General features: G+C 59.4%; 57 protein-coding genes and 3 tRNA genes (2 of these 60 only partly in view). 22 read left to right on the top strand and 38 right to left on the bottom strand.

What is annotated here, in order from left to right:
* Positions 1–236, bottom strand: partial view of a GNAT family N-acetyltransferase gene (locus LVY75_17990; protein XAZ25062.1) — the 5' end (the start) only. 274 nt of this gene lie to the left of the window's left edge; 236 of the gene's 510 nt are visible here — the first part of the coding sequence; it begins with the start codon at positions 234–236; the stop codon falls past the left edge of the window.
* Between the two features lie 416 nt (positions 237–652).
* On the opposite strand from LVY75_17990, the gene LVY75_17985 reads away from it, so the two are divergent.
* Positions 653–910, top strand: coding sequence for a YjhX family toxin (locus LVY75_17985; protein XAZ25061.1), 258 nt, complete (start codon positions 653–655; stop codon positions 908–910).
* A gap of 52 nt (positions 911–962) precedes the next feature.
* Here the strand turns inward: LVY75_17985 and LVY75_17980 are convergent, their stop codons facing one another.
* The 4 genes from LVY75_17980 to LVY75_17965 form a co-directional block, all read right to left on the bottom strand.
* Positions 963–1,238, bottom strand: coding sequence for a hypothetical protein (locus tag LVY75_17980; GenBank protein XAZ25060.1), 276 nt, complete (start codon positions 1,236–1,238; stop codon positions 963–965).
* A gap of 310 nt (positions 1,239–1,548) precedes the next feature.
* A complete protein-coding gene (gene gatA / locus LVY75_17975) occupies positions 1,549–3,030 on the bottom strand; it encodes an Asp-tRNA(Asn)/Glu-tRNA(Gln) amidotransferase subunit GatA (protein ID XAZ25059.1) in 1,482 nt (493 codons plus the stop codon).
* 60 nt (positions 3,031–3,090) lie between these two features.
* Positions 3,091–3,378 carry an Asp-tRNA(Asn)/Glu-tRNA(Gln) amidotransferase subunit GatC gene (gatC, locus tag LVY75_17970; GenBank protein ID XAZ25058.1) on the bottom strand — a complete coding sequence of 96 codons (288 nt, stop codon included), beginning with the start codon at positions 3,376–3,378 and terminating at the stop codon, positions 3,091–3,093.
* A 125-nt stretch (positions 3,379–3,503) separates the two neighbouring features.
* Positions 3,504–4,208 (bottom strand): metal-dependent hydrolase, encoded by a 705-nt coding sequence (locus LVY75_17965; protein XAZ25057.1) that lies wholly within the window; start codon positions 4,206–4,208, stop codon positions 3,504–3,506.
* A 178-nt stretch (positions 4,209–4,386) separates the two neighbouring features.
* Here LVY75_17965 and ruvX point away from each other — a divergent pair, with 178 nt between their 5' ends.
* Positions 4,387–4,878, top strand: coding sequence for a Holliday junction resolvase RuvX (ruvX, locus tag LVY75_17960; GenBank protein ID XAZ25749.1), 492 nt, complete (start codon positions 4,387–4,389; stop codon positions 4,876–4,878).
* On the opposite strand, the gene LVY75_17955 is transcribed toward ruvX, so the two are convergent.
* The 3 genes from LVY75_17955 to LVY75_17945 all read right to left on the bottom strand — a co-directional run bounded on the left by LVY75_17955 (position 4,818) and on the right by LVY75_17945 (position 6,097).
* Entirely contained in the window at positions 4,818–5,147 is a 330-nt protein-coding gene (locus LVY75_17955) for a DUF6105 family protein (protein XAZ25056.1), read from the bottom strand. The two genes, ruvX and LVY75_17955, sit on opposite strands and share 61 nt — an antisense overlap.
* The gene (locus tag LVY75_17950) at positions 5,144–5,317 is read right to left on the bottom strand and encodes a hypothetical protein (protein ID XAZ25055.1); all 174 of its coding nucleotides are present in this window, start codon (positions 5,315–5,317) and stop codon (positions 5,144–5,146) included. Before LVY75_17950 ends, LVY75_17955 begins: the two co-directional genes overlap by 4 nt.
* 120 nt (positions 5,318–5,437) lie before the next feature.
* Positions 5,438–6,097: a TetR/AcrR family transcriptional regulator gene (locus tag LVY75_17945; GenBank protein ID XAZ25054.1), complete on the bottom strand. Its 660-nt coding sequence runs from the start codon at positions 6,095–6,097 to the stop codon at positions 5,438–5,440.
* A 246-nt stretch (positions 6,098–6,343) separates the two neighbouring features.
* Between LVY75_17945 and map the strand changes: the two genes are divergently transcribed.
* From map to LVY75_17920, 5 genes are all read left to right on the top strand, one after another.
* On the top strand, positions 6,344–7,180 hold the full coding sequence (gene map, locus LVY75_17940) for a type I methionyl aminopeptidase (protein XAZ25053.1): 837 nt from the start codon (positions 6,344–6,346) through the stop codon (positions 7,178–7,180).
* A gap of 8 nt (positions 7,181–7,188) precedes the next feature.
* Positions 7,189–8,004 carry a DNA repair protein RadC gene (gene radC, locus LVY75_17935; protein ID XAZ25052.1) on the top strand — a complete coding sequence of 272 codons (816 nt, stop codon included), beginning with the start codon at positions 7,189–7,191 and terminating at the stop codon, positions 8,002–8,004.
* A gap of 71 nt (positions 8,005–8,075) precedes the next feature.
* A complete protein-coding gene (locus LVY75_17930) occupies positions 8,076–8,666 on the top strand; it encodes a dual specificity protein phosphatase family protein (GenBank protein ID XAZ25051.1) in 591 nt (196 codons plus the stop codon).
* 99 nt (positions 8,667–8,765) lie between these two features.
* Positions 8,766–10,172 (top strand): Si-specific NAD(P)(+) transhydrogenase, encoded by a 1,407-nt coding sequence (sthA, locus tag LVY75_17925; protein ID XAZ25050.1) that lies wholly within the window; start codon positions 8,766–8,768, stop codon positions 10,170–10,172.
* Between the two features lie 310 nt (positions 10,173–10,482).
* Positions 10,483–12,264, top strand: coding sequence for a radical SAM protein (locus LVY75_17920; protein ID XAZ25049.1), 1,782 nt, complete (start codon positions 10,483–10,485; stop codon positions 12,262–12,264).
* 562 nt (positions 12,265–12,826) lie between these two features.
* Here LVY75_17920 and tig read toward each other — a convergent pair.
* The 4 genes from tig to LVY75_17900 all read right to left on the bottom strand — a co-directional run bounded on the left by tig (position 12,827) and on the right by LVY75_17900 (position 16,452).
* Complete coding sequence (gene tig, locus LVY75_17915; GenBank protein XAZ25048.1) at positions 12,827–14,320, bottom strand: trigger factor; 1,494 nt, start codon at positions 14,318–14,320, stop codon at positions 12,827–12,829.
* Positions 14,321–14,507: 187 nt separating this feature from the next.
* Positions 14,508–14,592, bottom strand: a tRNA-Leu gene (locus LVY75_17910).
* Between the two features lie 154 nt (positions 14,593–14,746).
* The gene (locus LVY75_17905; GenBank protein XAZ25047.1) at positions 14,747–15,337 is read right to left on the bottom strand and encodes a GDYXXLXY domain-containing protein; all 591 of its coding nucleotides are present in this window, start codon (positions 15,335–15,337) and stop codon (positions 14,747–14,749) included.
* Positions 15,334–16,452, bottom strand: a complete 1,119-nt coding sequence (locus LVY75_17900; protein XAZ25046.1) for a DUF2157 domain-containing protein — start codon at positions 16,450–16,452, stop codon at positions 15,334–15,336. The genes LVY75_17905 and LVY75_17900 overlap by 4 nt, the downstream gene beginning before the upstream one ends.
* Before the next feature lie 856 nt (positions 16,453–17,308).
* On the opposite strand from LVY75_17900, the gene LVY75_17895 reads away from it, so the two are divergent.
* The 5 genes from LVY75_17895 to trmFO all read left to right on the top strand — a co-directional run bounded on the left by LVY75_17895 (position 17,309) and on the right by trmFO (position 20,086).
* Entirely contained in the window at positions 17,309–17,455 is a 147-nt protein-coding gene (locus LVY75_17895; protein ID XAZ25045.1) for a DUF1127 domain-containing protein, read from the top strand.
* A gap of 294 nt (positions 17,456–17,749) precedes the next feature.
* A complete protein-coding gene (locus tag LVY75_17890; protein ID XAZ25044.1) occupies positions 17,750–17,893 on the top strand; it encodes a DUF1127 domain-containing protein in 144 nt (47 codons plus the stop codon).
* A 124-nt stretch (positions 17,894–18,017) separates the two neighbouring features.
* A complete protein-coding gene (locus LVY75_17885; protein XAZ25043.1) occupies positions 18,018–18,257 on the top strand; it encodes a hypothetical protein in 240 nt (79 codons plus the stop codon).
* 4 nt (positions 18,258–18,261) lie between these two features.
* Positions 18,262–18,576 (top strand): hypothetical protein, encoded by a 315-nt coding sequence (locus tag LVY75_17880; GenBank protein XAZ25042.1) that lies wholly within the window; start codon positions 18,262–18,264, stop codon positions 18,574–18,576.
* A gap of 76 nt (positions 18,577–18,652) precedes the next feature.
* On the top strand, positions 18,653–20,086 hold the full coding sequence (gene trmFO, locus LVY75_17875) for a methylenetetrahydrofolate--tRNA-(uracil(54)-C(5))-methyltransferase (FADH(2)-oxidizing) TrmFO (GenBank protein ID XAZ25041.1): 1,434 nt from the start codon (positions 18,653–18,655) through the stop codon (positions 20,084–20,086).
* 11 nt (positions 20,087–20,097) lie between these two features.
* On the opposite strand, the gene LVY75_17870 is transcribed toward trmFO, so the two are convergent.
* The 5 genes from LVY75_17870 to yajC form a co-directional block, all read right to left on the bottom strand.
* On the bottom strand, positions 20,098–20,565 hold the full coding sequence (locus LVY75_17870) for a hypothetical protein (GenBank protein XAZ25040.1): 468 nt from the start codon (positions 20,563–20,565) through the stop codon (positions 20,098–20,100).
* Positions 20,566–20,634: 69 nt separating this feature from the next.
* Positions 20,635–21,483 (bottom strand): phytoene/squalene synthase family protein, encoded by an 849-nt coding sequence (locus LVY75_17865; protein ID XAZ25039.1) that lies wholly within the window; start codon positions 21,481–21,483, stop codon positions 20,635–20,637.
* 2 nt (positions 21,484–21,485) lie between these two features.
* Positions 21,486–21,872 carry an Mth938-like domain-containing protein gene (locus LVY75_17860; GenBank protein ID XAZ25038.1) on the bottom strand — a complete coding sequence of 129 codons (387 nt, stop codon included), beginning with the start codon at positions 21,870–21,872 and terminating at the stop codon, positions 21,486–21,488.
* Between the two features lie 4 nt (positions 21,873–21,876).
* Positions 21,877–24,396, bottom strand: a complete 2,520-nt coding sequence (gene secDF / locus LVY75_17855; GenBank protein ID XAZ25037.1) for a protein translocase subunit SecDF — start codon at positions 24,394–24,396, stop codon at positions 21,877–21,879.
* 43 nt (positions 24,397–24,439) lie between these two features.
* Positions 24,440–24,787, bottom strand: coding sequence for a preprotein translocase subunit YajC (gene yajC / locus LVY75_17850; GenBank protein XAZ25036.1), 348 nt, complete (start codon positions 24,785–24,787; stop codon positions 24,440–24,442).
* Positions 24,788–24,996: 209 nt separating this feature from the next.
* On the opposite strand from yajC, the gene LVY75_17845 reads away from it, so the two are divergent.
* Positions 24,997–25,869 (top strand): ATP-binding protein, encoded by an 873-nt coding sequence (locus LVY75_17845; GenBank protein XAZ25035.1) that lies wholly within the window; start codon positions 24,997–24,999, stop codon positions 25,867–25,869.
* A gap of 98 nt (positions 25,870–25,967) precedes the next feature.
* On the opposite strand, the gene LVY75_17840 is transcribed toward LVY75_17845, so the two are convergent.
* The 13 genes from LVY75_17840 to LVY75_17780 form a co-directional block, all read right to left on the bottom strand.
* Complete coding sequence (locus tag LVY75_17840; GenBank protein ID XAZ25034.1) at positions 25,968–27,575, bottom strand: peptidoglycan DD-metalloendopeptidase family protein; 1,608 nt, start codon at positions 27,573–27,575, stop codon at positions 25,968–25,970.
* A gap of 261 nt (positions 27,576–27,836) precedes the next feature.
* Complete coding sequence (locus LVY75_17835) at positions 27,837–28,490, bottom strand: protein-L-isoaspartate(D-aspartate) O-methyltransferase (GenBank protein ID XAZ25033.1); 654 nt, start codon at positions 28,488–28,490, stop codon at positions 27,837–27,839.
* A complete protein-coding gene (surE, locus tag LVY75_17830) occupies positions 28,487–29,260 on the bottom strand; it encodes a 5'/3'-nucleotidase SurE (GenBank protein XAZ25032.1) in 774 nt (257 codons plus the stop codon). The genes LVY75_17835 and surE overlap by 4 nt, the downstream gene beginning before the upstream one ends.
* Positions 29,261–29,264: 4 nt before the next feature.
* The gene (gene serS, locus LVY75_17825) at positions 29,265–30,548 is read right to left on the bottom strand and encodes a serine--tRNA ligase (protein ID XAZ25031.1); all 1,284 of its coding nucleotides are present in this window, start codon (positions 30,546–30,548) and stop codon (positions 29,265–29,267) included.
* A gap of 94 nt (positions 30,549–30,642) precedes the next feature.
* Positions 30,643–31,470, bottom strand: coding sequence for a twin-arginine translocase subunit TatC (gene tatC, locus LVY75_17820; GenBank protein XAZ25030.1), 828 nt, complete (start codon positions 31,468–31,470; stop codon positions 30,643–30,645).
* Positions 31,467–32,108, bottom strand: coding sequence for a Sec-independent protein translocase protein TatB (gene tatB / locus LVY75_17815; protein XAZ25029.1), 642 nt, complete (start codon positions 32,106–32,108; stop codon positions 31,467–31,469). The genes tatC and tatB overlap by 4 nt, the downstream gene beginning before the upstream one ends.
* Before the next feature lie 51 nt (positions 32,109–32,159).
* Positions 32,160–32,351, bottom strand: coding sequence for a twin-arginine translocase TatA/TatE family subunit (locus LVY75_17810; GenBank protein XAZ25028.1), 192 nt, complete (start codon positions 32,349–32,351; stop codon positions 32,160–32,162).
* A gap of 183 nt (positions 32,352–32,534) precedes the next feature.
* Complete coding sequence (scpB, locus tag LVY75_17805; GenBank protein XAZ25027.1) at positions 32,535–33,257, bottom strand: SMC-Scp complex subunit ScpB; 723 nt, start codon at positions 33,255–33,257, stop codon at positions 32,535–32,537.
* Positions 33,254–34,114: a segregation/condensation protein A gene (locus tag LVY75_17800; protein ID XAZ25026.1), complete on the bottom strand. Its 861-nt coding sequence runs from the start codon at positions 34,112–34,114 to the stop codon at positions 33,254–33,256. The genes scpB and LVY75_17800 overlap by 4 nt, the downstream gene beginning before the upstream one ends.
* Before the next feature lie 25 nt (positions 34,115–34,139).
* Positions 34,140–35,153 carry a beta-N-acetylhexosaminidase gene (gene nagZ / locus LVY75_17795; GenBank protein XAZ25025.1) on the bottom strand — a complete coding sequence of 338 codons (1,014 nt, stop codon included), beginning with the start codon at positions 35,151–35,153 and terminating at the stop codon, positions 34,140–34,142.
* Positions 35,154–35,261: 108 nt separating this feature from the next.
* Entirely contained in the window at positions 35,262–38,603 is a 3,342-nt protein-coding gene (locus LVY75_17790) for an SPOR domain-containing protein (protein ID XAZ25024.1), read from the bottom strand.
* Between the two features lie 61 nt (positions 38,604–38,664).
* Positions 38,665–40,422, bottom strand: coding sequence for an arginine--tRNA ligase (gene argS / locus LVY75_17785; protein XAZ25023.1), 1,758 nt, complete (start codon positions 40,420–40,422; stop codon positions 38,665–38,667).
* A 62-nt stretch (positions 40,423–40,484) separates the two neighbouring features.
* Positions 40,485–41,702 carry a deoxyguanosinetriphosphate triphosphohydrolase gene (locus tag LVY75_17780; protein XAZ25022.1) on the bottom strand — a complete coding sequence of 406 codons (1,218 nt, stop codon included), beginning with the start codon at positions 41,700–41,702 and terminating at the stop codon, positions 40,485–40,487.
* 220 nt (positions 41,703–41,922) lie between these two features.
* Here LVY75_17780 and erpA point away from each other — a divergent pair, with 220 nt between their 5' ends.
* Entirely contained in the window at positions 41,923–42,255 is a 333-nt protein-coding gene (gene erpA / locus LVY75_17775; protein XAZ25021.1) for an iron-sulfur cluster insertion protein ErpA, read from the top strand.
* Positions 42,256–42,373: 118 nt separating this feature from the next.
* Complete coding sequence (gene xth, locus LVY75_17770) at positions 42,374–43,165, top strand: exodeoxyribonuclease III (protein ID XAZ25020.1); 792 nt, start codon at positions 42,374–42,376, stop codon at positions 43,163–43,165.
* Between the two features lie 77 nt (positions 43,166–43,242).
* Here xth and LVY75_17765 read toward each other — a convergent pair whose 3' ends face one another.
* The 6 genes from LVY75_17765 to LVY75_17740 form a co-directional block, all read right to left on the bottom strand.
* Positions 43,243–44,046 carry a sel1 repeat family protein gene (locus LVY75_17765; GenBank protein XAZ25019.1) on the bottom strand — a complete coding sequence of 268 codons (804 nt, stop codon included), beginning with the start codon at positions 44,044–44,046 and terminating at the stop codon, positions 43,243–43,245.
* Positions 44,047–44,068: 22 nt separating this feature from the next.
* Positions 44,069–44,530 carry a hypothetical protein gene (locus LVY75_17760; protein XAZ25018.1) on the bottom strand — a complete coding sequence of 154 codons (462 nt, stop codon included), beginning with the start codon at positions 44,528–44,530 and terminating at the stop codon, positions 44,069–44,071.
* 229 nt (positions 44,531–44,759) lie between these two features.
* Positions 44,760–46,040: an OmpP1/FadL family transporter gene (locus LVY75_17755; GenBank protein XAZ25017.1), complete on the bottom strand. Its 1,281-nt coding sequence runs from the start codon at positions 46,038–46,040 to the stop codon at positions 44,760–44,762.
* A gap of 390 nt (positions 46,041–46,430) precedes the next feature.
* Positions 46,431–49,274, bottom strand: coding sequence for a valine--tRNA ligase (locus tag LVY75_17750; protein XAZ25016.1), 2,844 nt, complete (start codon positions 49,272–49,274; stop codon positions 46,431–46,433).
* A 119-nt stretch (positions 49,275–49,393) separates the two neighbouring features.
* Entirely contained in the window at positions 49,394–50,281 is an 888-nt protein-coding gene (locus LVY75_17745; protein XAZ25015.1) for a DUF2497 domain-containing protein, read from the bottom strand.
* Positions 50,282–50,513: 232 nt separating this feature from the next.
* Positions 50,514–51,179 carry a protein-L-isoaspartate O-methyltransferase gene (locus tag LVY75_17740; GenBank protein ID XAZ25014.1) on the bottom strand — a complete coding sequence of 222 codons (666 nt, stop codon included), beginning with the start codon at positions 51,177–51,179 and terminating at the stop codon, positions 50,514–50,516.
* A 469-nt stretch (positions 51,180–51,648) separates the two neighbouring features.
* Between LVY75_17740 and LVY75_17735 the strand changes: the two genes are divergently transcribed.
* Entirely contained in the window at positions 51,649–51,939 is a 291-nt protein-coding gene (locus LVY75_17735; protein XAZ25013.1) for a hypothetical protein, read from the top strand.
* A 68-nt stretch (positions 51,940–52,007) separates the two neighbouring features.
* Here the strand turns inward: LVY75_17735 and LVY75_17730 are convergent.
* A tRNA-Cys gene (locus LVY75_17730) sits at positions 52,008–52,081 on the bottom strand.
* 461 nt (positions 52,082–52,542) lie between these two features.
* On the opposite strand from LVY75_17730, the gene LVY75_17725 reads away from it, so the two are divergent.
* Positions 52,543–52,929 (top strand): KTSC domain-containing protein, encoded by a 387-nt coding sequence (locus LVY75_17725; GenBank protein XAZ25012.1) that lies wholly within the window; start codon positions 52,543–52,545, stop codon positions 52,927–52,929.
* Between the two features lie 54 nt (positions 52,930–52,983).
* On the opposite strand, the gene LVY75_17720 is transcribed toward LVY75_17725, so the two are convergent.
* Positions 52,984–53,277, bottom strand: a complete 294-nt coding sequence (locus tag LVY75_17720) for a hypothetical protein (protein ID XAZ25748.1) — start codon at positions 53,275–53,277, stop codon at positions 52,984–52,986.
* Positions 53,278–53,395: 118 nt separating this feature from the next.
* Between LVY75_17720 and LVY75_17715 the strand changes: the two genes are divergently transcribed.
* The 5 genes from LVY75_17715 to LVY75_17695 form a co-directional block, all read left to right on the top strand.
* A tRNA-Asn gene (locus LVY75_17715) sits at positions 53,396–53,470 on the top strand.
* A 334-nt stretch (positions 53,471–53,804) separates the two neighbouring features.
* A complete protein-coding gene (locus LVY75_17710) occupies positions 53,805–54,692 on the top strand; it encodes an AraC family transcriptional regulator (GenBank protein ID XAZ25011.1) in 888 nt (295 codons plus the stop codon).
* A 166-nt stretch (positions 54,693–54,858) separates the two neighbouring features.
* Positions 54,859–55,260: a heme-binding protein gene (locus tag LVY75_17705; GenBank protein XAZ25010.1), complete on the top strand. Its 402-nt coding sequence runs from the start codon at positions 54,859–54,861 to the stop codon at positions 55,258–55,260.
* Positions 55,261–55,297: 37 nt separating this feature from the next.
* Positions 55,298–56,107: an SDR family oxidoreductase gene (locus tag LVY75_17700; protein XAZ25009.1), complete on the top strand. Its 810-nt coding sequence runs from the start codon at positions 55,298–55,300 to the stop codon at positions 56,105–56,107.
* Positions 56,108–56,185: 78 nt separating this feature from the next.
* A protein-coding gene (locus LVY75_17695; GenBank protein ID XAZ25008.1) for a nuclear transport factor 2 family protein crosses the window boundary here: on the top strand, positions 56,186–56,460 show its 5' portion. 274 nt of this gene lie beyond the right edge of the window; 275 of the gene's 549 nt are visible here — the first part of the coding sequence; the start codon lies at positions 56,186–56,188; its stop codon lies beyond the right edge, outside the window.

The raw sequence follows: 56,460 nt of genomic DNA, 5'->3' as shown, positions 1-56,460 counted from the left end.
TCGGAAATGGTCTCGTCCAGCCCCTCGCGCGCCGCCCAGCCGGCAACCTGCCCGTTCTGCTCGACGACCGTAATGGTGAGCCAGTTATTGTCCACGAAAGTCCGGAAGGCGTTGCGGGCGCCATCCGTCATTGCGTCCGATTCGCCGATCAATGCCATCGCTCTTTGCCAGGCTCTCAAGCCGATTTCGCTCAAGAGTTCCGTTTCGCCTTCGCGGGCATTGCGAATGTGGATCAATGGCACCTCCGCGCTAGAGTACGAAGTAGACCATTGAGTCGGGCAATTTTCCAGTGCCTCCAATGAGATAAACAGCCAAACCGGGTTTATCCGCCACTTTCTGCAGGTTGCCTTCGCTTGACCAAATTGTGGTTATTGATAGAAAGCACGTCAGGGTATTTCCGCTTTTCTGCGAAACACGGAAATGCCCTATCTCTTTCCACACGCAATTCCGGACGCAAACCGCTGAACGCTTTTGCTGGAATTGCCTAAGAGGTGTTTATGTCTAACCTGTCTGAGACCCGGTAAAGGCCCTGCCCGCAAGCACAGCCTCGCGCGCATGGGCCCGAAAAACGAAGCCGCGGCGTATCGGATAAGCCCGAGCGCCAGATCGTTTTCATGCGCCTTCATGAAGGCGCGTTTCCGGATCAACAGCAATGGACATCTCGCGCACAGAACAGCGCATCCTGCACCTTATGGCCCAAGGCGGCCGCATCGAAATTACCCGCAATGACAACAGAAAGATCGAAACGGTGAGTTGCTTCACCCGCGACGGCTGGGTCTATCCTGGCTTCGGCATGGAGCTTTTCCGCAAACTGAAGCGGCTGAAGGCAATCAAGTCTTCAGCCGGTCAGCCATACCGGATCACCGAACGGGGGCTGAAGCTCGTCAGGGCACAGGTCGATAACAGATAGGACTGACAAAAGCCGGGCCGCGCGACGAGGTCTTCGCGCGGCCAGGACGGTTTCAAAGCTTTTCCGAAAGCTCTGCGCGCGTCGCCGTCCACTCGTCGGCGATCGTGCCGGCGCCGATCACCTTGCCGGCACGGCGATACCAGTAGCCTGCATTCCAGTCGTCACCTTCGACACGGTGACAAAGTGCATGCCCCCAGTCGAAGGGCTGTTCGCCCTCGTGGTTCTGGCAGATCTCATGAACTGCCTCCCACTCCGGCCCCATTTTGAAGCCTTTGGCAGCGAGGCGATCAAAGGCCTCGATCAACCGCGTAAGATCCTGTTTCGGCATGAGGCCCTCCCTGCAGAGTCGTCCCTCTATAGCAGGCGCCGCCTCAAAAACCGAGACGGCGCCTGCTTTTCCTCAATCGCGGAGATTGATGATGTCGTTCATCAATCCGCCCGTACCGTTGTGGACGGTTAGGTGACCAACCTTGCCGGCAATGGTTTCCAGGACTTCAAGCTCCTTCAGACACAGCATGACCGGGTTTTCAGCCATGACCTTCGCCGGTCCGACTCAACTGATCCTCAAATGCATCGGCAAAAGAGAAACGCCGACCATCTTGTGGCCGGCGTCTGCATTCTTTCGGATCGTTGGGCCATCACCACCATTTGGCGGCAGTGAACTTGCCTGCGGCCTGCTCGATGACATGAGCGGTCTTGAAGAGGGTTTCCTCGTCGAAGGCCTTGCCGATGAGCTGCAGGCCGAGCGGCAGGCCCTTGTGATCGAGGCCGGCGGGAACGGCGATGCCCGGCAGACCGGCCATGTTGACCGTCACCGTGAAGATGTCGTTGAGGTACATCTTGACCGGATCGGATGCGAGGTCCTCGTCGGCAACGCCGAAGGCCGATGACGGGGTTGCGGGCGTCAGAATGGCATCGACGCCGGCATCGAAGGCAAGTTCGAAATCGCGCTTGATCAGCGTGCGGACCTTCTGGGCGCGCAGGTAATAGGCGTCGTAGTAACCGGCCGACAGAACATAGGTGCCGATCATGATGCGGCGCTTGACTTCCTGGCCGAAGCCGGCAGCGCGCGTCTTCTCGTACATATCGACGATATCCTTGCCGTCGACCCGCAACCCGTAGCGCACGCCGTCATAACGGGCGAGGTTCGAAGAGGCTTCGGCGGGAGCCACGATATAATAGGCCGGAAGAGCGTATTTCGTGTGCGGCAGAGAGATGTTGACGATCTCGGCACCGGCATCCTTCAGCCAGGCGATACCCTGCTGCCAGATGGATTCGATCTCTTCCGGCATGCCGTCGACGCGGTATTCGTTCGGAATACCGATCTTCATGCCCTTCAGCGACTGGCCGATGGCGGCTTCGTAATCCGGAACCGGCAGGTCGACGGAGGTCGTGTCCTTGGCATCGACGCTCGCCATCGACTTCAACAGGATTGCGGCATCGCGCACGTCTCGGGCGATCGGGCCGGCCTGATCGAGCGAGGACGCGAAGGCAACCGTGCCCCAGCGCGAGCAGCGGCCATAGGTCGGCTTGATGCCGACGGTGCCTGTGAAGGCAGCCGGCTGACGGATCGAGCCGCCTGTGTCGGTTGCAGTGGCGCCTGCGCAAAGATGGGCGGCAACGGCTGCAGCCGAACCACCGGAAGAGCCGCCCGGAACGAGCTGCTGATTGGAGCCGGCGGCGCGCCAGGGGTTGATGACCGCGCCATAGTGCGAGGTTTCGTTGGAAGAGCCCATCGCGAACTCGTCCATGTTCAGCTTGCCGAGCATGACCGCACCGTCATCCCAGAGGTTCCTGGTCACGGTCGATTCATAACGGGGCTCGAAACCGTCGAGAATGTGGCTGCAAGCCTGGGTATGCACACCGACGGTGGCGAACAGGTCCTTGATGCCGAGCGGGATACCTTCGAGATCGCCTGCCTTGCCGGCGGCGATCCGCTCGTCGGAATTCTTCGCCATAAGACGGGCGAGATCCGGCGTGACCTTGATGTAAGCGTTAAGATGGCCATTGGCCGCATCGATCGCCGAGATATAGGCCTCGGTAAGTTCGGTCGCGGTGATTTCCTTGGCGCGCAGCTTGCGGCGGGCTTCGGCAATGGTCAGGCTGGTGAGTTCGCTCATCGTGTTTTCGCTTCAGATCTAAAAATGGCAACAGGGTCGGAAAGAGGCGGATAAAGCGCCTTATTCGACGACTTTCGGCACCAGGAAGAAATTGTGGTCGGTGATCGGCGCATTGGCAACGACGTCCTCAGCCTTGTTGCCGTCGTTGACGACATCCGTGCGCTTCTTCATGTCCATCGGCGTTACCGATGTCATGGCCTCGACGCCGTCGACATTGACTTCGGAGAGCTGCTCGACAAAGCCGAGGATACCATTCAATTCGCCGACCATGCGATTTGCCTCTTCTTCCGAGACGGCAATACGGGCAAGGCGCGCAACGCGCTTAACGGTGGCGAGGTCAACGGACATGGCATTCTCCGGATAGGAATTTTCCTATCGCTATAAAGACCATGTCCGTCCTGTGCAACGGGTTTGCCTTTTGGGCAATGCAGAATTCCTGCCCTCAAACACCGCGGGATTTGAGGGCTAGCGCGTCAGAGCGACAGGCTTTCGCCGGGCTTCGGCGCCTTCACTTGCGTCTTGGAGGCTTCCATGCCGGCGATGAATTTTTCCGGCGTCTGGTCGATGATCGGGAAGGTGCCGTAGTGGCAGGGAATAGCCGTCTTGAAGTTGAAGTAGCGCTGGCAGGCAAGAGCGGCCACCGCGCCGCCCATGGTGAAGCGATCTCCGATCGGCACAATACCGATATCGGGCTGATGCAGTTCGTTGATCAGCGCCATATCCGAAAAAATGTCCGTGTCGCCCATGTGGAGGAGGCTCGGCTCATCGTCGAAATGCAGCATGAGGCCGTTCGCGTTGCCGAGCGAATGGGAAACGCCGTCTTCCGTCATCTGGGCCGAAGAATGCAGCGCGTTGGTGAAGGTGGCGGTGAAGCTGCCGAGCGAAACCGTGCCACCGGTATTGCCCATTTCGAGCTTTTCAACGCCCTTGGCCCCGAGCCATGAAGCAAGATCGGCATTGGCGAGAACGACGGCGCCCGTTTCCTTGGCGATCGCTACGGTATCACCGACATGGTCGCCGTGGCCGTGGGTCAGCAGGATATGGGTAATGCCGTTGGTCACATTCTTGATATCCTGGCCCTCGAAGGACGAATTATAGCTCAGGAAGGGATCGATCAGGATTTTGGCGGCTTTCGTCTCGATACGGAAAGCGGAATGGCCGAGCCAGATGATCTTCATGAAAAGTCTCCTTAATCACATGTTACAAAAGCGATTTCCGGGACCAGAATGGTTTAACGTGGTTCCGGTTCGGAAAACCGTTTCGCACTTTTTCTGGAATTGCTCTAAGGACATAGCCGATATGGCCGCAAAGAAAAGCGGCGGGAACTTCAACTTCTCTTGACAGGATGACATGGCAATGACGGTGCTGACGATCGAGGAACTGGCCGGAATACTCGCCCCTGGGCAGGCGATCGCCGGCCTCGATCTCGGCACCAAGACGATCGGCCTTGCCATGTCCGATCTCGGACGCCGCTTTGCGACGCCGCGTCCCGTCCTCAGGCGCGAGAAGTTCTCCATCGATGCCGAGGTCTTGCTGGGTTTTGCTGCAAAGGAAAAGGTCACAGCCTTTGTCATCGGCCTGCCGATGAACATGGACGGATCAGCGGGGCCGCGCGTGCAGGCGACGCGGGCCTTCGTGCGCAACATGGAGCAGAAGACCGCCACACCCTTCGTTTACTGGGATGAGCGACTATCGACGGTGGCGGCAGAACGGGCCTTGCTGGAAATGGATGTTTCGCGGGCAAAACGGGCCGAACGGATCGATTCGGCCGCCGCAAGCTTCATCCTTCAGGGCGCGCTCGACAGGCTTTCCTTGCTAGCGAGATCGGCTGACGACACAGAGGCGTGACGCGCCTTCCACCAGGCGGAGATCTGGCCGCGCTTGCGGAAACCCATGATGGCAAAAACGACGAGGCTGTCGACGGCGATGGCGCGGGCGACGAGCGGCGGGATTTCCTGCGGCGGCAGGCCGAGCGCCTTGCCGTAGATCTGGAAGGTCAGGTCATGGACCTGCCGCGTCAGCATGAAGATGCCGAAGTTCAGATCATAGTAGGAAAGCCAGTACCATCCCGCCAGGAAGACGATCGGACCGGCCCAGAAGATCAGAAACCACTTCATGCGGCCTCTCCTTCGTGCTTGCGCAGGACCGGCATATCAAGAGACACGAGCCAGACCGACGACGCCATGACGCAGAGTACGAGCGTGGGCACGGCGATATCCAGCGCCAGTACGGCGAAAAACATCATCGCCGCGACAAGCAACGCGGTTCTGGCTGCTCTGGTTCCCATCACTGAACTCGGGTCCACATTCGTTACATTTCTAATGTGGGCCACACTGGCGAGTTAACCAGCACCACGCAACGTAAACCAAATGTTAAGGTTAACGCGGGAGCGGAGGCTGTGAATAGCTCAGCCGTAGACGCCGCGCACCAGCCGCTTCAACGCGCCTGCCGCCTTCTCCCAGTCCTTGCCGTTCTTCAACACCAGGCCCGCGCACTGGCCGCCGGCAGCGGCCGAAAGCACGAGGTGCTGGATGGAAGCAAAGATCAGGGCATTGACGGCCGCGGTATCGACGCCCTTGGGCGGCATCAGCGAACCGCGCATGCGGTCGAGCCAGAGCCCCAGCGCTTTCGAACGCGCTTCGGAAAGGCGCTTCACCTGCTCGGTATTTTCCGAAACCTCCCAGGCGACGATACGGCGCATCAAGGGATCGTCACGCAGCGCTTCCAGGAAGAGCAGCGACAGCCGCTCCATCAGGTCGCCATAGGTCAAAAGGAACATGCCGCCGGTATCTTCGGGAATGCGGTCCTTGACCCAATTGCCGAGATCGGCGCCGATCGCCTCGACAAGACCGTCGAGACCGCCATAGTAGCGGTAGATGAGCTGCTTGTCGCAGCCGGCGCGGCGGGCGACGGCATTGATGCCGAAATTCTGGAAGCCCTCTTCGGCCAGCAGATTCTTTGCGGCTTTCAAGATAGCGCGCTCGGTGGCGCTTCTGTCGCGGATGCGCTTTTCAGGTTCAGCGGCACCCGTCTTTTCGAGCACGGCCACGGCAGTTTCATTCAGCATTCGGTCAACCCCGGTCTGTCACCAATCGGTGAGTAACAGTGGAATTTTCCGTCTACAATCCTATCTAATTGAGAAGACTGTGGATATTGATGATCCGCAGCCCTGTTGACGCTGGTGGGCGGCCCGGCGGCATTTTTCACCCGACATAACACGCCGAGAAATCTTGCCCATGCGGTTGATCGCGATGGACGAACCCGGCATAGCTGCATTATGAAAAGAGACGACAATTTCTGCTAAGGCCTTGCAATGGTGAATTATATCGAAGCCGCAACCGCGCCGCCGAAAAATACCGGCGCCATCAGGCTTTACGGCCCTGAAGCATTCGAGGGAATGCGCAACGCGTGCCAGTTGACCGCACGCTGCCTCGATGCGCTTGCCGATGTCGTCAAGCCGGGTCTTGCCACCAATGAAATCGACCGCTTCGTTTTCGAATTCGGCATGGATAACGGCGCCTATCCGGCGACGTTGAACTATCGCGGCTATACGAAATCGACGTGTACCTCGATCAACCACGTCGTCTGTCACGGCATACCCGACGACAAGCCGCTGCGCGAAGGCGATGTCGTCAATATCGACGTGACCTTCGTTGTGGACGGCTGGCACGGGGATTCGAGCCGGATGTATCCGGTCGGCCAGGTAAAGCGTGCGGCGGAACGGCTGCTGGAAGTGACCTATGAGTCCTTGATGCGCGGCATCGCTGCCGTCCATCCCGGCGCGCGCACCGGCGCGATCGGCGAAGCGATCCAGACCTATGCGGAAGCCGAGCGCTGTTCGGTGGTGCGCGACTTCTGCGGCCATGGTGTCGGCCGCCTCTTCCACGATTCGCCAAACATCCTGCATTATGGCCGCGCCAATGAAGGGCCGGAACTGCGCGAGGGCATGATCTTCACCATCGAACCGATGATCAATCTCGGACGCCCGCATGTGAAGGTGCTGGCCGACGGTTGGACGGCGGTGACGCGCGATCGCTCGCTGTCGGCGCAATACGAACATACGGTCGGCGTCACCGCCAATGGCTGCGAAATCTTCACGCTTTCGCCCGCCGGCCTCGACCGGCCGGGCCTGCCGCCATTGAACGGGTGACATTGTCCATGGCGAAGGGGCCTGCTCCGCAGTCTGGCGACGACGAACTGCCTTTCGATACGGACGAGGACATCGTCACTGATGAACGAGCGTTTTTCGGACAGCCGGCAAAGGGGGCCGCTTCTACCAAAAAGTCCGCCCTGCCCGTCAAGGAAGAACATTATCACGGCCATCGCGAAAGGCTGCGCAGCCGTTTTCGCGAGCACGGCGATACGGCGCTCGTCGATTACGAAATCCTCGAACTCCTGCTTTTCCGACTCATACCGCGCCGCGACACGAAACCCATTGCCAAAGCGTTGATCGACCGCTTCGGATCGCTTGCCGGCGTGTTCGGCGCACCGGCCGCACTGCTGCAGGAGGTCAAAGGCGTCGGAGAGGCAGTGGCACTGGATCTGAAGCTGATATCCAGCATCGGCCATCGCGCCCTGAAGAGCGAGCTTAGGGGCAAGCAGGTGCTTTCCTCATGGTCGTCAGTCATACAGTACTGTCACGCAGCTATGGCGCATGAAACGCGCGAGCAGTTCCGCATCCTGTTCCTCGACAAGCGCAATGCGCTGATCGCCGACGAGGTGCAGGGGCGCGGAACCGTGGATCACACACCCGTCTATCCACGCGAGGTCGTGAGGCGGGCGCTGGAGCTTTCCGCAACGGCGCTCATTCTCGTGCACAACCACCCCTCGGGCGACCCCACACCATCACGCGCCGATATCGACATGACGAAGATGATCATCGATGCTGCGAAGCCGCTCGGCATCGCCATCCACGATCACATCATCATCGGCAAAGATGGACAAGCAAGCCTCAAAGGGCTGCGCCTGATATAAGACTGCGACCAAGGCATGAAAAAGCCATCTTGGCGTTCTCCAAGCTGAACGACTGAAACAGGATGGGAATTATGGGCGTTTCTCCTGGTCGCTTGTACGCGCCGCCAAGCCTTCGATCGCTGATACGGCTGACACTTTTGCTGCTTGTCGTAACCGGTCTCTATCTCGGTTACCTGCAGCTTTCGACGAATGTGCATGCGGTCGTCGATGGCCAGGTATACAGGTCCGCACAGCCCTCCCCCGCGAAGCTTGGCGAACTCGTCAAGGAATACGGCATCAAATCCGTACTGAACCTGCGCGGCGACAGCAGCGGCGAGGCCTGGTACGACAACGAGATCGCCGCGGCAAAGGGACTCAATGTCCAGCATATCGATTTCCGTATGTCGGCGACAAAGGAACTCTCCGTCGAGGAAGGGCGCCAGCTGATGGCGATCATGGCCGCTGCACCCAAACCGTTGCTCATCCACTGCAAGGCCGGCGCTGACCGTACGGGGCTGGCTTCGGCGATCTATGTCGCCGGCGTTGCCAAGGAAGGAGAGATGGCGGCGGAGTCGCAGATCTCGCTGACCTACGGCCATCTGTCGCTTTTCTTCATCGGCGCCTATGCAATGGATCGCACATTCGAGCGGCTTGAGCCGATGTTCGGCTTTCTGAACTCCTAAACTGTACCGGAAATAGAAACTGTAACATTGACCGGCTACCGATGAACGCGCGACATTTCGCGTCGCAATATGATTCCAATTCCAGTTCGGGGCTAAAGGATGTTCCAGTACGATCTCGTGGTAGTGGGCAGCGGCCCGGCAGGACGCCGCGGCGCAATCCAGGCTGCAAAACTCGGCAAGAAAGTGCTGGTCATCGAGGCGGGAAAACGCGTCGGTGGCGTCTCGGTCCACACCGGTACGATCCCTTCGAAGACGCTGCGCGAAACCGCACTCAATCTTTCCGGCTGGCGCGAGCGCGGCTTTTACGGCCGCAGCTACCGCGTCAAGCAGGAGATCAGCGCTGAAGACCTGCGCCGACGCCTGCTGATCACGCTCGACCATGAAGTCGAAGTGCTCGAACATCAGTTCGCCCGCAACCGCGTGCAGCACATTCGCGGCAAGGCAAGCTTCGTCGATGCCAATACTCTGCAGATCGTCAAGGACGACGGCGACACAATGACGGTGACTGGCGCCAGCATCCTGCTTGCCGTCGGCACCAAGCCGTTTCGGCCTGATTACATGCCCTTCGACAACAAGACCGTGCTCGATAGCGACGAGCTGCTTGATATCGAGGAACTGCCACGCAGCATGGTCGTCATCGGCGCCGGCGTCATTGGTATCGAATATGCAACGATCTTTTCGGCGCTGGATACGGCCGTTACCGTCATCGATCCAAAATCGACCATGCTCGACTTCATCGACAAGGAAATTATTGAGGATTTCACCTATCAGCTGCGCGACCGCAATATGAAGCTGCTGCTCGGCACGAAGGCCGAGAAGGTCGAGCGGCTTGAGACAGGCAAGGTGCAGCTGACACTCGACAGCGGCCGGCATCTCGTGACCGACATGGTGCTTTTCGCCGCCGGGCGCATGGGCGCCACCGATACACTCAACCTGGAGGCCATCGGCCTCGAAGCCGACAGCCGCGGACGCCTGAAGGTCAATCCCGAGACTTTCCAGACATCCGTGCCTAACATCTATGCCGCCGGCGACGTCGTCGGCTTCCCGAGCCTTGCCTCGACGTCGATGGAACAGGGCCGCATCGCAGCACGCGTCGCCATCGGTGCCGTCGCCAAGGAGCCGCAGAAGTATTTCCCCTACGGCATCTATGCCGTACCGGAAATTTCGACCTGCGGCCTGACGGAAGAGGAGATGAAAGAACGCGGCATTCCCTATGAATGCGGCATCGCCCGTTTCCGCGAGACATCACGCGGCCATATCATGGGCCTTGAGACCGGCCTGCTGAAGCTGATCTTCTCGCTGAAGACGCGTCGCCTGCTTGGCGTGCACATCGTGGGCGAAGGTGCGACAGAACTGGTGCATATCGGCCAGGCTGTGCTGAACTTGAAGGGCACAGTCGAATATTTCGTCGAAAATACGTTCAACTATCCGACGCTTGCCGAAGCCTACAAGATCGCCGGTCTCGATGCCTGGAACCGGATGGGCGATATAAAATCCGAACTTTGAGAACGCAAAGCGGAGACCAACCACGTTAGCATCGAGGTGTGACATCCCCGCATCTGCAGGCCTTTTCTCGATGACGCTAACATGTGCACATCCTGTGGTAGTCTGATATGAGGCCTGCAAACTGCCTATATCCTATGTCAAAAGATATTGGTAAAGTTCGAGCTGTTCGCACCGGGGGGCGTTCTATTGCGTTTTGTCTGTTGCCTTCCCAAGTATGGTGCGCGCCTTTCGACAGCATGAAATCCATGTCTTAGACTAGCCTGCGACGCCACCAAGGACCGGTCCGCAGCCAAAAACGAAAGATAATATTTTGGCCCACATTTCAGAGACTGCTCGCAGGCGGTTTCAACTTATCCTGATAAAGCCGTCGCACTATGATGACGACGGCTACGTGATCCGCTGGTGGCGGGCGATGATTCCCTCCAATTCGCTGGCGGCCATTTACGGGATCGCCGCTGACTGTGCCGAGCGGCAAATATTGGGCGCCGATACGGCAATCGACATTACCGTCATCGACGAGACCAATACGCGCATCGACTTCGCAGCGATCCTGGCGCAGTTCAAACGCAACGACAATTTCGGAATGATCGCGCTGATCGGCGTCCAATCCAATCAGTACCCCCGCGCACTCGACATCGCCCGCCCCTTCCGCGATGCCGGATTGCCGGTTTCGATGGGTGGCTTTCACATCTCGGGATGCCTGTCGATGCTCGACGGCGACGCGATCGGCCTCGAGGAATGCCGCAAGATGGGTATTTCCATGTTTGCCGGCGAGGCCGAGGGGCGGCTGGAGATGGTGCTGCGCGATGCAGTAGCCGGCGAACTGAAGCCGCTCTACAATTTCATGAACGACCTTCCCGGCATCGGCGGCACGCCGGTGCCCTTCCTGCCGAAGGACAATATCCAGCGCACGCTCGGCCTCAGCACCAGTTTCGATGCCGGCCGCGGCTGCCCCTATCAATGTTCCTTCTGCACGATTATCAACGTGCAGGGCCGCAAGTCGCGTTTTCGATCCGCTGACGATGTCGAACGGCTGGTGCGGATGAACTGGGCGCAGGGCATCCATAAGTTCTTCATCACCGACGACAACTTCGCCCGCAACAAGGATTGGGAAGCGATCTTCGACCGCCTGATCGAACTCAGGGAAAAGGATGGCATTCCGCTCGGCCTGATGATCCAGGTGGACACGCTCTGCCACAAGATCCCGAACTTCATCGAAAAGTCGAAACGCGCCGGCGTCACCCGTGTCTTCATCGGCCTGGAAAACGTCAATCCTGATAATCTGACCGCCGCCAAGAAGAACCAGAACAAGATCACCGAATATCGCAAGATGCTGCTGGCCTGGAAGGCACAGGGCATCATGACGCTTGCCGGCTATATTCTGGGCTTCCCGGCAGACACGCCGGAATCGATCCGCCGCGATATCAAGATCATTCAGGAAGAGCTGCCGCTCGACGTCATCGAATTCTTCGTTCTGACACCACTGCCCGGCTCCGAGGACCATCAGGTTCTCTGGAAGAAGGGCGTCGAGATGGACGCCGATCTCAATATCTACGATGTCGAGCATGTCTGCACGGCTCATCCGAAGATGAGCAAGAAGGAGTGGGAAGATATCTATCAGGAGGCCTGGTCGCTCTACTACTCGCCTGAGCATATGAAGACCCTGCTGCGGCGCGGCGCGGCAACCGGCATCAAGCTCAGCAGCCTCGTCAAGGTGCTGGTCTCGTTTGCGACCACCGTGCCACTTGAGAACGTTCATCCGCTGCAGAGCGGCCTTGTTCGCCTGAAGCATCCTTCAGAACGTCGCCCCGGCCTGAAGCGCGAGCATCCCCTGCTGTTCTGGCCGCGCTTTGCCTTCGACACCGCCCGCAAGCATCTCTCACTTGCCGGCACGATCATCAAGCTTAGCATTTCGGCTTTCTTTATCGCCCGCGATGTCGCTGCCAAAAGCTACATGGACAAGGCTCTGACACCCGTTGCCGATGATGACGAAGATGTTCTCGACCTCTTCACAAAGACGGCTGGTGGCACCGCTGCCGTCAGCCATATCAAGAAGGTCGCGGAACTGACCCACTCACGCAAGGCTGTCTAGAGTACCGTGCGTCCATCCGGACGCACCAGGGGCGCTTTAACTCGTTGAACCAACCATTGAGCTTCCCGAGAATCGACTCCGATTTTCGGGCCGGCGTGGTACTAGCTACGATTGAGCGATCGAGAGAGAACGGCCACGTGATCTCGTGGCAGCGACGTGACGTCAATCTGCCGCCCGACCCCATTCTTAAGTTAATGGCGGTCGCGTCCTGCCTCAGCCTCTATATCATCCAATCGGCAAAGCAAAGGCGCGCTGTTGTTCGTCCCAGCATCTCGTCGCCCATAGACTCGCGGAGTGCGGCGGCCGGCGATATTGACAGCGCTGCGTATTCAGATGCGGTCACGCGCCGCCTGCCGAACCGAAACTGAATTGGCTATCACTCGTTGCCAAACAAGCCGAAGCCGTAAGAATCCGACCTTTATTCTGGCTTAAGCAATTTGAATGATCTGGCCAACCTCGGCCATTTGCAGAATATCCAGGAATTCGACGATCTTGACACGATCAAAAAGAAAAGGCCCCGCACGTCGGCGGGGCCTTTCGAATTTCAGTCCGGAAAAACCGATTATTCGGCGCTGTCCTCGGAAGCCTTCTTCTTCGGAGCAGCCTTCTTCTTCGGAGCAGCTTCTTCGCCTTCAGCAGCGTCTGCAGCAGCTTCCGTCTTGGCGGCAGCCTTCTTCTTCGGCGCAGCCTTCTTGGTGTCAGCCTTTTCAGAAGCTTCGCCTTCTTCGTCGGCGAGCAGTTCTTCCTTGGTCACCTTCTTGTCGGTGACGTCGATTTCGGTCAGCAGGTGGTCGATGACCTTTTCTTCGAAGATCGGAGCGCGGATCGAGGCGGCGGCACCCGGCTGGCTGCGGAAGAACTCAAGGATCTGCTTTTCCTGGCCCGGATACTGGCGCAGCTGTTCGTAGACCGCGCGCTGCATTTCGTCTTCGCTGACTTCGACGCCGGCCTTTTCGCCGATTTCGGAGAGAACAAGACCGAGGCGAACGCGGCGCTCGGCGAGCTTCTGGTACTCTTCGCGAGCCTTCTCTTCGGTCGTGTCTTCGTCTTCGAAGGTCTTGCCGGACTGGGCGAGGTCATTGCTGACCTGGTTCCAGATGCCGTTATATTCGGCTTCGACGAGCTTGGACGGAGTTTCGAACTTGTAGAGTTCGTCAAGCTGGTCGAGGATCTGGCGCTTCAGCTTCTGGCGCGTCAGCGAACCGTACTGGGATTCGATCTGGCCGCGGACGATTTCCTTGAGACGGTCAGCCGATTCGAGACCGAGCTTCTTGGCAAGTTCGTCGTTGATTTCAACGTCGGCCGGAGCAGCAACTTCCTTGACGGTGACGTCGAAGGTGGCTTCCGCGCCAGCGAGGTTCTTGGCCGGATAGTCGGCCGGGAAGGTTACGTTGATGGTCTTCTCATCGCCAGCCTTGGCGCCGACGAGCTGGTCTTCGAAGCCCGGGATGAAACGGCCGGAACCGAGAACCAGTTCAGCGTCCTGATCGGTGCCGCCGTCGAAGGCAACGCCGTCGACCTTGCCGACATAGTCCATCTTGACGCGGTCGCCGTTGGCGGCCTTGCCCTTCTTTTCGGCATAGTCGCGGGCGCTTTCAGCGACCTTGAGAACCTGCTCGTTGACTTCGTCGTCGGAGATGTCAACGACTTCGCGCGTGACCTTGATGCCCTTGTTGGACTTCAGTTCGATCGGCGGGAGAACTTCGTAGGAGAGCGTGAACTCAAAATCCTGCTGGGCAGCGAGGATCTTTTCGACCTCGGCCTGGTCTTCCGTCATATCGATTTCCGGCTGGGTCGCCGACTTTTCACCACGGCTCGACAGGATCTGCGTCGGCTGGTCGCGGACGATCTCGTTGACGAGGTCGACCATGATGGACTTGCCATAAACCTTCTTGAGGTGAGCGGCCGGAACCTTGCCCGGACGGAAGCCGTTGATGCGAACCTTGTCCTTCACGTCGGCAAGGCGCTCGTTCAGCTTGTTTTCCATGTCCTTGGCCGGGATAACGACCTTGATTTCGCGCTTCAGCCCTTCAGCGAGCGTTTCGGTAACCTGCATGTCTTCCTACCTTCATTTCCGTGGCGGCCGTGCCCAGACGCCGTTCGTTTCGGTGAGCACGACGCCGGCCAACTGCCGCGCGTGGCTTTTTCTCAATTCCTGTTCGTTCCGCCTTAAGCGGAACTGCACTCGCTTTCCGGGTATCCGGGACAACCGAGTTCCAGTCCTCCCGCCCTGCAAGGCAGCTTGGTGCGGGTAGAGAGACTTGAACTCCCACGCCTTGCGGCACCAGAACCTAAATCTGGCGTGTCTACCAATTTCACCATACCCGCGTTCGCAAAACCGCATGCATATGCCTGCGCATGAGGCCTTCCGGAGCGCGGCGTCTCTATAACACCCGATTTAGAACAGGCAAAGGAAAAATGAACGGCAAATGACAGGGATTTTCGGCCAAAATCACATCGTTCCCGCCATCCATGCCGGCTCTCAATAGAGAGGCTCTTCATAGGCCGGCTTGCCGTCCACGACGAGGCTACGGATCTGCGCTGCACCGGAGGAGGAAACGCTGGCGGCGATCGAAACGACGCCCTCGTTGCGGGCCTCCTCCAGCGGCTTGCCTTCGCCTTCCGGCACGTAATAGCGCTCTATCCCGTATTCGACGCGGATGGTTTCGCCGCTACCGGGACCATAGCTATAGAAAGGCAGGCTGCGCAGGACGACTGTATCCGATGCCGCCGGCAATTTGGCGAATGACGATTCGACAATGCCCCAGAATCCATCGGGCTGGCGTCTGAGGCGCACCCACAGGGTCTGCTCGCCGGCTTCCGCCGGAATGCCGCCGGTGACTGTCGAGACAGGGACCGACGATATGTCGTAGTTCAGCACGACGTAGTCGCCGCGCAGGAAATCGCGCGGATCAACCGGAGCCGTCTTCAGCAAGACTTCGGTACCGCTTGCGAGGATAGAGGCACGGCTCTGGATAATGTAGCCGAGGATCAGCGTCTGCAGGCCGGCGACGAGGATTGCGGCAACAAGATAGAAGCGGCCGGTTTGCAGTCGTGCGAAGGCGAAGCTCATGCGCGTTCCTCCCCTGCCTCGACGGATCCTGGCCCAGACGCGAAGCGCCTTTCCAGGCGGATGACGACCCAGGCCACGGCAGCGACCACCAGGCCCGAGAAAAGGAAGAGGCTCGACGTGCCCAAGATCGTCCCAACCGTTACCGAGGCGAGGTACAGCATCTCGGCGGCGAAAGCGCCATAGGCCAGATAGCGCACCGCTCCATTATCCCGGCCATGCAGCACGAGCGCCACAATGGCGGCAGCCAGCGTCAGCAGGCCAATCACCACCATACGTCCGCCTTCATCCATTTCGATATGGAGCAGGAGCAATCCCATGAGGGCGACGAGGAAACTATAGAAGGCCGGGGCTGCACCCGCGGTTCTGACGAGCGAGGAAATCGGGCGGACGGGCAAGGCAGTCAGCAAGAAGGCCAGCATGCCGAGAACGGCGAAGACGATCGCCACGGATATTTCCTCCGTCATCATATAAAGCCATGCGAGCCAGCCGACCACCAGCAGATAGGCGAGATGGCGCGCCCGGGCAGCGCCTGTGAAGCGCACGAGCCCGATGATGACAGCCGCCATGACAAGCGGCGCATAAGGACCGAAGCCGAACCAGCGCGTGTCGAAATTCTCGAGGTAGACGGCAAAGGAGGCCCAGGAGAGAAAACCTGCGACTACGGTCACGGCGGCCGAGCGGAAAAGGATGGCTGAAACGGTCGCAACAGCGAACCAGAGATACATGACCACCTGTTCGTCGCCGGAGAGATGATACATCTGGCCGGTGAGCGATATGGCACCGCCGAAGCTCAGCGCACCGATAATGAGCAGGCCGCTCGCCGTCGCCTGCGCCCCGCGCATAAGAAGGAGTGCAGCGCCGATGTGCACCGCCCAGATGAGCGCCAGCATCAGGCCGACACGAACGAGGCGCGGGATGTACTCCCAGTTCGAAGCGACAAGAAGCAAAAGGGCAGCTCCGAGCAGTAGGGCCGCCAATCCCATCAGCACGCGGCCGAGACTGAAACTTGCCGGACGCGCGTCGTATTCGGCCAGCAGCGTCCTGGCCGTACCTTCCTCAAGAAGCCCCTTCTCCACCCAGAGAGAGAAATCCCGCTCCAACCTGCCGCGATACATGCCCTACCCCGCATCGACCCGCCAATTTCGGCTTCTGCATTTATAGCGCAGGATCGCCGCACGGAAATGCCGGTATTTCAAAAGTACAAGTTCCTCACTGGTCTAAATTGGATCAGGCATTAACGAAACACTAACCGCACCATTGCTAATATACAACCACTACAAAGAGGCATGCATGAACCGCATAGCCCTCATGAATATATTGCACTGCAAAATCATCAAAAGTCATACTATTTAACTTGATATCGAAGCACGGGGATGGCGCCCCGGCCCGGTTTTCCGGATGCCCGCGGACCATATGTCCGTGACGAGATTCGCAGACGCGCACTCCTCCTCCCAGCGCCCTGCGATAGACTGGCAACACTCCTCCTCCCAGTTGCCAGTCACCATCATGACGCCCACCGGATCCTCCCCCGGTGGGCGTTTTGTTTAACGTATGGTTAAACGATTAGCATCCTGACTTCTCAGGCTTTCACGAGAATCATCGTCAAGCATTCGTTAAGCACGGTCGGCAAAGCGGGGCGGGCAACATCGACGCTGATACGCAGCGATCTGGTGTCACGGATTTTCAGGACGGCGTTCCCGGGAGAAAAGACTTCCCGCAAGCAGGCACGCGGACCAAATATCAATTCGCAAAAGCCGGGTGATCAGCGAAAAATCATTCTGCCTATTCATTGACCAGAAAATGGCCAAAGCTTGTAAATCACAGCCAGAGCTCTGCGAATCATGCATAGGTGGATTGAAATGTTGTCTCTGTTAGTTCTTCGCGGCGCAACATATATTCTGGTCATCAAATAGAGGTCAGCGCCGAAGAGATGGCTGCTGGCAGGATCAAGCCCTAGGAAAGGGGATTAACATGAACTTCTCTCGCTCTTTCAATAACTGGCGCAAGTATCGTCAGACCGTTACTGAACTCGGCCGCATGACCAACCGCGAATTGCATGACCTCGGTATCGACCGTTCGGACATCCATCGCGTTGCTCGCGAAGCTGCCACCCGCTAAGTACAGGTAATCGCTGCTCCTCCCAAGCAGATTGCCTTCCCAAAACGCCTGCTGCTCCCGCAGCGGGCGTTTTCTTTTTGCGCACTACACTCGCTGCCGCAAAGGTTGCGAAAGTGTTAATTTCTGGCGCGCTCAAAAATCGCGCGCTGCATAATTTGCGAGCATCAGACTGCACATTTGCATAGCAGACGCCTTTTATTTGCACTGCACAAAAAGCGGGACCTCGACTATATAGATGTCAACCGCAGCAACGGCGATACCCGCCGCCTGCACAAGACATCCGAGGAAAAAACCATGAACCCGATCCGCATTGCAAAGAGCTGGATTAGCTACCGCCGTACGCTCAACGAACTTGGCAACCTGTCCAACCAGACGCTCGCCGATATCGGTGTGAGCCGTTACGACATCCGCGGCATCGCATCCCGCTCGTTCCGCTAAGAAAGCGGACGAACCATTCCCCAAGACGGCGCCATCAGGCGCCGTTTTCGTTTTTGGGCCTTGCTCCTTCTTTGTCGGAACCCTAGCGCCTTCCGTCAGTTCTCCTTCACGAAAGGAGACCAACATGGCAAATCAGCTCAATGCAGGCTTTACCGGCCAGCCCGCGAACAAACCCGAAGGTATCCGAAAGGCCGCGTCGAACACCGCCTCCGCGGTCAAGCGAGAAGTACAGGCCGTCGCAACGGGCGCGGCCGATCATCCCCACACTGCCAGCTCGGTCGTTGTCGGTATCGGCGTGCTGGCTTTCAGCATCGGCTATCTGCTCGGCCGCCAATCCGTCGAGACCAGCCGTTTCTGGAGGTGATACCTTGACCAGAACCTTTCTCGAAAAAGCAACTGACGATGCGCGGGCAGAAGACAGCCCGGCAGCCGACGCTCGCCGGCGTGAGATTGCCGACGAAACTGCCCGTGCGATGGATGCCCGGCGTAAAGACGGCGGAACACCGAAGGGTGAAATAGACACTTTCGGCGAGCACGCGGAAGAAATGGCTCCCGATGATCTCCCAAACCTTGCTGCACAACGCGAAGCGGTGCGGGAACATGGCGATGCCTACGTCGTCGCTGCCGATCTCGAAGATGCCGACCAGCGCGAAGCGTCGCCCGGAACGCGAGAGCAGGACTGACCAGCTTGCGGCGGCGCCGGGCACCGTTTTCGATTCTATTGTTGGATCGCATGTCCCGGCGTGATATCAGCCGCCAATGACCAATAATTCCTCCTATTCCCCCATTCATGTCATTGGCGGCGGACTAGCCGGCTCTGAGGCCGCGTGGCAGATCGCCCATGCGGGCGTTCCGGTGATCCTGCATGAAATGCGCGGCGTGCGCGGCACGGATGCGCACAAGACCGATGGACTTGCGGAACTCGTCTGTTCCAACTCCTTCCGCTCGGATGATGCTACCAGCAACGCCGTCGGCGTCATCCATGCGGAAATGCGCATGGCCGGTTCGCTGATCATGGCGTCGGCTGACAAACATCAGGTGCCAGCAGGCGGCGCACTGGCTGTCGATCGTGATGGCTTCTCTGATGCCGTGACCAAGGCAATCCACGAGCATCCGCTGATCACCGTGGTGCGTGAAGAGGTTTCGGGCCTGCCGCCGCAGGAATGGGATCAGACGATCATCGCCACCGGTCCACTGACGGCGGCATCGCTTGCAGGCGCCATCCAGGCGGAAACGGGCGAAGATTCCCTTGCGTTCTTCGATGCCATCGCACCGATCGTCTACCGTGACAGCATCGACATGGATATCTGCTGGTATCAGTCGCGCTATGACAAGGTCGGCCCCGGCGGCACCGGCAAGGACTATATCAACTGCCCGATGACCGAGGAGCAGTACAATGCATTCGTCGACGCGTTGATTGCCGGCGATGCGGTCGGTTTCAAGGAGTGGGAGGGCACGCCCTATTTCGACGGCTGCCTGCCGATCGAGGTGATGGCCGAGCGCGGACGCGAGACGCTGCGCCATGGACCGATGAAGCCGATGGGCCTTACCAATGAGCACAATCCGACGGTGAAAGCCTATGCCGTCGTGCAGCTGCGCCAGGACAATGCGCTCGGCACGCTCTACAATATGGTCGGGTTCCAGACGAAGCTGAAATATGGTGCCCAGGCAGAGATCTTCCGGCTGATCCCGGGCCTCGAGAATGCCGAATTCGCGCGGCTCGGCGGCCTGCATCGCAACACCTACATCAACTCGCCGACTTTGCTCGATCCATCACTGATGCTGAAATCGCGCCCGGGCCTGCGGTTTGCCGGTCAGATCACCGGCTGCGAAGGCTATGTGGAAAGCGCAAGCGTCGGTCTGCTGGCAGGCCGCTTTGCCGCGGCAGAACGCAAGGGCGAGCCAGTTTCCCTTCCGCCAGCTACAACGGCGCTTGGCTCGCTGCTCGGGCACATTACTGGCGGCCATCTCGTCACCGACGAGGAGCCGGGCAAACGCTCGTTCCAGCCGATGAACATCAATTTCGGTCTTTTTCCGGAATTGCAGCCGGGCTCGATCGTCAAGCCAGAAGGCGTCAAGCGCTTCCGCGGCAAGGACAAGACGATCATGAAGCGACAGTTGATTGCCAAGCGGGCGCTTGCAGATTGCGCCGCCTGGCTGGGTCAGGACATCAAGCTCGCCGAAAGCGCCTGAAATTACTGCGGCTAATGCCCGTTTGCCGCTGAGGTATTCGGCGCGGACAATTCCTTATCCGGCTCGGCAACATAGTTGCCGAGCAGCCATAACGAGACCTCCGACGCCTCCTTGGCCGAGGTGAACTCGTAGGTGCCGTTGTGAGAGGGTGCATTGACAAATTCGATGTTCAAACCCCTGCCCGTTTCGGAAGCAAGGACGCGCACCGTTCCCGGCTCGATCAAATGGCAAGCGAAATGGCGCGACATGTTGCGCATGAAACCAGCCTTGTTGTCATGCAGGCGTACGAAGACGGCCTGACCGTCAACGGTCGCCTGGAGCTGGCGGATTGCTTCGTTGGGGAAAGCCCGGCCGAATTCGATGATGGCAAGGCCCGTATCGTGCAGGCCATCTTCCTTGTTCTGAGCAGCCATGCGAGTCGCCACGAAGGCGAAGAAGATGACGATGGCGAAAAGAACGCACCAGACGATAATGCCCACGCGGATTCTCCGTTTAGAATGGGGTTACGCCTGACATAACGCACGAGACTTGCGCGAGTTTGACCGTTGTCAGATTTTCTTGCGCATGCCGGCAAATGCCATGCGCATCTGACGCCGCCATTGCGGCTCCTGAAGCGAGGCCTCCAGAACGGCGGCACCGCGCTTCTGCGCCTTCATCAGTACAGGTTCCGCAAGCACAGCAGGCAGGAAGGCGGGCAGGACCGATGGCGGCAGGACGGACGCCCTCGCCTTCGCAAGGTGATCGCGACCAAGCCCGGCAAGAGCTTCGATGGCCGCAGAGATGCGCGGCTTGTCCTCGCCAGCCAAAAAAGTCTCCCGGTCGAGACCTGTCGCGGACAGGATTTCAAGCGGGATATAGACCTGACCGCGGCGTTGATGGAGCGGCATCAGGAGTAGCATGCCTGAAATAGCCTGCGCCACACCGGCATGACCGGCGGCATCGGCGGATTTCATCGCCTCGTCAGGGGAAAGGATGAGGCCTGCAAGCTGGATGAGCGCCGAGGCCGTTTCACCCGCATAGCCCTCCAGCGAGGTACGGCTCTCCATCGGGTCGTCATAGAGATCGAAAATCCGGGCCTCTATCATGTTGACGAGCGTCTGGCGTGGCAGCCGGTGCGCCTCGACGGCCGAAAGAAGGGCTGCCGCGAGCGGATTGGCCTCGGTCGAACCGTGTGCATTGCCTTCCAGGAGATCGCGCCAATATTGCATGCGGATTTCGCCGGGCAGCGGTTCGTGCACGAGGTCGCGGATGCGGGCGAGCTCGACATTGAAGGCGTAGAGGGCGGCGAGCGCACCGCGCTTGTCATCAGGCGACAGCAGGCAGGCGAGGTAACGGTCGCGATCGGTGTCGCGCAGCATCGCCAGGCTGATATCCTGGTTCGTCCTTGTATCGCTCATGTTCAGACTGCGATCAGGGCGGCGGCGACGGCACGCTGCTCGGAGAGCATGATATTGAAGGTTCGCACGGCGGCACCCGTGCTCATCGGGTCTGAGGAGATACCGCGCGCCTTGAGCGCGGCACGCAACTCTGCAGGCAGGCGTCGAAGCTCCGTGCCGGTACCGACCAGCAGCACCTCGATATCAGCCGCCTCATCGAGCACCTGGCGGAAATTCTCGACCGACAGAGGCTTCGTCATATCCATGTCCCAGCCGTGAATGCCCGACGGCAGGCAAAGGATGGAGCCGCGATGCGACATATCCGCAAAACGGAAGCCACCATTGCCATAGGTGTCGATGGGAGCGCGGCCCGGGAAATGGGCGTCGCGGATTTCAATGCCTTTTGCCATATGCCTATACCGCCGGCTTGCCGGATTTCATGCTGATATCGCCCTCGTCCTCGCCATCGCTCTCCCGGCGCAGCCGGAAGATGATGAGAACTGGCGCCGCTATATAGATGGAGGAGAATGTTCCAAGCGCAACGCCGAAGAGCATGGTGAATGTGAAGGAGCGAATGACGGCACCGCCGAAAATATAGAGCGCAAGCAGCGCCAGCAGGGTCGTGGCGGCCGTCAGGATGGTGCGCGACAGCGTCTGGTTGATTGCCGCATCGATCAGGATCGGCAGCGGCATCTTCCTGTAGCGCTTCAGATTTTCGCGCATGCGGTCGTACACGACAACGGTGTCGTTCAGCGAATAGCCGACGACGGTCAGAAGCGCTGCGACACTCGTCAGATTGAACTCCATCCCACTGAGCACGAAGAGGCCGAGCATGATGATGACATCGTGCAGCGTCGCAACGATTGCGCCGACCGCAAACTGCCATTCGAAGCGGATCCAGATATAGATTAGGATTGCGAATAGCGAGGCAAGGATGCCGACCGTCGCCAGCATCGTCAATTCACCGGAAACGGAGGGGCCGACGACCTCGACACGACGGAAATCGTAGTCCTCGGCCAGTTCGCCGCGAATGAACGTTGCGACTGACTGCTCGGCATTCTCGCCGCCATCCTGCGAGCCGACACGGATGAGGGCGTTGGTGGCATCGCCGATGCGCTCGACGCGCACCGGTCCGAGGTTCAGTTCGTTCAGACGGGCGCTCAGATCGGCAATATCGGCATTGCCCTGCTTCGCCTTGACCTCGATCAGCGAACCGCCGGTGAAGTCGATACCGAGCTGCAGGCCGACCGTTGCGAAGGCGAGCATTGCGGCGATGCAGAGCGCTGCAGATGCCGTGAAGACATAGCGGCGAATGCCCATGAAACGAATATTGGCGTGCTCGAACAGCCCGGTCAGCGCAGTCTTCGGCAGATGGCGCGGATTGAGCCTTGCAAGCCAGGCGGCCACCAAGCCGCGCGTCAGCGTGAAGGCGGTCAGGATGGTTGTGAGAATGCCGACGGCGAGCGTCACAGCAAAGCCGCGGATGGATTCACTGCCGACGAAAAACAGAATGACGGCGGCGATGAAGATCGTGACATTGGCATCGACGATGGTTGAAAAGGCGCGCGAGAAGCCGCGCTCGACCGCCTGTGCGAAAGCCGTATGCGGTACCCTCTCCTCTTCGCGAATGCGCTCATAGATCAGAACATTGGAATCGACTGCCATGCCGACGATCAGGACGAGGCCGGCAATACCCGGAAGCGTCAGTATCGCGCCGGCAACACTCAGCACCGCGACGATCAGCACCAGATTGAAGGCAAGCGACACGACTGCGATGATGCCGAGCATGCGATAGAGCGCTATCATCAGCGCTGCGACAAGCACGACGGCGACGATACCGGCGATCAGGCCGGAGAAAACAGATTCAGAACCAAAGAGCGGACTGACGGTGCGCTCTTCCACTGACGTCAGCGTCGCCGGCAGCGCACCGGCCCGTAGCATGACGACAAGATCCTGAACGCCCTCCTCCGAGAAATTGGCTGATATCTCGCCGTTTCCATCTGAAATCGGTGCTTCGATGACCGGGTTTGCCATGACCTGATCGTCGAAGACGATGGCAAGATGTTTTCCGACATTGGCCGTCGTTGCCTGAGCCAGACGTTTTGCCGCCTCGGCATTCAGCTTGTAGACAATCGCGCTGTCCTGGGTCTGCGGATCGGTCTTGCTATCGACTTCGGCAAAATCGGCACCTGTAGCGATTACCGTGCGATCGACGAGATAGGGAACCGGCGGGTCATCCAGAGAATACAGCACCTGCGACGTCGCGGGCCAACGGCCGGCAAGCGCCTGCTGGCCGGTCATGCTCTCATCGATGAGGTGAAACGAGAGTGCTGCAGGTTCGTTCAGCAGGTTCTTCAGCCGCTCGGCATCGACGGAGCCCAGCACCTGCACGGCGATGCGATCGTCACCATCAGGACGAACGGTGAAATTCTCTTTGCCGAAACCGGCGATCCGGCGGGCGACGATATCGAGCGAGCGGGTCTGCGCTGCGAGCGTGTCAGCATCGATCGCCTTGTCGGAGATCTGCAGCGTCAACTGACCATCATTGTTCTGCTGCAGCGAGACGTCGGCCGATGTCAGCGACTTCAGGAGATCGGCTGCGGGCTGCAACTGGGCCATATCGGTGACCTTGACCGTCACCGTCTGCGCGGTACCGGCGAGCCCCGTATAGCGGATGTTGGCGCCGCGCAGCTTGTCGCGAACGCTGGCAACCGTGGCCTCCAGCCGATCCCGGACAATGTCGGAGCGTTCGAGGCGCAGTACGATGCGGGAACCGCCCTGCAGATCGAGACCAAGGGTGACGCGGTCCTGACGAACCCAGTTGGGCAGGGAGGAGAGCTGCGCCTGGCTTAAAAGATTAGGCGCAGCGACGACAACAGCCGCAATCGCGACCAGCCAGATCAGAAGTGTTTTCAAGCGGGAAAAATGGTGCATTCTCTCGACTATCTTCCGATCCGGCGGGTGTTGCTATCGCATGTTATGCAGCGTCGGCCTTGACCGGCTCGCCCTTGACGCGGATTTCGGAAATACCGGTGCGGACGATGCGCACGCGCACGCCTTCGGCGATTTCAACTTCGACTTCCTTCTCGTCGACGACCTTCGTGACCTTGCCAACGAGGCCGCCGCCGGTGACGATCTGGTCGCCGCGACGGATCGCCTTCAGGGTTTCCTCACGCTTCTTGGCCTGCGCCCGCTGCGGGCGGATGAGCAGGAAATACCAGACTACCATCAGCGGCACGAACAGGATGATCATTTCGAGGCCTGAGCCGCCGAAAGCGCTCGTAGCGTCGGTTGCGCTCTGGGCAAATGCCGGGGTGATAAACATGCTAAGCTCCTCAGGCTGTGGGCGGCGGAACCCCGCCTCTCTTTTCAGGTCGCCGGACTATAGTTGCAGCCTTGATGAATGCAACAAAAACAGCCGGAAAGCGTACCGATTCCGCTGCCTCATAACCTTTCCGCTGTGGAAAGGCCATGCTACCCGGCATCAAAAAAACGAAAGCGGATGATCGCTGCAATCTATGAAGGAGGCACCCGATGGCCGAGGAAATCAATAGCGTTCTGCTTCAGGAGCTGAAGAGGCTTGCAGATGCAGTCGAACGGCTTGCCGGCGCCCCACCTGCCGCCAATGATTGGACCGCCGCCGACTGTTTCGTCTGGTCTCCTGCCCGCCAGTATCTGCAGCCTGTCAAGCGTCCCAATCGCGTGGCGTTGAAGCTCATCCGCGGCGTCGATCACGTGCGCGATATCCTGCACGAAAACACGGTGCGCTTTGCCGAGGGCTACGCAGCCAACAACGTGCTGCTCTGGGGCGCCCGCGGCATGGGCAAGTCCTCGCTCGTCAAGGCCGTGCACGAAGATGTGCGGCTCGAAAGCGGCGTATCGCTGAAGCTCGTCGAGGTGCATCGCGAAGATATTGCCAGCCTGCCAACGCTTCTTGACCTCCTTAAGGATACGCCGCACCGTGTCATCGTATTCTGTGACGATCTTTCCTTCGATCACGACGATACCGCCTATAAGTCGCTCAAGGCGGCGCTTGACGGCGGCGTGGAAGGGCGTCCGGACAATGTGCTCTTCTATGCGACCTCCAACCGCCGCCATCTCTTGCCGCGCCACATGATGGAGAACGAGCAGTCGACAGCCATCAACCCATCCGAAGCCGTGGAGGAGAAAGTTTCACTCTCCGATCGCTTCGGCCTGTGGCTCGGCTTCCACAAATGCAGCCAGGAAGACTATCTGACGATGATCGATGGCTATGCCGAATACTTCAAGCTTGGCCTCGAGCGCGAGAAGATGCATGCCGAGGCGCTGGAATGGGCGACCACCCGCGGCGCCCGCTCCGGCCGTGTCGCATGGCAGTATATCCAGGATCTGGCCGGCCGCATGCGCATCCATCTCGACCGCGCTTGAGCACGACCTGGCGACACAGCTGAAAGACGACAAAAGCCCGGCCTCTGGCCGGGCTTTTGCACATTCCTGAAACGCTCTACCTGCTCAGGAAGTATCCTCTACTCAAGGAATGTCATCGGGTTTACCGGGGACGCATCCTTGCGAACTTCGAAGTGCACCTGCGGCTGCTTGACGTTGCCGCTCATGCCCGACACGGCAACCGTCTGGCCGCGCTGGATCTTCTGGCCGCGCGTGACGCTCAGCGTATCGGCATTGCCGTAAACCGTGACGGTGCCGTCGTCGTGACGGACGAGAACCGTGTTGCCGAGCTCCTTCAGACCGTTGCCGGCATAAATGACCACGCCGTTTTCAGCAGCCTTGATCGCCGTACCCTGCGGAACCGAGATATCGATACCGTCGTTGCGGCTGCCGTTGACGTTTGCACCGTAGGCCGCGATCACCTGTCCGCGAACCGGCCAGCGATACTTGCCGATGCCGGTTGCTTCGGGAGCGGCAGCGCTGACATCGGACTTCTTCTCGACATCATCCACCGTCTGCGTCGCGGCAGGAGCCTTGTAAGGCGCCGGCTGTGCGGAGGCCGTCTGGACCGGGGCTGCAGCCGGCTGGGCGGGCTTCACCTGCTCGACTTTCTGGGCCGGGATGGAGGCCGTCTTGATCGTGTCGGCCGAGGCTGTGCCATTCGGGATCTTCAGCTCCTGCCCGATGCGGATCGAGCTTGCCGACAGATTGTTGGCCGCCTTGATATCGTCGATGTTGGCGCCCGTCGCCTTGGCGATCTTGGCAAGCGAGTCGCCCTGCTTGACCGTGTAGGTACCGGCGCCACCGTTCGGGTTCTTGCCGCCGCCTGCAGGAGCCTTGCTTGTCGGATCGGCGCTTGCGACGGCCTTGTCACGAGCCGAGTTGGCACCGGGAACGACAGCGACCTTCTGCTCCTGGCCCTTCGTCGGCTGCGGCAGGTTGCCGGGCTTTGAAAGATCGGCGGATTGGGCCGCGGCCTTGGCGGGATTGTTGCCGCCATTGAAGGTCGGGATGAGGATCGCCTGGCCGGGCTGCGCTGCGGAAGCCGTCTTCAGATTGTTGACGCGGAGAATTTCCTTTTCCGGAACGCCAAACCGGCGTGAAAGCACCGCGATGTTTTCACCGGGACGCAGCGTGACGGAAGGCGCATTGGCCGCCGACCAGCCCGAGACTTTCGGCGTCGTGCCCGTCGTCAGTGTATCGGCAGCATCCCTCGGAGCATTCACGCCTGCCGGGGCGATGCGATCAGGCTTCGGAGCCGACGGGAACGGCTGAGCGAGAGCGACATTCCTTTCCTGCTGCCGGGGAGAAACAGACCCTGCGCTCGGCGGCGCGAGTTCGGTGCGCTGAACGGAAACCGGTGCGGATGCCATTCGTGCCGGGGAAGTGGCAACCGGATCATAGTTCGGTCGGCCCGGATAGGGCTGGTTCATCGCACCATTCTGAGCGTAGGCCGGCTGCATGGCCGAACCACCGAGATCGGCGCGCGGCACCGGGTCGCCCTGCGGCCCGTTGAAACCCCTGCGCGGGATCGAATTCGTCGTCATCTGATCCTGCCCCGAGGAGGAAAACAGACTGCCGAAACGTGTTACATCGGAGCTGCAGCCTGTTGCTGCACTCGCCAGCAAGGTGACGACCAGAAGATTGCCGGCCGATTTCCCGAACTTCGGCGAAAGACTGAAACGCATGACTCGACCCACTTAGAACGCAACCATTTGTGAATCTATTAAAGCGCGTTAGTGTTACCATGCGGTTAAGGCGCTGGAATCAGTGCTATATTTTTGAGACCTTGATAACCATAAGTTTGCGGGCAAAAAATCATAGCCCGCAGGGCTTTGCGGTCTGCCGATGCATGTCGCGATCCTTCAGGTTCGCATGCCGTGCTTCTGATCTTTGTTTTACGGATGTCGTTGTTGCAAAACCGGTGCACCCGTTTTGCGTGTCTTGCTTTAAAGCTGGGATGCGAGGCGGGGAACAATCGGCAGATAGGGAGCGTCAAAAAGCTCCTCCCGCTCGAAGCGGCTTCCGGTTTTCGTTAGGCGAACCATGCGGCATTCGTTTTCAGAGATCATCAGCGGCGCAATCATCGAACCGCCGGAGACCAACTGATCGGCATAGAAGCGCGGCATGGAGCTGAAAGCAGCCGTGACAAGAATGCGGTCGAAAGTGCCCTCGCCCTGCATGCCGCCGCTGCCATCAGCCTGGCGGATGATGACGCTGCGCAGGCTGAGGGCTTCCATTCGGCGCTGGGCCGAAAGTGTCAGCGTCTTGTAGCGATCGACCGTCAGCACACGCTCCGCAATGCGACCAATGACCGCCGCTGTGAAACCGCTGCCTGTTCCGATTTCGAGCACGCGCTGACCGGGTCGGACCTTCAGATGATGCAAAAGACGGACCACAAAATCGACGCCCTCCAGAAAGGAGCCGCATTCGATCGGGATCGTGCGGCTGGAATAGGCGTTCTCGGTAAATTGCGGTGGTACGAAAAGCGAGCGCGGCGTTTGCTCGACTGCCGTCAGCAGATCGATGTCGGAAATGCCTTCCGCGCGCAATCTCAAGACCAGCGCTGCAAAGCCTTCCTTCTCGGCCAGTTTTGCCGTCAACCCTTTACTCCGTGTCCGAGGGCCCGCGCCACGCGGTCCGTCACGGAATAATCGGTCAGATCAAGTTTCAAAGGTGTTACCGAAATCCTATTATGCTTGAGGGCGTGGATATCGCTGCCCTCGGTAAAGGCGCCGGCACGCTCGCCGAATTTCAGCCAGTAATAGGGAAAGCCGCGGCCGTCGGTGCGCGCATCGACCTGCAGGTTGAAGGCAAGCTTGCCTTGGGCCGTCACTTCCACGCCCTCGACCTCTTCAGGGCGACAGTTCGGGAAGTTGAGGTTGAGGAAAGTGCCTTCGGGCAGATCGACGGTCATCAGCTTTTCGAGGAGAGCAGGCGCGTGCGCCTCGCAGACTTCCCAGGGCAGGATCCGCGCGCCGTTATCGTAAACATAGGCCTGGCTGAGGGCGAAGGAGCGCACGCCCTGCATCGTTCCTTCGATGGCGCCGGCAATGGTACCGGAATAGGTTACGTCGTCTGCGACGTTGGAGCCGGAATTGACACCCGACAGGACGAGGTCCGGCTTGATATCCAGTACCTGCTTGATGCCCATGATGACGCAATCGGTCGGCGTGCCGCGCAACGCATAATGCTTATCGGAAATCTTCCGGAGCCTCAGCGGCTCCGAAAGGCTGAGCGAATGAGCAAGACCGCTCTGGTCGGTTTCGGGGGCAACGATCCAGACATCGTCAGAAAGTGCCCTTGCTATCCGTTCCAGCGCACCCAGGCCTTCGGCATGGATACCGTCGTCATTCGTCAGCAGGATGCGCATTGGCTCAGGCCGCCCGTTCGATCTTCGTCAGACCGCCCATATAAGGCAGCAAAACGTCCGGAATCGTGACCGAGCCATCCTCGTTCAGATAATTTTCGAGAACGGCGATCAGGCAGCGGCCAACCGCGGTTCCGGAACCGTTCAGCGTGTGAACGAACTTCGTCGCCTTGTCGTCCTTGCCGCGATAGCGAGCATTCATGCGCCGCGCCTGGAAATCGCCGCAGACGGAGCAGGACGAGATTTCGCGGAAGGTGTTCTGGCCCGGCAGCCAGACTTCGAGATCGTAGGTCTTGCGCGAACCGAAGCCCATGTCGCCGGTGCAGAGCGTCATGGTGCGGAAATGCAGGCCGAGGCGCTTCAGTACTTCCTCTGCGCAGGCCGTCATCCGCTCGTGCTCGGCAATCGAGCTTTCCGCATCGGTGATCGAGACCAACTCGCACTTCCAGAACTGGTGCTGGCGCAGCATGCCGCGCGTATCGCGGCCGGCGGAGCCCGCCTCCGAGCGGAAGGACGGCGTCAGCGCCGTGAAGCGCAGTGGCAGCTTCTCCTGATCGAGAATTTCTTCGCGAACCAGATTCGTCAGCGTCACTTCCGCAGTCGGGATCAGATAGCGGCCGTCCGTCGTCTTGAAAAGATCCTCTTCGAACTTCGGCAGGTTGCCGGTGCCGAACAGGGCTTCAGCGCGCACCATCAGCGGCGAAGACACTTCGGTATAGCCGTGTTCGGTCGTGTGCAGATCAATCATGAACTGGCCGAGCGCGCGCTCGAGTCTGGCGAGCTGGTTGGTCAGGACCGTGAAGCGCGAGCCGGAGAGCTTGGTGGCACGTTCAAAATCCATGTAGCCGAGGGCTTCGCCGATTTCGAAATGTTCCTTCGGCGTATGGTTCCAGCGCGGTTTTTCGCCGACGATACGGGTGACGACATTGTCGTGCTCGTCCTTGCCGACAGGCACTTCGTCAAGCGGTACGTTCGGAATGCGCGAGAGCTGGTCGTAGAGATCGGCGGAAAACGCGCGCTCTTCTTCCTCGGCTGCCGGCAGGCTCTCCTTGATCTCGGCGACCTCGGCCTTCAGCTTGTCGGCAAGCTCGGTGTTCTTCTGCGCCATGGCCGCGCCGATCTCCTTGGAGGCGGCGTTACGGCGGGAGAGCAGGTCCTGCGCCTTCTGCACCGCGGAGCGGCGCTTTTCGTCAAGAGCAATGAGAGATTGCGACAAAGGCTCCGCGCTGCGCTTGGCAAGGGCAGCATCCAGAGCCTCGGGGTTCTCACGGATCCATTTGATATCGAGCATCGTCGTTCCAGATCGTTTCAACATAAATGAACCGGTCGGAGGAAACCCCGACCGGATGGGAAACGGCAGAACTCAGTGAAATGTCCTGATGCGCTCAGACGCTATCCGTGTTGGCGACGTCGGAGGATTCGCTGGCCTCTTCAACCGCCTGTTTGGAACGCTGACGCTCCACGAGTCGTGCCGCGTAAATGGAAATCTCGTAGAGAAGGATCGTCGGTAGCGCAAGACCGATCTGGGACATGGGATCGGGCGGTGTGAGCACCGCGGCGACCACGAAGGCAAGCACGATCGCGAACTTGCGCTTTTCGGAGAGCCATTGCGACGTCAGAAGGCCGACACGGGCCAGAAGCGTCGTGATCACCGGTAGCTGAAAGACGAGGCCGAAGGAGAAGACCAGCGTCATGATCAGGCTCAGATATTCCGAGACCTTCGGGAGCAGCGAAATTGCCACCTCGTCATGACCCGGCGCCTGCTGCATCGACAGGAAGAACCACATGACCATCGGCGTGAAGAAGAAATAGACCAGCGCCCCGCCCATCAGGAACAGGATCGGCGATGCGATCAGGAACGGCAAAAAGGCCTGGCGTTCGTTCTTGTAGAGGCCGGGAGCGACGAACTTGTAGATCTGTGCAGCGATGATCGGGAAGGCGATCACCAGACCGCCGAACATCGCGACCTTGACCTGCGTGAAGAAGAACTCCTGCGGCGCCGTATAGATCAGCTGTGCTTTCTCGACATCGAGATGAGCCCAGCTGACAGCAAGCTTGTAGGGATAGACGAGGTAATTGAAGATGTGCTTGGCGAAGATGAAGCACACGATGAAGGCGATGAAGAACGCAGCGATCGACCAGATCAGCCGCGTGCGCAGCTCCATCAGGTGCTCGATCAACGGCTGCGGCTTGTCTTGTATATCACCGCTCATGCCTCATCCTTCTTATTTTTGGCGGCAGGCTTTGCGACGGCGGCCGGCTTCCTCGTCGCGGCAGCGCGCTTCGGCTTCTCGACCGGTGCCGCGACCAACGCAACCGCGTCAGCCTTGTCTGCAGCCTTCACACGCGGCTTGCGGACGGCCTTCGGCTTTTCAGCCACGGCGACCGGAGCAACGGTGGCGGCAGCGGCCGGCTGCGGCGCAGGAACGACCGGCGGCGTTTCCGGAAGGCTCATTGACGGCGTCGGCGCGGAAACTTCCGCAGGCGGCGCTTCCGTCACAGTCCCGGTACCCTGCTCCAGCGGGCGCTGTTCTGCCGGGTTGTCGACCTTCGTCGAATTCTGCAGGTCGGCCTTGATCTCGTTACCCATCTGGCGCAGCGGGTTCATCGCCTCGCGCAAGCTGTTGACCGGGTTGAGCTTCTGGGCGTCGCTGATCGTGTTACGCACATCGTCAAGCTCGGCTTCGCGCAGTGCTTCGTCGAACTGGGCACGAAACTCACCCGCGACCTTGCGGGCACGTGCTGTCATCTTGCCGAAAGCGCGCAGCATCGGCGGCAGATCCTTGGGACCGACGACCACGATCAGAACGACCGCGATAACCAAGAGTTCGGTCCAGCCAATATCGAACATGCAAGGCTCCTGAACGGGCGGCGCGGGGGCAGCGCCCTTTCCCGTACGTGATTACTTCGTTTCGTCGGCCTTGTGATCGACGGTCTTTGCTGCTTCCGGCGCGTCTTCGTCCGTCATGCCCTTCTTGAAGCTCTTGATGCCCTTGGCAACGTCGCCCATCAGTTCCGGGATCTTGCCGCGACCGAACAACAAAAGCACAATGGCCAGAACGATAAGCCAGTGCCACATGCTAAAAGAACCCATTACGCATACTCCCTGTTTCGATGTTCCCTCGATGTAAGAATTTCCGATCCGGTTTCCAACATCAATCCTTCTGGATTGAGCTTAATGTCACGGTATCGGCCTTTGTGACAAGCCATTCGTCCATCGAAAAATCGTGATTGACATTGTTTTGCGCGGCCGTGGCAAAAGCAAGACCAACCTTCATCATTCCTCGGAGGCGCCACCCGGGGCGAGCAGTCCAAGCTCTTCAAGGTCCAGTTGTGTAATTGGATCCTCATCCTCGGCCAGTTCGTCGTTCATGAGGGGCGACGGAATGTTGAAATTGGCCGGGATTCGGCCGGACAGCAGGCCGGCGCCCTTCAGTTCCTCAAGTCCCGGCAAGTCGCGCAATTCCTCAAGGCCGAAATGATCAAGGAAATCACGCGTCGTGCCGAGCGTCACCGGCCGGCCCGGTGTGCGACGGCGGCCGCGGAAACGTACCCAGCCCGCCTCCATCAGCACATCGAGCGTGCCGCGCGAGGTTTGCACACCTCTGATATCTTCGATCTCGGCACGCGTCACCGGCTGGTGATAGGCAATGATCGCCAGCACCTCGAGGGCTGCGCGGGAGAGTTTGCGGACCTCATTCTCATCGCGACGGATGAAAAAAGAGAGGTCGGCGGCGGTGCGGAAGGCCCAGGCATCATCGACCTGCACGAGATTGACGCCACGCGGCGCATAGTGGTCCTTCAGGCGCAGCATGATCTCGCGCGCATTGAAGCCCTTCGGCAGACGCTCGGTGATAAAGCCTTCGGATACCGGCTGGGCGGAGGCGAAGACCAGCGCTTCGGCTATACGCTCCGCTTCGATCTCGGCCTGCAGATTGTGGGAAGCGTCTTCGCCCTCCCCATCTTCACCTTCAAAGTCATCGTCCTGCGCGCCGATCAATCCGACTGCTCCTGTTCGACCACCTGAAGGGTGGCATGTTTCGGGCCGCGGCGCATATAGATCGGCTGGAAGGCGCCATCCTGGCGGATCTCCAGCTTGCCCTCGCGCACCAGTTCCAGCGAGGCGGCAAAGGCGCTGGCAACGGCAGTGACGCGCTCGGTGGGGCTTGCAAGGTACCGCAGCAGATATTGCTCGAGCGCGGTCCAGTCGACGATGTCGCCGATCATCTGGGTCAGCAGTTCGCGGGCGTCGGTGAGCGACCAGACGTTGCGCCGCTCGATCGTCACCTGGGTGATCGCATGACGCTGTCGCAGGGCTGCGTAGGCGCTCAGGAGATCGTAGAGATTGGCCTCATAGGCCGATTGCTGGCGATGCGGGATATGTTCGGGCGCGCCGCGGGCGAAAATGTCTCGGCCGAGCCGGTTGCGATTGACGAGGCCGTCGGCCACTTGGCGCATCGCTTCCAACCGCTTCAGGCGAAAAGCAAGCGTTGCGGCCATTTCCTCACCAGAGGGACCGTCGTCCTTGACCTGCTGCGGGATCAGCAATCGCGATTTCAGATAGGCAAGCCAGGCGGCCATGACGAGATAGTCGGCGGCAAGCTCGATGCGGATCCGCCGCGCGCTTTCGACGAACTGAAGATATTGCTCGGCAAGGGCCAGAACCGAAATGCGCGACAGGTCGACCTTCTGGTTGCGGGCAAGATAGAGCAAGAGGTCGAGCGGGCCTTCGAAGCCGGCGACATCGATCACCAATGCCGGCTCGTGGGTGGCGCGTTCCGAACCGTTCTCCTGCCACAGCTTGTCCATCGGCGTTGACGCCGCCTGGGACCGCTCCGTGCCCTTGATCGTGTTCACCCTACCCTGCCTTTCCGGCCTCTTCTCAAGCCGTCGCAAACATGGCGTCGAATTCCGCCCTTATCGTCGTCTCGTCTGCAGCATCGGCAGTCGGGAAGCCATCCTCGACCAGCCGTGCCCGCTCGCGCGCAAGACCTGCCAGCGGCGGAACATTTGCCACGACCTGAAGCATCTCGTCCATATGGCCGTTGCAATGCAGCACGATATCGCAACCGCCCGCAATGATATTCGCCGCGCGTTCGCCGATCGTGCCGGAAAGCGCGTTCATCGAGCTATCGTCCGACAGGAGCAGCCCCTTGAAGCCGATCTCGGTGCGGATGACCTCGTCAATCACCTTGCGGGATGTGGTTGCCGGATTGTCCGGATCGATGGCCGTGAAGACGAGATGGCAGGTCATGGCCATCAACTCATCCTTCATCGCGATGAAGGGCGGGAAGTCGTGAACTTGCAGTTCTTCGCGCGATACGGCGACGACCGGCAGTTCCAGATGCGAATCTGCAAAGCCGCGCCCGTGGCCCGGCATGTGCTTCATGACCGGCAGCAAACCACCGGCTTTCAGCCCCTCGGAAGCAGCCCGGCCCATTTCCGTGACAGTAACAGGATCGCCGCCATAGGCCCTGTTGCCGATAACATTGCTGCTGCCTTCGACGGGCACGTCGAGCACCGGCAGGCAATCGACATTGATCCCGAATTTCTGGAGATCAAAAGCATGCAGACGCGACATAAGCCAGGCGGCGCGCAGGCCAAGCGCACGGTCGCGGCGATAGAGATCGCCAAGCGCCTGCCCCGGCGGATAGTGCTGCAGGATCGGCGGGCGGATGCGCTGAACGCGACCGCCCTCCTGATCAATGAGCACGGGCGCATGCCAGCCGACGCAATCGCGCAACTCGGCAACGAGATCGCTGATCTGCTGGGCTTCGGAAATGTTTCGTCCGAAAAGGATAAAGCCCCACGGGCGCTCTGCCCTATAGAAGGCCTTCTCTTCGTCGGTCAGCTTGAGGCCGCTGCAGCCAAGGATCATCGCTTTTGATTCGGTCATACCCGAATCATAAGGGTCGCCCGGCGAATTGCGAGCGAGGTCAAGCGCGATCCCACAAAAAAGAACGGCGGGACAAGCCCGCCGTTGCGATAGAGGAAGCCGGAAAGCTTACTTGGAGATCAGGCAGCTTCCGCCGGCCGAGCGATACTGCTCGCAAAGAGCGGCGGCCTCGTCCTTCGAGCCGGCCGGGATGCGGACGCGGTAGAACGTGCCCTTGCCGGCGATATCCGCCTTGCGGATTTCGTAAGCGCGGCCACTAAGCACGCCTGCGAACTTCTTCGACAGGCTGGCATAGGACTTCTTTGCTTCATCTTCTGACGGCAGCGATGCGATCTGGATGCCGTAGCCGCCGCTTGCAGCGGCCGGAGCCTGCTGTGCCGGCTGGGCAGCGGACGCTGCCGGTGCAGAGGCGACCTGCGTCGGTTTCTGCTGTGCCGTCGGGCGGACATTACCGTTTTCGGTTACCGTGCCGACGACATTGACCGGCTGTTCGGCCGGGCGTGCCGTCGGGACAGGCGCCGTATCGGTCGTCGCAGCGGAGGCTGCGTCGGTGATCGGTGTGGTCTTGACTGCACGAACCGGCGGGTCGACCTGATTTGCGTTTGCGGCGTTCACCTCAGCCATCTTGGCGGTGGTCTGGGCCGGCTGGGCTGCTGGCGCTGCTCCGACAGGCGGAATGGCGGCGGATGCAACCTGATTGCCGTTCTGATTGCCGGCGCTGGCCGGGAAGCTTGCAGCAGACGGCGTCGCGGCCGGCTGGGCTGCAGGCGTTGCCGATGCGACTTCCTTTGCCGACGCGGATTGCTCGGCAGGTGCCGGCTCTTCGCGGGCAACGAGCGTGCCGTCCGGCTTGACGATCATCGTGCGGACCTTGCGTGGCGAAACGGATGGCGTCCCATTGTCATCGGCAGAGGAGGCATCCGCAGACGCGTTGTGGTCCGGCAGCAGGCGCGGATCCTGCGTCTCGCCGACGGCAGTCGGCAGGACCGAATCGCCCGTACCCTCGTCGTCATCGGGCGAAACTTCAGGCGTCAGCGTGCGCTGGACGACATCGACTGGCTGTTCGTCGGAGGAGACCAGAGCCTTCTGTTTCGGCTCTTCGGCAGCACCTGCAACACGGTCATAGACCGCCTTGTCCTGATTCGGCACGGTCTTGCCGCCCGGATTTTCCGGAACGACCTTCACAGGCTCCTTGTCAGCAGCGATGACCCGCGGCTCGCCGGAGCTGACGATGCTAAGGCCAGAGCCATTGGACACCCAGCTGTAGATGCCGTAAGCGCCGCCAGCAAAAACGACCAGCATGGCCGCTGCGGCCAGAAGGCGGCGCATGGAGCGGGCGCGATTGAAATCCGCGGCCTGGCTTGCGGATTGGATATGGACTTCGGAAACGCTCTCGCGGCGCTCGACGGGCTCACGCACGCTGCGGCGGAAATCCTCTTCCAGCGCGCGTTCGAAATCATCAAGACCGTCGGCGAACACAGTGCTTGCCGGCTTGGCTGCAGCTGCTGCCGTTGCGGCAGCGGCCGGAGGCGCCCAGGCGGGTGCAGCCTGCGGCTTCTCCTGCCGCTTGGCGGGCTCGAAGAAGCTTGCAATCTCGGCATCGAGATCGAAATCGAAGTCGGCGGTTTTGGCGACCGGTTCCGGATGCTCGACCGGCGGCAGCGTCGGGACATGCATGTCCTCGACCGTCTCGGGACGATCCTCCGGGTCGGAGATCATCGAGGGATCGAAAGGCAGATCGTCGGTGTGTTCGCTTGCGGGCACCGGCCTGCTGTAGCTCACCGGAGCTGGCTGCGGCTCAGGCACGAAAACCGGTGCGGGTTGCGGCTGAGGACGCGGCGCAGGCTGTGCCGCGACCACCGGAGCTGCACGTACCGGCTCGGGCTTCGGCTGCGGAGCCTGTGGTTCGGAAAAATCGAGATCGGCGAGCTCAAGCTCTATGCCGGCAAGATCCAGCTCGAAATCATGGCCGGCAAAAGGATCTTCGGCGTCCAGTTCCGGCTGGCGTGCGACGACCGGCGCGGGTGCGATAGGCGTCGAAATCGGCTCCACCGGCTCCCGAACGACCGGTTTCGGTGCTTCGGGCTGGCGAAGTACAGGCGTCGCACGGCTCATCGGCACGGGCGCGATCACTGTCGGTTGCGCAGGTGCACGAGCAACGGGCGCTTCGAAGACGGGGGCTTGGAAGACAGGTGCTTCGAAGACGGGAGCGTCAAACGTGGGCGCCTGGAAAACAGGCGCGGCAGGAGCCGGGACCGGCGACAGCTCGGCAACGGGTTCAGGTGCCGCGGCAACAGGTTCTGATGCGACGGAGCCAGCAGCGCGCTGCGGCACCGGATAACGGGAGACATCCGCCAGGAGATCGTCGAGATCGAAGGCATCCGCATCGAAAGTTTCCGGCAGCGCTTCCGTCAGCGCCGCGTCGGGATGAACATCGCCTTCGGCCGTAGCGGCGATCAGGTCAAAACCGGCATTGTCAGGCTCGGCCGGCTCTTCGGAGGCAGCAGCCTCTTCGAACCTTGCGACAGGCTCTTCAGGAAGGGCAACTTCTTCGTGGCGGTCGATCTCGGCCGGAAAACCGAAGGAGGCCGCAACCGGCTCGAAATCTGCCGCTTCAACCATGGCGACCGGCAGAGGCTCGTCAGCCACTTGAGGCGCAACCACTTCGGGTTCGACAAGCACTTCCGGCTCAGCAACAAATTCCGGCTCGGCAGTGAAGGCTTCGACGGGAGCGTGAGCCGGCTCAAGAACAGATGAATCGACGACCAGCTCGGAAAGAACCGGCTCTTCGCGACGTGGGGCGTGAAAATTGGCGAGCGGCAGACGGATGCTGGCGGCCGACCATTGCGGCGCCTTGGCCGGCGGTTGAACGACCGGAGCCGCAGGAAGAGCGTTACCGATCGAAAGCTCGAGTTCTTCGATCAGATCGCGAGCGCCACCATAGGCCGTGAAGGTGACCGGCGGCTCTGGGGGAACGGCGACAGGCTTCGAAGGCGTGGGAGCCCAGTCGGTGGCGACGGGCGCCTCCCATTCGGCGGCAACCGGCTCAGGCGCCTCCACTTCGGGAACCACAGCAACGCTCTCTGGAAATTCAGGCTCAACGGCAGGCGTCTCGAAACCGGACATGACCGAGGGGGCGAGCTCTTCGCCAATCGAAGGCACATCTTCCTGGACCGGCTCGACATAATCGTAAGTCTCAGCTGCCTGAGCGATCGGCTCGACCGGATGATCGAGATCGGCGAGAGGACGTGGCGCATCATAGCGCTCGAACTCACGGAGAAGCTCGTCCTCGAGATTGAGAGCCGGCTCCTGCCGTGCGGGTTCGCTTACGGTATTGGCCGCGACGCGAGGTTCAAAGCCAACAATACGAGCGAGTTCTGCCAACGGATCGTCGTCGGCAAACATATCGTCTTTACCACGCGTGTCATACGCAAGTCGTTTATCAGCCATGCCCATCCCACTCAAAAACGCAAACACTCAAATGCCAGCGCATTGTGGGGAAATGGTGACGTTATCGCATTTCGTCCGGTGCGGCAGTGCCTGTAATGGCAAGTCCCGACTTCAAAACCGACGCGACGGCGTACACCAGCCCAAGTCTGGCAATACTTGATTCTCGGTTCTTATCGTTAACAAATCGTAATTCCGTCTGATCTTTACCTTTGTTCCAGTGGGCGTGGAAGGCGCTGGCAAGATCATAGAGGTAAAAAGCGATGCGATGCGGCTCCTGAGACTGGGCTGCACTTTCGACGATACGCGGGAATTCTGCAGCCTTGGCAATCAGCTGCAATTCGGTGGAATCCGTAATGCCTGCAACGGATTGCGCCAAAAGCTCGGGTGTCGGGGCGAGATCAGGGAAGGCCTCCCTCGCCTGCCGGAAGACGGACATGCAGCGGGCATGCGCATACTGCACGTAAAAAACCGGATTATCTTTGGATTGCTCCGTTACTTTGGCAAAATCGAAGTCCAACGGCTCCGAATTCTTGCGGTAAAGCATCATGAAGCGAACCGAATCACGTCCGACTTCTTCAACGACATCGCGCAACGTGACAAAATCGCCCGAACGCTTCGACATCTTAACCGGCTCACCATCGCGGTAGAGCTTGACGAGCTGGCAGAGCAGCACCGTCAGCTTCGCCTTACCGTCGGAGACGCCACGCGCAACCGCCTCGAGGCGCTTGACGTAGCCGCCATGGTCGGCGCCGAGCACATAGATCATCTCATCGAAGCCGCGGTCGAACTTGTTCTTGAAGTAGGCGACGTCGGCAGCGAAATAGGTATAGGAGCCGTCCGACTTGATCAGAGCACGATCGATATCGTCGCCGACTTCGGTCGAGCGGAAAAGCGTCTGCTCGCGGTCTTCCCAATCTTCGGGAAGCTGGCCCTTCGGCGGCGGCAGCGTGCCCTTGTAGACATAGCCCTTGAAGGTCAGGTCGTTGATGGCGGTGCGGATTGCTGCCGCGCCATTGGCATGCAGCGTGCGCTCCGAGAAGAAGATATCATGATGGACGTTGAGCGCAGCCAGATCCTCGCGGATCATCACCATCATCATCTCGATGGCGCGATCCTTGACGATCGGCATCCATTGCTCTTCCGGCATGTTGTGCAAGCGCACGCCGTATTCGGCGGCGAGCGATTCTCCGACCGGGACCAGATAGTCACCGGGATAAAGGCCGGACGGGATCTCGCCGATCTTCTCGCCAAGCGCCTCGCGGTAGCGCAGGAAAACAGACCGAGCCAGCACATCGATCTGCGAGCCGGCGTCGTTGATGTAATATTCCTTGACGACGTCATAGCCGGCAAAGGCAAGCAGATTTGCGAGCGCATCACCGACGACGGCGCCACGGCAATGGCCGACATGCATCGGGCCGGTCGGGTTGGCCGAGACATATTCGACGTTGACCTTCTTGCCTTGCCCCAGTCCGGAGCGGCCGTAGCCTGTGCCGGACTGGATCATCGAGGCAAGCAAGCGCTGCCAGTAGCCGACGGACAGCCTGATATTGATGAAGCCCGGACCGGCGACCGAAACCTCGGCGACGTCGGCGTCTTCCTGCAGCTTGGCGATGATGATTTCGGCAAGCGCACGCGGATTGGTGCCGAGCGGCTTGGCAAGCACCATGGCAGCGTTGGTCGCGACATCGCCGTGGGTCGCGTCACGCGGCGGCTCCACGGCAATGCGACCGAAATCGAGCTCGGATCGCTTTTCCTTGACCAGATCGAGCTGTTCAAGAGCGTTTTTAATCCTGGCTTCAAAATCGGTAAAAAGGTTCATCGCACTCTTCCATGCACAGGCTGTGCCAACAGGTTTGCCGGCGGCTGCCGGGCGCCCGCTGCCTATCGCAAATCCGGAGTGTGGTCAAACAATCGCCTGTGGGCACTGATGGCATAGGTATCCGTCATGCCGGCCAGATAGTCCCCGACATGGCGGGCTTTCGGCGCGTCGGAAAGACCGGCGATATGGTCGACCCAATAATGGCTCTGCATCTCCTTGGGATTGGCCATATAGGCACCAAAGAGATCCTTGACGATCTGAGCGGCACCGGCACGGATGCGCATGATATCGGCATTCCGGTAGATGCGCTTGAAGAGCATTGCCTTGATCTGCCGGTCAGTCTCGGCCATCTCATCTGAAAAAGTTGCCATCACGTGATCCGCATTGCGGATATCGTCGGCGCTTTGCGGGTTGAGCTCTGTCAGGCGCTTCTGCGCTACGCCGATTACGTCCTCCACCATGCGTGTGATCTGGCGGCGCATGATTTCATGCGTGAAGCGGCTCGGCTCCAGATGCGGATAGCGCTCCCTCACCTCGGCCATCAGCCCGGCAAGGAACGGGATTTCCTCCAGCATCTCGAAATTGAGATAGCCCGAGCGCAGCCCGTCATCGATATCATGCGTATTGTAGGCAATATCGTCGGCGATCGCCGCCACCTGGGCTTCGAGGCTCGCATAGGTCGCCAATTCCAGGTCGTGCAGTTCGCAATAGTCGAGTATCGGCTGGGGCACCGGCCCTCGCGTGCCAACACCATCGGCCGTCAGCAGCGGACCGTTGTGCTTGACGAGACCCTCCAGGCTTTCCCATGTCAGGTTGATGCCGTCGAAATCGGCATAGCGTCGCTCGAGTTTCGTCACGATGCGCAAAGACTGGGCATTGTGATCGAAGCCGCCATAAGGCAGCAATTCCTCGTGCAGCGCATCTTCTCCGGTATGACCAAAGGGCGTGTGTCCGAAGTCATGGACGAGCGCCACGCCCTCTGCGAGATCCTCGTCGACCTTGAGAGCGCGGGCAAGAGCGCGGGCGATCTGAGCCACCTCGATCGTATGCGTGAGGCGTGTTCGGTAGTGATCGCCATCCTGGGCGATGAAGACCTGCGTCTTGTGCTTCAGGCGGCGGAAGGCCGTCGTATGGACGATGCGATCGCGGTCACGCTGGAAATCGGACCGTGTCGGGCTGCCGCTTTCCGGATAGAGACGCCCGCGCGAATTCCATGGATCTGCCGCATAGACCGCCCGTTCGCCATAACCGAAACCCAATGCATGCCTGTCGAAGCTCATTCTTCACCGTCACTAACGCGTTGCGACCTTGCCCATTGACGCCGCTTTCCGCTCTTCATACCTATAGCTTACAGAAACGGCAAAGAGGCGCTTTGTCGACCGCTTCGCCAGATCCTGTCCTTTATGGAAGGATCATGATAAGTTTCTTTGATATCATGCGTTTGAATATCAAACGTCCAAATTAGATTCTCTCCGGATCTTGACCCCGGCAGGAGGAAAAATGACTGAAGCGAATGTAACCCTTTCCGATGCCGCGGCAAAGCGTATTGCCGCTATCGTCGGCAGCGATCCCGGCAAGAGCGCGTTGCGCGTCTCCGTCGAAGGAGGCGGCTGTTCCGGCTTTTCCTACAAATTCGATCTCGTGGACGGCGCGGCTGATGACGACATCGTCGTCGAGAAGAACGATGCCAAGGTATTGATCGACAGTCTCTCGCTGGTCTACATGGCCGGCTCCGAGATCGATTTCGTCGACAACCTGCTCGGCCAGTCCTTCCAGATCAAGAACCCGAATGCGGTGGCAAGCTGCGGCTGCGGCACCAGCTTCGCAATCTGATCCAAAACCGACTTTCCACGAATAACCGGCCGAAGATTTTCTTCCGGCCGGTTTCCTGTCTTGTCCGCCAACGTGGGAGCGCGATAAAAGAGCCGAAGCGAGTTAGCAGGATAAAGCCATGAAGATAGCGACCTGGAACATCAACGGCGTCAAGGCGCGTATCGACAACCTGACGCAATGGCTGAAGGATTCCAGTCCAGACATCGTCTGCCTGCAGGAAATCAAAACAATCGACGAAGGCTTCCCGCGGCTCGAAATCGAAGCGCTCGGCTACCATGTGGAAACGCATGGGCAGAAGGGCTTCAACGGCGTTGCCATTCTTTCCAAGAGCACGCCTTCCGAAGTCAATCGCGGCCTGCCGGGCGATCCACTCGATGAGCAAGCACGCTTCCTCGAAGCGGTCTTCTCGCTTCCCGGCAACAAGGTGGCACGCGTCTGCTGCCTGTACCTGCCGAATGGCAATCCGCCGGAAACCGAAAAATATCCCTATAAACTCGCCTGGATGGAACGCCTGCAGAAGTTCGCGGCCGAGCGTCTGGAGTATGAGGAAATTTTCATTCTGGCCGGTGATTACAACGTCATTCCCGAACCGCACGATTGCTTCGACCCGAAGGTATGGGAAAGCGACGCACTCTTCCTGCCGCAGACGCGCCAAGCCTTCCGCCGGCTGGAAAATCTCGGTCTCGTCGATGCCGTACGTTCGGCAACCGACGCCACGACGCTCTATTCCTTCTGGGATTACCAGGCCGGCGCTTGGCCCAAGAACAACGGCATTCGCATCGACCATCTCATGCTGTCACCGGAAGCTGCCGACTGCATGGTGTCAGCGGCGATCGAAAAGCATGTGCGCGCCTGGGAGAAGCCGTCCGACCACGTGCCCGTGGTGGCTTACTTCGATTTCGCTGCCTGAGATCTAAGCCATTTCCATTTTACGCGATTCCGGAACGCAAAACCGCTACGCACTTTTGCTGGAATTGCTCGAACAACTCAGTCGTCCGAGCCTGTCGCAATCGAGTGCGACAGGGAGACTGCCGTGCGCCGATCCGCTTCGCTGGCAACCGAGAAGGCATCTTCCTGGAGCGACTGCATCCAGCTGCAATCCTTCGGCTTGCAGCGATCGAGAGCCGCCGTCATTAGTGCGAGACCGCGGGCGGACTGGCCCTCATCGAAGAGGATATTGCCGAACACTGCCATGGCGCCGGGATGGCCGCTCTTGCGGGCCTGATTGAGCCATTTCTTGGCCTGATTGATATTGGCGCTGCCGCCCTCGCCTGCAAGCATCATCTGCGCAAGCTGGAACTGCGCCTCGGGAACACCGAAGGTGGAGGCGACCTGGAAATAGAGCTGGCGCGCCTGGTTGAGATCGATCTTCACCGGGCTGCCGGCAATGCCGTGCTTGTAATAGTTGGCGAGCGACAGCAGCGCATTGATGAAGAAGCCGGTATCCTCCGAGCCGGGCTCCACGCCCTGCTGCGCAATCTCGCTGTAGATCTTGAAGGCTTCGAAATCATCCTGCGCCACGCCGTCGCCGTCAGCATACATGTTGGCGAGTGCCCAGCGCGAACCGGTGTGGCCTTTTTCGGCGGCGTATTTATAGGCTTCTACCGCCTCTTCCTTCTGACCGTTCTTGTATGCCTTAAAACCGAATTTGAAGAGATCGAAGGGTCCCGATTCTTTCGTGACGCCCGTTTTGATGTCGAATGCCAGGACCGGACAGGCCAAAGCCAGGGAAACGGCCATCGACATGCTGAGCAGCATGAATTTGAACAATCTGAACTCGGACGTTACCATCTTTACCGGTTTCTTTCGTTCATCACAGACGCCTGGCGGCGGCTTTTTTTGCCGTTCTGCCCGCGTGGATGCATTCCTTCCAGGCGAGCGATCCCGCGGCGGGCTCCAAGGCCCCTTTACCCGCGTCGCTTCCAGCCCCATGCCCCTCTTTCAAAACCAGCACATCCTTGCGAACCACCCGGCTCCCGGCACGGCCCGCATATGATGCCTCAGGTACTCCCTTTGCGGTCCAGGTTTCCGCCCGTCCGCCTTTATCGTCTTCGTAAACAGCAAATGTGACCAAACCGGTATCGCTACCGTGCCTGAAGGACGAAGCGTCATGCCGGGGGACTGAAAATGAACGAAGCGAGCAAATCTGCAACACTACCGAAAGGGCGGATTTCTGGCCGGAAATGCCTTTGACGAAAAGCAAAGCGGCCGTTGCCGCTGGCTTCTCGCCCCTGCTGTCGCGATGTCTGGCGTTGCCGGAAAAAATTCGACCCATGCTACTGCTTACGCACACCCTACGCTTGTCATCTCCTCGCCCGCTAATAGCGCTGCGCCCTCTTTGTGGCGGGAAATGGACAAATTCGCCCTGCCGACACCGTACGCGAACCATCGTAAGAAAGTGTTGCTGAATCGTCACAAAACGAGACGAGAAGATGGATGATTAATGGCGGCAAACAAAGAAGAACCCGGCATTGCCGGGCTCCTCAATTCTTCAAATCAGGGAATTAAAACTTGACCTTTAGGCTGGTCGACAATGCGGCGACAAGGTCGTTGCCAAAGGAATAGGAGACATCATCTCCAAAGGTGACGCCGTTCTGGGTGACCACGCCTGACGAACCGCTCGTCAGCAGGCCAACGGCACCGGCGACGCGCCACTCGATATGCTCGGTTGGCGTGAAGGCCGCGCCGACACCCAGCGTCCAGCTATCGGTCTGTGCCCCGTAGCCTTGGCTGGTGCCGCGGTCCCATGTCAGGCTGACTGCGCCCGCCCACTGATCGTTGAACTTGTGGCCGACACCGCCAGTAATCGTCCAGCCGTCACGATAGAGAAGATCGAGCGACGTGAGTTCCGTCCTGCCACCGGAGGTACAGGCGACCAGGCCCTTCGTCGATGTCGGGCAGAAAGGCACCGACTGCAGAACACTCCAGTTCGTCCACTTGACCGAACCGAAAGCGAGCCAATCCGGAGCGATGCCGCTCTGCAATTTCAGTTCGAGCGAATCCGGCGCCTCAGCGGAGCCGAAGACGGGCGTGACCTTTCCATAGGGAGAGGCGTTCAGTGGAGCAAAGGGCGCAGTAACCTGGGTAAGGTCCACCGTGCCGGTGAGGTTGTCGTACCTTACGCGGCTGTTATAGACGAGGCTCGCGCGCATCGCATATTCCGGAATCTCGTAGGCAAGACCAGCGCGCCAGCCCCAGCCATTGTCCTCGAGATCGAGACGACCGACGCCGTCACCCGTACCGACCAGAAGCGGAACCGTCGAAACCAGCCGTTCCTTGAAGCCCTCGACTTCCTGGTAGAAGGCACCGCCGATGATACGAAGCTGTCCCGGACCGACATCGAAACGATAGGAGCAAGTACCGCCATAATTGCGGGTTTTGATCTCCGTCTCGATATTGTTGTTTGCACCAGCCCAGTTCAAACCGGGATTGGTATGCCCGCCAAACGGCTCGGAATAATCGACGAGGCAGTCGACCACATCGCCGAAGCCGCCCTTGAACCCAAAATAAGGGATGGCGTAATTCGCGGTATCGTCAGCGGTGTTCGGACGGTTGTTCAGATTGCCGCCGCCTGGAGACACAGAAGTATCTGTGTCGCGAACATTCTTCAGCTTACGTTGGGGGGTAACATAGATGATGCCCGACTGGAACGAGAAGGGTGAGGTATCGAACAGCTGATCGATATTGTAGCCACCGCGCTCCAGGCCGCCCGCGAAGGACGGCGAAGCCAGTGCCGAAAATGCAATGAGCGATGTTACGCCCCTGGAAAACATACGCGCTGCCATTGTGTCTCCCCCACTCAAGCAATTGATGTAACTACACTGTGCTAGTGAACTTAATAAATCGCAACGAAGCGCGCCGCTGCGACGCGAAGTTGCGTTATGGCTAATTTACGTAACTAATTGACGGGCACGTCAAAAAATCAGATAGATAAAATTCTATTCTTCTATCTATTGGCTTTAAGGGACCCGTTAGATTTTTATTCCACAAAAGGCGCTATCTGTATCAAAGCGACAACAGTGGCAGTTTTCGCACGCAGCATCGCCCAAACGGGTGATATCCACAGGCGGAAACCGAAAAAGAACGTGATTTCCGTCGAATCGTCATACTTTTTAATGCAAAAGGCGCGCTCCGATGGAACGCGCCTCCAGAAAAAATATACTCGTTAACCGCGATTATCCCGCTTCGCTAACTCGCGCCAGAGCAGTCCTCAAACTCGCGATCTGGCTTGTCAGCTCTTCATGACGCTCACGCTCGGCTTCCACCACTTCCGGGTTGGCATTGGCCACGAACTTCTCATTCGACAGCTTGCCGTCGATGCGCGCAACTTCGCCTTCGGCCTTGGCAATCGCCTTTTCGAGGCGGCTCTTTTCCGCCGTGAGATCGATCAGCTTGCCAAGCGGCAGGCAGACAGTCGCTTCCGCGACGACGATCTGAGCGGCACCTTTCGGGGCAGATTCGGCAAGCGAGATCGCCTCGACACGCGCCAGGCGCTTGATGGCCGCGTCGTGACGGAACAGCCGTTCACGCGTCAGGCTGTTGGCACCGACGACGACGAGCGGCGCGGTGGCCGACGGCGGCACGTTCATTTCCGAGCGGACCGAGCGGATGCCCGAAACAAGGTCGATCAGCCAATTGATCTCATCGGCGGCAGCATTGTCGGTGTAAGACGGCGACGGCCATTCGGCGTGGCAGAGCAATCCGTCACGTTCCTGGCCCTCACCCGCCGTATGCGCCCACAACTCTTCGGTCATGAAGGGCATGAAGGGATGCAACAGCTTGTAAATCTCTTCCAGAACATAGGCGCTGCAAGCCTGGGCTTCAGCCTTCGCGGCCGCGTCCTCTCCGCCGAAGACCGGCTTCAGAAGTTCGAGATACCAGTCGCAAAACTGATTCCAGACAAAACGGTAGAGCGCGCCGGCGGCATCGTTGAAACGGTAGGCTTCAAGCGCTTCCGTTACGTCACGTTCCGCGCGGGCAAGCTCTGTCAGGATCCAGCGATTGATGGTGAGTTCGGCTGCTTCCGGCACGAAATGCGGATCGCTCTTGGCACCGTTCATTTCGGCAAAGCGCGTGGCGTTCCAGAGCTTGGTGCCGAAATTGCGGTAACCGGCGATGCGCGCCGGGTCGAGCTTCACATCGCGGCCCTGGGCCGCCATGATCGCCAGCGTGAAACGCAGCGCATCCGCACCATATTCGTCGATCAGTTCGAGCGGGTCGATGACGTTGCCCTTGGACTTCGACATCTTCTGCCCGTTCTTGTCGCGCACGAGAGCGTGAATATAGACGGTATGGAACGGCTCGACTGGGTTATCGTCCTCGTCCTTCATGAAATGCAGGCCCATCTGCATCATGCGGACAACCCAGAACGGAATGATATCGAAACCGGTGACAAGAACGCTCGTCGGGTAATATCGCTCCAGTTCGGGTGTCTTGTCCGGCCATCCAAGCGTCGAGAACGGCCAGAGTGCCGAGGAGAACCAGGTGTCGAGCACGTCTTCATCACGTGTCAGAATCTCACCCGGCCGGAAATTCTCGAGCAGGTCCTCGACATAGGCCTTCATCGGCCCTTCATGTGACAGATAGTGCTGGATGGCGGCCTGCAGCGCCTCTTCTTCGGTCTTTTCGACGAAAACCTGACCATCCGGACCGTACCAGGCCGGAATCTGGTGACCCCACCAGAGCTGACGGGAGATGCACCACGGCTGGATATTCTCCATCCATTGGAAATAGGTGTTTTCCCAGTTCTTGGGAACGAACTTTGTCCGGCCTTCGCGAACGGAAGCAATGGCGGGCTTGGCAAGGGTCTTGTTGTCGACCCACCATTGCTCGGTCAGACGCGGCTCGATCGGCACGCCACCGCGATCGCCATGCGGAACCATATGCTTATGCGGCTCGATCTTGTCGAGCAGGCCTGCTTCCTCGAAAATCTCGACAATGATCTTTCGTGCGACGAAGCGATCCTGGCCTTCCAGCCGGTCCCACGCGCCATGCAAGGCGGCCGGATGATCGAGACCTTCCAGAAAGTCCTCGTTTTCCTTGATGGTCACCGAAGCATCAACGTTGAGGACATTGATGGCGCGCAGGCCAGCACGCCTGCCGACATCAAAGTCGTTGAAATCATGCGCGGGTGTGATCTTGACCGCGCCCGTGCCGGCTGTCGGATCGGCATAGTCGTCGGCAACAATCGGAATCCTGCGGCCAACGATCGGGAGGATGACGTGTTTGCCGACTATCGACTTGTAGCGCTCGTCCTTGGGATTGACCGCAACGCCGGTATCGCCAAGCATCGTCTCCGGCCGCGTCGTCGCAACCACGAGGTAATCACGCGTTTCGAATTCGGTGGGCTTGCCCTCCTCGTCAAAAGCGATCGGGTACTGATAGGTGACCCCCTCCTCCAGCGGATAGCGCAGATGCCAGAGATTGCCTTTGAGCTCGATCTGCTCGACTTCCATGTCGGAGATCGCAGTCAGCAACTTCGGATCCCAGTTGACGAGGCGCTTGTCCTTGTAAATCAGCCCTTCCTTGTAGAGCGTGACGAAGACTTCGAGGACAGCCTGGGACAGGCCCTCATCCATGGTGAAGCGCTCACGAGACCAGTCGCACGAAGCGCCGAGACGCTTCAACTGATTGAAAATCAGGCCGCCCGATTCAGCCTTCCATTCCCAAATCTTTTCGATGAAGGCATCGCGGCCCATGTCGCGGCGGCCGGGAAGCTGCTGTTCCATCAGCTTGCGCTCGACAACCATCTGCGTGGCGATGCCGGCATGGTCCATGCCCGGCTGCCAGAGAACATCCTTGCCGCGCATGCGCTCGAACCGCACCAGGACGTCCTGCAGCGTATTGTTGAGCGCGTGGCCCATGTGCAGCGAGCCCGTGACATTCGGCGGCGGGATGACAATGGTGAAGCTTTCCGCATTCGGCTTTGCGTTCACACCGGCGCGGAAGGCATCCGCCTCATCCCATTTCGCGGCGATTTTCGGTTCGACGGCAGCGGAATCGTAGGTCTTTTCGAGCATTTTCTGACCAATTCGAGGTTCGAGGATGGGCGTTTTGTAAATAGGATGGCTACGGCCAAGTCAATAAAAAAGCCGCCCCGGAGACCGGAGCGGCTCTTGTCTGGAAAAAGCGTTTCCGGTCAGCGGCGCGGGCCGCGCGCCACGCGTTCGATTTCTTCGCGGACGAGACGTTCGACCAGCGTCGGCAGATTGTCATCAAGCCATTCGCGCAGCATCGGCCGCAGCATGTCTTCGGCAATCTCATCCAGCGAGCGGCGCTCGGCTGCACCATCGATGGCAGCGGCAAGTTCTTCGAAGGAACGGGCAACCTGCAGGCCGGTGTTCTGCGACAGAAGTGACGGCTGTACTTCTTCCGTAACGCTGGCAGGCGCGACGTCGGCAGGCTGGTATGCCACCGGCTCGATACGCTGCTCGACCGCGGAAAGCGCAGGCGCCTCCTCGACGAGCGCAGGCCGCAGAACCTCGGGCAGACGCTGCTCGGCAAAAACGGGCACCGGCTCTGGTGCATACTGGGCAGCAGGAGCAATCGGGGCAACGAGGGGCGCCGGCTCGGCCGGGCGGGGAGCGGCTGCTGCGCGCGGCGCTTCATAAGCCGACTGCGGTTCGAATTGCGGCTGCGGATCGCGGAATACCTGGGGCACGTCACGAAGAGCCTGTCCGGCCTGGACGGCGCTGCGCTCGGAAGCGGCACGGACGCGGGCTGCAACATCGGCTAGGGACATGGCGCGGGCCGGCACTTCCGGCTCGGGCGCCGTGCCGGCAGAATTTGCTGCGATGAAACGCGGATCGGAACGCAGCGCAGGCGGCTCGGGGAATTCGACGCCGGCATAGGTTTCGTCGACCGTCAGATGGATTTCGGAGTCGTTTTCCTCTTCTGCGCCGTATACGGGAGGAAGAGAGGTTGAAATCGCCTTTCCGGCGCCCGGCTCATTGCTTTCGATAATCTGACGAATGGAGGCCAGGATCTCTTCCATGGACGGTTCACGCACTACACCTGGCTGAGCCATATCTATCCCCGTTATCCCTTAAACAACGACCGGATGGCGTGGAGCATGCATCCGAATCACCATGACCTTAGAATACCCCAAAGGGGAAAAAAATCAGCGCGAATCAAACAAATGCAGCCATGCACAGTTTTGTTACCCGAGTGTAAGCGAAGTCTGTGAGGGCTTTTAAGACAGCCAAAACGAAAACGGGCGCCGATGGCGCCCGCTCCATAAAAACCGCGCCAGAAACGCCTTAGAATACGAATTCCCGAGCCTTGGTGAAACCGGGCAGCGGCTTGACCGAAGCATTGAAGAAGACGTTTTCGGAAACAGCACCACGCTCGCTGACAAAGACCTTCGCACGGGCCGCATTGCCGTAACCCTGCACGACAACGAGACGGCCGCCATCCTGCAGCTGGCCGAGAAGTGCGGCAGGAACTTCTTCTACTGAACCGTTGATGAAGATCAGATCGTAGAGAGCGCCGGCAGCATTGCCCTTTTCAAGCGCGCCAGTCACCACCTGCACATTTGCATAACCGGCGAGATTTGCCTTGGCTTCAGCAGCAAGGGTCTCGTCCGATTCGAGCGCCACGACGGAGCCTGCGATCAGTGACAGCAGTGCGGAAGTGTAGCCCGTGCCCGCGCCGACTTCCAGAACGGCATCATCCTTGGTGACGGCGGCGAGCTGCAGCAGTTTGGCGAGTGGCGACGCCTCCATGAGGAAGCGGCCCGGATTGCCGGCAGCTGCCGGAGCAATTTCGATGTCGTTATCGATATAGGCCAGCACCTTCGCCTTTTCCGGCACGAATGCTTCGCGTGGGACGGTGAGGAAGGCCGTCAGCACCGAATGCGAGGTAACGTCCGTGGTGCGGACCTGGTTGTCGACCATCTTTACGCGTGCTGCTTCGAAATCCATCATATCCTCTCGCCGATGAAATCGGTTCTGTCCTCCGTCTCTTAATCTCCGGCACGAATGCTTTCAAGGCTTGCCGGAGGCCCGTTTGAAGAATCCCGCAGGCCCTTCCCCGCATGCAACAGGTGAAAGACGAAAGTTGCAACTTCCGCGTGGAGTAAATTACGAATTCATGATATTGTTCTAACCGGAGGAAAATGAGGAGGAGCAGGCCATGTCTGCCATTCTGGAATATTTCACGCTGTTCGACTTTTTCATCGTCGCAGCGCTCGTAGGCATATTCTGCTGCGGGATGCTTGACCACGAGACGAACTGACAGATCGCCCTCCCGGCGAAAATCTTCCAACTGCCCGCTGGCGCGCCGGAAGAATGGATTTCCGTGTCCATTCGGATCAAGCCGGCACAGTTGATTGCGCAATTAACTCTATATCAACCATATTGTTGCGCAGGTCATAGCTTTCGCTAGGTTGGCGGCATGCAAACATTCGCCATTCAATCATCGGATATCGAGACACTCCACTACAATCCGGAGGCTCGACTGCTGCTCGTGAAATTCAAAAGCGGCGCGATCTGCAATTTCACGCGTATTTCGGCGCAGGGGCTGCGGCGACTGCTCGGCCCCGATGTGCAGATAGAGAACGACACTGCAGCAGACGATGCCAGCTATCTGGCTGGCCTGCGCAGCGGTGGGTTGCGGGCGCTTTACTGCCTCACCGGGATCACGCCAGCCCAATTCGATTTCGCAAAGGTTCCCGGCATCTGGTGACGCGAGACTGCTGACTGGTGCCGCGCCTCATTTCCGAGGCGGATCGATTTCTATGTCGGTGGAATTTTTGGAGGCCTCGCCCGGAATTGAACCGGGGTACAAGGATTTGCAGTCCTCTGCGTCACCACTCCGCCACGAGGCCTCACAGGCTGTCATGCTAGCCGTGGCGAGCGTTTAGAATGATCGTAAGGAAATCGCAAGAGGGCATTCCAAAAACATTTCCTGCAATTTCAAACTCCGGCCACATAAGGCTCGTAGTGATCAAGGACCGATCCGGTGTCTGAGGACGCCGCGACAGCCGCAGGCGCAGCTGATGATAAAAGGTCCATCGTGATGGAAATTCGGGCTGCGCTGAACAACAATTAGGCTAACAGCTACCCAGTCCGCAACCATAAGTCTATCGGCCGTGCAAGAGACAGATCTCAGCGAGATTAGCCTGTCGCCTATATTTATCCCGAGGGAACGATCTGCGATCACAATGATCGCCTTCACCTTCGCTATATTAGCTACACCGAAATTTAACTTCAAACATTAGTAACAAACTCTTAACTTGACTTTCAGAATCGTCATTCCATCCTACCTCTGGGAGAGACAGGAGTTGAAATGAATTGGGTGCCTTTGAATTCCAAGCAGATTCGCGCTGTCTCCTACGACCCAGAGACTCAGGTTCTTCATGCCAAATTCGCCGGCCGCAGCTCAGTGCGGCATGTCGGGGTGCCGCCGCATATTTATGACAACCTCGTCGAAACCAGCGACCCGGAATTTTACTATAAATATTATCTGGAGCCTTCGCGTATCGAGAGCGGCTGGCAGAAAGCCAATCTCAGCTCCCACGCGGTAAAGCTGCTGATCATTCTCATCGGCGTGCTCGCGATAACGGCGACGGCGCTCGAGGAAAATGGCGAGCTGCCAATTCACCTGTCGGAGATTACTGAAACAGGAGCCATCTCTCCAGCTCCGGCTGCAAGCCCTGCTGTCTCACCGCACTGACGGATCCAGGGCTGCGCTGCGGCGCTGATTCTCCCGGCATAGCCGCATACGAACTTACGCGGGCCGCTTCCGGCGATGCCACCAGACGGCAAAACGGCGCCGCCATCTGCGTGCTATCGGCAAGTCGTGAGACAGGACGATGAAGCCCAGCGGCAGCATCCAGAATCCCAGAATAGGCAAAAAGCCAAGGAAACCGCCGAAAATGAGGACCATTCCAGTCATCATGCGTGCGATACGCGAGCGCGGCATCGGCACCCGCAGCGAGCCGAGAACAAGCTTGCCATCCCTGTGATCGATACCGAAACGCTTTTCTCCGGCCTTTTTCGGCCCATTTTTGCTGCTAGTCATCCACAAGAGATGGGCCCAAGCGCTGCAAATACAAGCTGATTTCATTTTTTTGAAAAAACTGCTTGGCAAATCGGGAAAGCATTTGTATTACCCCGCTCACGCCGCGGCCAAGCGGTGATCCCTGGTAGCTCAGCGGTAGAGCATTCGACTGTTAATCGACAGGTCGCCGGTTCGAATCCGGCCCGGGGAGCCAGTTTCAGAGATAAGCGCCTGTTTTCGTAGATCATTCCGAAGCAGGCGCTTTCTCGATACCCCTCCCAGCAGTTTTCGCCGATCAGCCTATAAAATCTCGACGTCCGTCGCCGACATGCTGACAGCAGCCCTTTCGGCTATCGCACTTGCGCTCGCCTGAATTTTCGTCAAAATCCTGATTGCAGTGCGCGGGCTCCCGATATCAGCGCGCCTGTGCCCGAAATTTTCATTCATAAATCAAAAAAAGAATTGCAGATCGCAACGTGGTGGCGGCACTCAGCCCCTCGCGCTTATCAGTCCAAATTTCCAGCCTATCTTCACGACGAGGATGCGACATGGATTTCGACGCATCGCAAGGCGACAGAAAATATCCGACCAGTCAGCAGGTGGGCGGGCTTGTTGAATGTTCGGGCCTGCAGGTCGAGCTCCGGCGTTTCGATCCGGGCTGGCAGGTCGACCTTACGCTCGAATGCACGGAGATAGCCGTCCTTTTGTCGGGGCAGTCGAAGATCAGATGGACAGGCGACGGTCACCGGCGGGAGGCTATCGCCCGACCGGGCATTGCCTGGGTATGTCCAGCTGGCGTCAATGAGAGCGCTGTTGAGATTGTCGGCACCATGCCCGAGTCCCTGCACATCTTCCTGCCGCCATCACTCGTTGCCGAGAGTGCACTTTCAAACTTTGATATCGACCCGGCCAGGGCGCAAATCGCTTATGCGGGCGGCGTCCCCGATCCGGTAATCTTGCAACTAGGCGAGCTCTTTCGTGGCGTGCTGAATCGCAAACTGGAAGCAACGGACCGGCTGTTTCTCGATGGAATCCAGCTGGCGCTGGCGGCGCATTTGCTCGGGACCTATTCGTCCGCCCGCTGGCACCCGCCGACGCGGACACCCACCATCGATCCGAAGAGGCTGAGGCGCGTCCTCGATTTCATCGAGGCGCGCATCGCGGCGGAGATATCGCTGGAGGACCTTGCGGCCGAGGCCTGCCTCAGCCCCTTCCACTTTTCCCGCGTGTTTCGCGCCGCCACCGGCTTTGCGCCGCATCGCTATGTCACCGAGCGACGGATCGAGGCAGCCAAGGAGAAGCTGCGGCTCGCGCAGTCTTCGCTGGTGGAGATCGCCATCGATACAGGCTTCGGCTCGCAGGCAAACTTCACTCGTGTCTTCCGCAAGATGACGGGGCTGACGCCGGGCCAGTACCGCGCGCTTTTCACCTCATAAGCGACCCATCTACCTTCCTGAGGCGCTTGCCTGTTCCCCTTGCGCGTCCGTCAGGCGCAAGATTTGCACATAGTGCAGCAAGAGATGGAAATACGGCACGCGACGTCCAGCCTAAACCTGTCGCATCGAACGGGCCTGCCCCCGAACGATGAGAGGAGACAGGGACATGATCACCATCGAAGAAGCCCGCAGAGTCATCGCCGCCGGTGAGGCGCGGGCAAGGGAAATCGGCGTTCCCGCCAATATCGCGGTCCTCGATGCAGGCGCCCACATAAAGGCGTTTGCACGCATGGACGGCGCCGTGCTCGGCTCCATCGACATCGCCGTCAACAAGGCCCGGACTGCTGCGCTGTTTTCCATGCCGACGGAAACGATCGGCGAATTCTGCAAACCCGGCGGCACATCGTTCGGCTTGGAGCAGACCAATGGCGGCCTCGTCGTCTTCGCAGGCGGCATTCCCCTTACCGATGGACGCAACATCGTGATCGGCGCCGTCGGCGTGTCCGGAGGGGCAGTCGCTCAGGACCTCGACATTGCCCAGGCTGCAGCAGCCGCCATCGCCGTCTGAAGTATTTTCAACCCCAAGCGCATCGAAGGAAGTCATCATGACGAAGACCATTCTCATTACTGGCGCAGGCTCAGGCTTCGGCAAGGCTGCCGCCCTCGGCATGGCCAAGAACGGCCACACCATCATCGCGACGGCGCAGGTCTCCTCGCAGGTCACGCCGCTGCGCGAAGAAGCCGCCGCCCTCGGCCTGGAAAACTTCCACGTCGAACGCCTCGACCTCACCGACCCCTACGATATCAGGCAGGCGCAACGTTGGGATTTTGACGTTCTCTGGAACAATGCCGGCATGGGCGAAGCCGGCCCGGTCTGGGAAATCCCGGTCGAGCTCGTGCGCAAGAACTACGAAGTCAACGTCTTCCTGCCGCTGGTACTGACCCAGGGCGTCGTTCAGCGCTGGATCCGCGAAGGCAAGAACCATGGCAAGAAGGTGGTCTTCACCTCCTCGATGGGCGGCCTGTTCACTCCGGCCAACTGGGGGACCTATGTCTCTACCAAGCATGCTCTGGAATCGATCGCCGAAGCGCTGCAGCAGGAACTCGGCCCCTACGGCATCAAGATCCAGACGATCAATCCGGGTGCTTATTACACCGGCTACAACGAAACGATGGCCGACAATCCGTTCCGCTGGCTCGATGACAGCAAGAACTTTACCAAGCGGGCCGAACTGCGCAGCGGCTTCGACGACTTCTTTGCCACCCCCGAAGGCAAGATGGACCCGGCGGAAATGATCGAGCGGATGATCGAGATCGTCCCGGCCGATACCGGCAAGTTCCGCAACGTCGTCCCGAAGGTTATCGAGGACATGCTTAAGGAGCATCAGCTCAATGCCTGGGAAAACCGGATCTAAGCAGATCACCGGCGGCAAGCGCCGCAAGCGGCACCTCCTAATGGGTGCCGCGTCGTCGATCCAACTCAGGAGGAAGGCATGTCCATCACCGCAAGCGCAACGCTCCACAGCCCGGCACCCTTTGTTCGTCGTATCTTCAACGCTGCCCTCGGCATCGCAGCCGCGATCCTCGCCCTGATCGGGCTCGAAGCCCGCGCCGCCTCGCAGACGCCAACCGAAACCGAGCGTCGCAACAAGGCGGCCGTCGAGGCCGGCTTTGAGGCATGGGCATCAGGTACAGGCAGCCCTTACGACCTTCTCGCCGACGACGCCCGCTGGACGATCGAGGGCTATTCGCTGGCATCGAAGACCTA

Source organism: Sinorhizobium sp. B11, from assembly GCA_039725955.1.
In the GTDB taxonomy this organism is placed as follows: domain Bacteria; phylum Pseudomonadota; class Alphaproteobacteria; order Rhizobiales; family Rhizobiaceae; genus Rhizobium.
This window is presented reverse-complemented; position numbering and strand designations above follow the sequence as displayed.

Coding starts and splice junctions, on each gene's coding strand:
- LVY75_17985 (XAZ25061.1), top strand. CDS start 653: ATGGACATCTCGCGCACAGAACAGCGCATCCTGCACCTTATGGCCCAA.
- LVY75_17980 (XAZ25060.1), bottom strand. CDS start 1,238: ATGCCGAAACAGGATCTTACGCGGTTGATCGAGGCCTTTGATCGCCTC.
- gatA (XAZ25059.1), bottom strand. CDS start 3,030: ATGAGCGAACTCACCAGCCTGACCATTGCCGAAGCCCGCCGCAAGCTG.
- gatC (XAZ25058.1), bottom strand. CDS start 3,378: ATGTCCGTTGACCTCGCCACCGTTAAGCGCGTTGCGCGCCTTGCCCGT.
- LVY75_17965 (XAZ25057.1), bottom strand. CDS start 4,208: ATGAAGATCATCTGGCTCGGCCATTCCGCTTTCCGTATCGAGACGAAA.
- ruvX (XAZ25749.1), top strand. CDS start 4,387: ATGACGGTGCTGACGATCGAGGAACTGGCCGGAATACTCGCCCCTGGG.
- LVY75_17955 (XAZ25056.1), bottom strand. CDS start 5,147: ATGAAGTGGTTTCTGATCTTCTGGGCCGGTCCGATCGTCTTCCTGGCG.
- LVY75_17950 (XAZ25055.1), bottom strand. CDS start 5,317: ATGGGAACCAGAGCAGCCAGAACCGCGTTGCTTGTCGCGGCGATGATG.
- LVY75_17945 (XAZ25054.1), bottom strand. CDS start 6,097: ATGCTGAATGAAACTGCCGTGGCCGTGCTCGAAAAGACGGGTGCCGCT.
- map (XAZ25053.1), top strand. CDS start 6,344: ATGGTGAATTATATCGAAGCCGCAACCGCGCCGCCGAAAAATACCGGC.
- radC (XAZ25052.1), top strand. CDS start 7,189: ATGGCGAAGGGGCCTGCTCCGCAGTCTGGCGACGACGAACTGCCTTTC.
- LVY75_17930 (XAZ25051.1), top strand. CDS start 8,076: ATGGGCGTTTCTCCTGGTCGCTTGTACGCGCCGCCAAGCCTTCGATCG.
- sthA (XAZ25050.1), top strand. CDS start 8,766: ATGTTCCAGTACGATCTCGTGGTAGTGGGCAGCGGCCCGGCAGGACGC.
- tig (XAZ25048.1), bottom strand. CDS start 14,320: ATGCAGGTTACCGAAACGCTCGCTGAAGGGCTGAAGCGCGAAATCAAG.
- LVY75_17905 (XAZ25047.1), bottom strand. CDS start 15,337: ATGAGCTTCGCCTTCGCACGACTGCAAACCGGCCGCTTCTATCTTGTT.
- LVY75_17900 (XAZ25046.1), bottom strand. CDS start 16,452: ATGTATCGCGGCAGGTTGGAGCGGGATTTCTCTCTCTGGGTGGAGAAG.
- LVY75_17895 (XAZ25045.1), top strand. CDS start 17,309: ATGAACTTCTCTCGCTCTTTCAATAACTGGCGCAAGTATCGTCAGACC.
- LVY75_17890 (XAZ25044.1), top strand. CDS start 17,750: ATGAACCCGATCCGCATTGCAAAGAGCTGGATTAGCTACCGCCGTACG.
- LVY75_17885 (XAZ25043.1), top strand. CDS start 18,018: ATGGCAAATCAGCTCAATGCAGGCTTTACCGGCCAGCCCGCGAACAAA.
- trmFO (XAZ25041.1), top strand. CDS start 18,653: ATGACCAATAATTCCTCCTATTCCCCCATTCATGTCATTGGCGGCGGA.
- LVY75_17865 (XAZ25039.1), bottom strand. CDS start 21,483: ATGAGCGATACAAGGACGAACCAGGATATCAGCCTGGCGATGCTGCGC.
- LVY75_17860 (XAZ25038.1), bottom strand. CDS start 21,872: ATGGCAAAAGGCATTGAAATCCGCGACGCCCATTTCCCGGGCCGCGCT.
- secDF (XAZ25037.1), bottom strand. CDS start 24,396: ATGCACCATTTTTCCCGCTTGAAAACACTTCTGATCTGGCTGGTCGCG.
- yajC (XAZ25036.1), bottom strand. CDS start 24,787: ATGTTTATCACCCCGGCATTTGCCCAGAGCGCAACCGACGCTACGAGC.
- LVY75_17845 (XAZ25035.1), top strand. CDS start 24,997: ATGGCCGAGGAAATCAATAGCGTTCTGCTTCAGGAGCTGAAGAGGCTT.
- LVY75_17840 (XAZ25034.1), bottom strand. CDS start 27,575: ATGCGTTTCAGTCTTTCGCCGAAGTTCGGGAAATCGGCCGGCAATCTT.
- surE (XAZ25032.1), bottom strand. CDS start 29,260: ATGCGCATCCTGCTGACGAATGACGACGGTATCCATGCCGAAGGCCTG.
- serS (XAZ25031.1), bottom strand. CDS start 30,548: ATGCTCGATATCAAATGGATCCGTGAGAACCCCGAGGCTCTGGATGCT.
- tatC (XAZ25030.1), bottom strand. CDS start 31,470: ATGAGCGGTGATATACAAGACAAGCCGCAGCCGTTGATCGAGCACCTG.
- tatB (XAZ25029.1), bottom strand. CDS start 32,108: ATGTTCGATATTGGCTGGACCGAACTCTTGGTTATCGCGGTCGTTCTG.
- LVY75_17810 (XAZ25028.1), bottom strand. CDS start 32,351: ATGGGTTCTTTTAGCATGTGGCACTGGCTTATCGTTCTGGCCATTGTG.
- nagZ (XAZ25025.1), bottom strand. CDS start 35,153: ATGACCGAATCAAAAGCGATGATCCTTGGCTGCAGCGGCCTCAAGCTG.
- LVY75_17790 (XAZ25024.1), bottom strand. CDS start 38,603: ATGGCTGATAAACGACTTGCGTATGACACGCGTGGTAAAGACGATATG.
- argS (XAZ25023.1), bottom strand. CDS start 40,422: ATGAACCTTTTTACCGATTTTGAAGCCAGGATTAAAAACGCTCTTGAA.
- LVY75_17780 (XAZ25022.1), bottom strand. CDS start 41,702: ATGAGCTTCGACAGGCATGCATTGGGTTTCGGTTATGGCGAACGGGCG.
- erpA (XAZ25021.1), top strand. CDS start 41,923: ATGACTGAAGCGAATGTAACCCTTTCCGATGCCGCGGCAAAGCGTATT.
- xth (XAZ25020.1), top strand. CDS start 42,374: ATGAAGATAGCGACCTGGAACATCAACGGCGTCAAGGCGCGTATCGAC.
- LVY75_17765 (XAZ25019.1), bottom strand. CDS start 44,046: ATGGTAACGTCCGAGTTCAGATTGTTCAAATTCATGCTGCTCAGCATG.
- LVY75_17760 (XAZ25018.1), bottom strand. CDS start 44,530: ATGGGTCGAATTTTTTCCGGCAACGCCAGACATCGCGACAGCAGGGGC.
- LVY75_17755 (XAZ25017.1), bottom strand. CDS start 46,040: ATGGCAGCGCGTATGTTTTCCAGGGGCGTAACATCGCTCATTGCATTT.
- LVY75_17750 (XAZ25016.1), bottom strand. CDS start 49,274: ATGCTCGAAAAGACCTACGATTCCGCTGCCGTCGAACCGAAAATCGCC.
- LVY75_17745 (XAZ25015.1), bottom strand. CDS start 50,281: ATGGCTCAGCCAGGTGTAGTGCGTGAACCGTCCATGGAAGAGATCCTG.
- LVY75_17740 (XAZ25014.1), bottom strand. CDS start 51,179: ATGATGGATTTCGAAGCAGCACGCGTAAAGATGGTCGACAACCAGGTC.
- LVY75_17735 (XAZ25013.1), top strand. CDS start 51,649: ATGCAAACATTCGCCATTCAATCATCGGATATCGAGACACTCCACTAC.
- LVY75_17725 (XAZ25012.1), top strand. CDS start 52,543: ATGAATTGGGTGCCTTTGAATTCCAAGCAGATTCGCGCTGTCTCCTAC.
- LVY75_17720 (XAZ25748.1), bottom strand. CDS start 53,277: ATGACTAGCAGCAAAAATGGGCCGAAAAAGGCCGGAGAAAAGCGTTTC.
- LVY75_17710 (XAZ25011.1), top strand. CDS start 53,805: ATGGATTTCGACGCATCGCAAGGCGACAGAAAATATCCGACCAGTCAG.
- LVY75_17705 (XAZ25010.1), top strand. CDS start 54,859: ATGATCACCATCGAAGAAGCCCGCAGAGTCATCGCCGCCGGTGAGGCG.
- LVY75_17700 (XAZ25009.1), top strand. CDS start 55,298: ATGACGAAGACCATTCTCATTACTGGCGCAGGCTCAGGCTTCGGCAAG.